The organism is Cupriavidus sp. SW-Y-13, assembly GCF_009793345.1.
Lineage (GTDB): Bacteria > Pseudomonadota > Gammaproteobacteria > Burkholderiales > Burkholderiaceae > Cupriavidus.
Window position 1 is genome coordinate 1093699 of sequence record NZ_WHLX01000002.1, and the last position, 56882, is coordinate 1150580.

The window sequence follows — 56882 nt, forward strand, 5'->3', positions numbered from 1 at the left end:
GCACGCACGGCCTGCTGCCGAGCATCGCAGCGTTCGCGTTGTCGATGTTCCTGACCTGCACCATTGGCCTGCTGGGCCATGAAGTGATGGGCCGCCGCGCCTCGGGCGTCGATATGGTGCCGGCCATCAACGCCGTACTCAAACCCGATATGCCACTGTATGGCGTGGGTATGCTGGATCACACCCTGCCGTTCTACCTGGGCCGGACACTGACGATTGTCGCAGAGCCGGACGAACTCGAATTCGGTGCGAAACAGGAGCCCAAGAAGTGGATTCCGACCATGGAAGCCTTCGTCGCCAAATGGCGCGATGGCCAGCCGGCGCTCGGCATCATGGGCCTGCACACTTTTGATGCATTGACCGCGCAGCAGGTGCCGATGTACGTGGTGGCGCGCGACGGACGCCGCGTCGTGGTCAGCAACTTCCCGCTGCCATCCTCCCCTTCCTCCCATCCGGCCGCATCCGCCACCCCCGCGCCCCGGACTGCCCCATGACCCTTTCGACTTTTGCCTTCATCTTTGCCGGCGTGCTGCTCAATGCCTGCGCGCAACTGCTGCTCAAGGCCGGCACCAACGCCGTGGGCGCCATCACCATCGAACGTGCCACCCTTCTGGACACGGCCTTCCGGGTGCTGACCCAATGGCCCGTGATCGCCGGCCTGACCTGCTACGTCATCAGCGTCGGTGTCTGGATCGTGGGCCTGTCGCGCGTGGACGTGTCGATTGCCTATCCCATGCTCTCGCTCGGCTATGTGGTCAATGCACTGGCCGCGTGGTGGCTGTTCGGAGAAATCCTCGGACCCTTGCGCGTGGCCGGCATCCTGCTGATACTGGCCGGCGTGTTCCTCATTGCCCGCTCCTGATTGCAGCCCAGTTGCCCCCGTTTTTGACATGACAGCTTCCAATCCGCAGGATTTCCTGCCATTCGTCCGGCCACAGATCGACGCGGCAACCATTGCCGAAGTGGGCAAGGTGCTCGCCTCGGGCTGGATCACATCCGGACCGAAGGTGCAGGCATTCGAGACCCGGTTATCCGCGCTGTTTGGCGGACGGCCCGTGCGCACCTTCTCGAATGGCTCGGCGACGATGGAAATCGCCCTGCGTATCGCTGACATCGGCCCCGGCGACGAGGTCATCACCACGTCCATTACCTGGGTGGCCACGGCCAATGTGATCCTGACGGTGGGCGCGAAGCCCGTCTTCGTCGATGTCGATCCGCGCACGCGCAATATCGACCTCGACGCCGTGGAAGCCGCGATCACGCCGCGCACGCGCGCCATCATCCCGGTCTACCTGTCGGGGCTGCCAGTCGACATGGACCGCCTCTACGACATCGCGCGCCGCCACAATCTCCGCGTGATCGAGGACGCCGCGCAAGCCATCGACTCCCGCTGGCGCGGCCAGCGCATTGGTGCGTTTGGGGATCTGGTCAGCTTCAGCTTCCAGGCCAACAAGAACATCACCACGGTCGAGGGTGGCTGCCTGGTGATGAACATGCCCGAAGAGGCGCTGCGTGCCGAACGGTTGCGGCTGCAGGGCGTGATCCGCACCGGCATGGATGGCATGGACGTGGAGGAACCGGGCGGCAAGTTCAACCTGACCGATGTCAACGCCGCCATCGGTCTGGCGCAGTTGGAGACGCTCGATGCGATCACCGCGCGCCGGGCCAGACTCGCCACGCTCTACTTCGAATCGGCCGCGCGGCATGGTCTGGCGGATCTCGGTATCGAACTCCCCCTGGCCATCGATCCGACGCTGGCTACCACGAACTGGCACATGTTCCAGGTGGTGCTGCCCACCGACCGCCTGCAAGGCGGCCCGGCGCAGGCCCGCCAGCTTGTGATGGAAGCCATGCGCGCGCAAGGCATTGGCGCGGGCGTGCATTACCCGCCCATCCATCTGTTCTCGTATTTCCGCTCGCTTGGCTGGCGCGAAGGCATGCTGCCGCATGCCGAACGCATTGGCCGCGGCATCCTGACGCTGCCGATGTTCCCGGCCATGCAGGACGCCGACGTGGAGCGAGTCTGTGCAACTCTCAGCGAAACATGCAAACGTCTATCTCTCTAAGCCCGGTCGAAGTCTCGGTCGTCATTCCCGTCTATAACGAGGAAGACGGACTGCAGGCGCTGTTCGACCGCGTCTATCCGGCGCTGGACAGCCTGGGCGAGTCGTACGAGATCATCTTCGTCAACGATGGCAGCATGGACCGCTCGCCGCAGATGCTTGCCGCGCAGTTCCACAAGCGGCCCGACGTGACGCGCGTGATCCTGTTCAACGGCAACTTCGGCCAGCATATGGCGATTTTGGCGGGCTTCGAGCATACGCGTGGCCGCATTGTCATCACGCTCGACGCCGACCTGCAGAATCCGCCGGAAGAGATCCCGCGCCTGGTGGCCGAGATGCGCAAGGGCCACGACTACGTGGGTACCATCCGCCGCCAGCGCAACGACACGGCGTTCCGCCGCTACGCGTCGCGGGCGATGAACCGGCTACGCGAGCGCATCACCCGGATCAAGATGACGGACCAGGGCTGCATGCTGCGCGCCTACGACCGCAACGTCATCGACACGATCAATGCGTGCCGCGAGGTCAACACGTTCATCCCGGCGCTGGCGTACACGTTCTCGTCGAACCCGGTGGAGATCGAGGTGGGCCACGAACAGCGCCACGCGGGCGAGTCCAAGTACTCGCTGTACCAGTTGATCCGCCTGAACTTCGATCTTGTCACCGGCTTCTCGATCGTACCGCTGCAGTGGTTCTCGGCCATCGGCACGATGCTGTCGATCACGTCCGCCGGCCTGTTCCTGGTCCTGCTGATCCGGCGTTTCATCCTGGGCTCTGAAGTGCAGGGGGTGTTCACGCTGTTCGCCTTCAACTTCTTCCTGATCGGCATCATGCTGTTCGGCATCGGCCTGTTGGGCGAGTACATTGGCCGCATCTATCAGGAAGTGCGCGACCGACCGCGTTATCGTATCCAGGCCGTGCTGGAGCGCGACCCGAACGCCAGCCGTCCCCAGGAGGCACCGTGCGCGCCGTAGTCTTTGCCTATCACAACGTGGGCGACCGTTGCCTGCGCGTGCTGCACGCACAGGGCGTGGACGTAGCCCTGGTGGTCACGCACCGCGACCGTCCCGACGAGAACATCTGGTTCCAACGCGTGGCCGACACCGCCGCCGAGCTGAACCTGTCGTTCCTCTATGGCGAGAATCCGGCCGATCCCGCCGTGGCGGATGCCGTGCGCGCCGCCCGCCCGGACGTCATTTTCTCGTTCTACTACCGCGCGATGATTCCGGCCGATGTCCTGAGCCTCGCGCCGCAGGGCGCGTTCAACATGCACGGTTCGCTGCTGCCCAAGTACCGGGGCCGCGTGCCCGTGAACTGGGCAGTGCTGCACGGTGAGACCGAGACGGGTGCCACGCTCCACGCGATGGAAGCCAAGCCGGACGCTGGCTTTATCGTCGATCAGACCTCGGTGCCGATCTTGCCCGACGACACCGCCGGACAGGTCTTCGAGAAAGTCACCGTGGCCGCCGAGCAGACGCTCTGGCGCGCGCTGCCGGCCATGATGGCGGGCAACACGCCCAAACGCCCGAACCGTCTGGCCGATGGCAGCTACTTCTCCGGCCGCAAGCCCGAGGATGGCCGCATCGACTTCCGCCAGCCCGCCAGCGCGGTGTATAACCTCGTACGCGCCGTGGCGCCGCCCTACCCCGGCGCGTTCACCGAAGTTGGCAGCCGCCGGTTCGTAGTGGCGCAGGCACGCCGGCTTGAAACAACTGCCGTGCCCGCCGGACTCACGCCGGGTCTGCATGTCGTGGACGGCCGCATCGTGGCCATCTGCGGCGACGGCGGCGCGCTACGCGTGCTGCAACTGCTCGAAGGCCCGAGCGCCGACCATGCGAGCCCAGTCTCCGCATCCGAATTCCAGACCATCATCACCGCATCCTGAAAGGTTACCGATGAAAAAGATCCTGATCCTCGGCGTCAATGGCTTCATCGGCCACCATCTGACGCGCCGCATCCTCGAAACCACCTCGTGGGAGGTCTACGGCATGGACATGGCCTCCGACCGCCTTGGCGATCTGGTGAACCACCCCCGCATGCATTTCTCCGAGGGCGACATCACCATCAACAAGGAGTGGGTCGAGTACAACATCCGCAAGTGCGATGTCATCCTGCCGCTCGTGGCCATCGCCACCCCGGCCACCTACGTGCGTAACCCCCTGCGTGTGTTCGAACTGGACTTCGAAGCCAACCTGCCCATCGTGCGCAGCGCCGTGAAGTACGGCAAGCATCTGGTCTTCCCCTCGACCTCCGAGGTCTATGGCATGTGCACGGACGACGAGTTCGACCCCGAAGCCTCGTCGCTGGTCTACGGCCCGATCAACAAGCCGCGCTGGATCTACGCCTGCTCCAAGCAACTGATGGACCGCGTGATTCACGCCTATGGCATGGAGCAGGGCCTGAACTACACGCTGTTCCGTCCGTTCAACTGGATTGGTGCCGGGCTGGACTCGATCTTCGAATCGAAGGAAGGCTCCTCGCGCGTGGTCACCCAGTTCCTGGGTCACATCGTGCGCGGCGAGCCAATCAAGCTCGTCGATGGTGGCGCCCAGAAGCGGGCTTTCGCCGATATCTCGGACGGCATCTCGGCGCTGATGCAGATCATCGAGAACAAGAACGGCGTGGCCAGCGGCAAGATCTTCAATATCGGCAACCCGGCCAATATCCACTCCGTGCGCGAACTGGCAGAGATGATGCTGTCGATGGCTGCCGAATACCCCGAGTACGCCGAGTACGCGCAGCAGACCAAGATCGTGGAAACCTCGTCGGGCGAGTTCTACGGCAAGGGATACCAGGACGTGCAGCACCGCGTGCCGAAGATCGACAACACCATCGAGGAACTGGGCTGGAAGCCTGAACTGAACATGGAACAGGCGCTGCGCCGGATCTTCGAAGCGTATCTCGACAAGGTGGTGGAAGCGCGCACGCTGGTCGACGGCAACTGATCCGGCATGGCTCGCATTGCCCTGAAGGTGGACGTCGACACGCTGCGTGGCACGCGTGAAGGCGTCCCGGCGCTGCTATCGATGCTGTCGGCCGTGCAGGCCGACGCCACGTTCCTGTTCAGCCTTGGCCCGGACCACACGGGCTGGGCGCTGCGCCGCGTGTTCCGGCCGGGTTTTCTGAAGAAGGTGTCGCGTACGTCCGTGGTGTCCAACTACGGGCTGCGCACGCTGATGAATGGCGTGCTACTGCCCGGTCCGGACATTGGCCGCAAAGCCGCTGCGGAAATGCGCTCGGCAGCGGCAGCCGGTCACGAGTGCGGCATCCACACCTGGGACCACGTCTACTGGCAAGACAACGTGCGCAGCCGCGACGCCGCCTGGACGCGCCGCCAGATGCAGCAATCGTTCGACCGCTTCATCGACATCTTCGGCGCCCCGCCTCCTACGCACGGTGCCGCCGGCTGGCAGATGAACGACGAGGCGTTCCGGCAGATCGATGACTGGGGCATGACCTACGCGTCCGATGGCCGTGGCACGGCGCCGTACATCCCGACCGTGGATGGCAAACCCTGCAAGCATGTGCAGATGCCTACCACGCTCCCCACGCTCGATGAATTGATCGGCGTGGACGATCTGACGGAAGAGAACGTCCACCACGCCGTGCTCAAACTGAGCGAAGGCGACGACGATCATATCTTCACGCTGCATACGGAAATCGAAGGCGGCAAGCTGGCACCGGTTTTCAAGCGGCTGCTGGCCGGATGGCGTGCGCAGGGGCACGAACTGGTGTCGATGGGTACGTACTACCAGCACATCGACCGGAGCCACCTGCCGCAGTTGCCGGTGACGTGGGGAGAGATTGCGGGGCGGAGCGGTGAATTGATTGTGCAGCCGTAGGGCTGCCTGTTCCGACTGGGTTATTCCCCTCTCCCGCAAAGCGGGAGAGGGGTCGGGGGAGAGGGCCAGCAGTTCAAATTGCTCATCTCGGCAAGCAGAACCTCACGCCCTCTCCCCTAACCCCTCTCCCGCATGCGGGAGAGGGGAATTAAACAGGCGGAAGGGGAGCCAGCCAGTGGGGATTTCTAAACCGTCTCTTTCCGCGTCAACCGCAACCCATTAAACACCACCAGCAAACTCGCGCCCATATCTGCGAACACGGCCATCCACATCGTGCCCATGCCCATCACGGTCAGGGCAAGGAAGATAGCCTTGATACCGAGTGCCAGCGCGATGTTCTGTTTCAGGATCGACGAAGTTCGGCGCGACAGCAGCACGAACGCGGGAATCTTGCGCAGGTCGTCATCCATCAAGGCCACGTCGGCCGTTTCGATCGCGGTATCGGTGCCTGCCGCACCCATCGCAAAGCCGATATCGGCACGCGCAAGCGCCGGGGCATCGTTGATGCCGTCGCCCACCATGCCCACCTTTTCACCACGGCCATGTGCCTGGGTGGCGAGCGCCGCCAGCGCATCGGCCTTGTCCTGCGGTAACTGATTGCCACGCGCTTCATCGATCCCCACGGCACGCCCAATGGCCTGCGCCGTATGCGGGTTGTCGCCCGACAGCATCAGCGTCCTGACGCCCAGTGCATGCAGTTGCTCGATGGCCTGACGGCTGGTCTCTCTCACGGTATCGGCCACGCCGAACAGCGCCAGCGCTCGTGCCCCGCCATCGGGCGACACAGATGCCAACATGACGATGGTCCTGCCTTGCCGCTCGATGGCTTCGAGTCGAGCTTCGAGCGCAGGAGAGCAGGCGCCCAGGTCGTGGATCATGCGATGGTTGCCCAGGCGGTAAGCGATACCGTCCACGGTGCCGCGCACGCCCTGCCCCGCCACCGCCTCGAAATCCTGCACCTCGAAGCCGGCCACGCCGTCGGCCTCGGCCGCAATGGCCACCGCGCGCGAGACCGGGTGGTCCGAGCGTGCCGCGAGACTGGCCGCGATGGCGCGCGCCTGCGGCACATCGTCCACCAGCATCGCCATATCGGTCTGGGCAGGCTTGCCATGCGTGAGCGTGCCAGTCTTGTCGAGCGCGAGCCATGTCAGCCGATGGCCCTGCTCCAGATAGACACCGCCCTTGACCAGAATGCCCTTGCGCGCGGCGGCCGCCAGCCCGCTGACGATGGTCACGGGCGTGGAAATCACCAGCGCGCACGGACAGGCGATCACCAGCAGCACCAGCGCCTTGTAGATCCAGGCCAGCCACGGCTCGCCCATCCACAGTGGCGGCACCACCGCCACGCCAAGCGCGATGGCGAACACGACCGGCGTATAGATCTTCGCGAACTGGTCCACGAATCGCTGCGTCGGGGCGCGGCTGCCCTGTGCGGCTTCCACGGCATGGATGATGCGCGAGAGCGTGGAATCATCGGCTGGCGCCGTCACCGTATATTCGAGTTCGCCGGACTGGTTGATTGAGCCGGCGAACAGCGGATCGCCCGGCACCTTGTCCACCGGCACACTTTCGCCCGTGATGGGCGCCTGATCGAGCGCCGACTGCCCACGGGTAACGCGGCCATCTAGCGCCACACGTTCGCCGGGGCGCAGCCGCACGGTGGCGCCCACGCTGACCTCGGCCGCGCGGACTCCCAGCCAACTACCGTCGGCCTGCAGCACCGTCGCCTGCTCCGGCGTCATCGCCAGCAGGCCGCGCACGGCGTTGCGCGCACGGTCGAGCGACGCGGCCTCGATACGCTCGGCCAATGCAAACAGCGCCATCACCATGGCCGCCTCGGGCCACTGGCCGATCAGCATCGCCCCAGTCACCGCGATGCTCATCAACGCATTGATATTCAGGTTGCCATTGCGGACGGCAATCCAGCCCTTGCGATAGACACCGAGCCCCGCGATCAGCACCGTGGCCAGCGCAAGCGCTGCGGGCAGATACGGCGTGGCAATCCCGAACCATTCGGCCAGCTCGGCGCCCAGCGCTGCCACGCCGGCCAGCGCCAGCGGCCACCAGGGCTTGGCCGGCTCCGCAACGGCAGTGGCTGCGCGGTCGTCGCTCAGCGGCTCGGCCTTCATGCCGAGCGAAGCAATGGCCTGCACGAACCGATCTGCCGATGGCAGCGTGTGATGGACGGTCAGCACGCGCTGCATCAGGTTGAAATCCAGCGCCGCCACGCCATCCATCCCGCCCAGCTTGCCGCGGATCAGCGTCTCCTCGGTGGGGCAATCCATGGCCTCGATGCGGAATGCTGACGACCGCGTGCCGGGCGGCGCTGCCACCGCCGGGGCCGAGACTGTCGTTGACGCGCAACCTCCACCGCTGCAGCAACTATCGATGGCTGGCGCGTGGGCATGGGGATGACCGTGGTCGTGGTGGTGCCTGTGGTCATGCCTGGCGTCGTGGGAATGGTCGTGCGGATCAGCCGCCGCGGGCGGGGCCGCAGCAGCATGAGAGTGTCCTGAGCAGCACGCGTCAGCCTTCTGCGGCGGCAGGGGCGAAGCGTGGTGTGTGGTGGAGCGGGCCATGACGGAATCCTCGAAGCATCTTGCCTGCCATTGAAGACCCTGTAGCCACTCCAGGGTCAAGCCCGGGCCAGGCGTGCTTCGCCGGACTCAGGCAACCCGGCGAGATCGGGAAACGCGAGTTCGAACCGGGTGTCGTCCTCGACGCTTTGCACCGACACGCTGCCACCATGCAGACGCATGATCGTGTCGACGATAGCCAGCCCGAGGCCCGTGGAGCTTGCCGAATTACGGCGCGACGGGTCGGCGCGATAGAAACGCCCGAACAGTTGTGGCAGCGCCTCGGCGTCGATTGCCGGCCCGCCGTTGGCAACCGTGATGGCCGTCCAGCCCGCCTTGGGCCGCGAGACCACCATCCGCACCGTGCTGCCGGTAGGCGCGTGGCGCACCGCGTTGTCCAGCAGGTTGATAATGGCGCGCCGCAGCAGGGTCTGGTCGGCCATCACCGTCGCCACGCCGGACACCGCCAGCGTGAGATTGCGGTCGGCGGCCACGGCCTCGAAATACTCGGCCACCTTGTCCAGTTCGGCGCGCGCGTCCAGCGAGCGGGCGCCGAGCGCCACCTGCGCATTGTCCGCGCGCGCCAGGAACAGCATGTTCTCGATCATGCGCGACAAGCGCTCGTATTCTTCCAGGTTCGATTCGAGCACGGCCTCGTACTCGGCAGGCGTGCGGCGTTGGGCAAGCGCCACCTGCGTGGTGCCAACAAGGTTGCTGATGGGCGTGCGGAAGTCGTGCGCGAGATCGGCCGAAAATTGAGACAGCCGCGTAAAGCTGTCCTGCAGACGCGCCAGCATGGCATTGAGCGCACCAGCCAGCTCACGCAGTTCCTCGGGCGCGCCGCCGACGTCGAGCCGCGTTGCCAGCCGGCTCGTCGTCACGGCAGCGGCATCACTAGCCATGCGGCGCAGCATCCGCAAGCCCCGTCGGGCCAGCAGGAAACCCAGTGCGGCTGCCACGATGGCCCCGCACAGTACCGCGCCGAGCAACTCGCTCCGATACTCGCGCATCAACGCCACGCGGTAACCCGCATCACTGAGCACGATGATTTCGACGGTCCGGTCGGTATTGCCGATCTGTCCGAGCGCCGCCATGCCCCGCGATGGCACGCCATTGCGCGGATGCCAGGTTTCCAGATGGGATTTATCGGGAGCCGTGGCGGCAGGCAACACACGCAGCGGCGGCAGCGTCTCGTTATGGGGATTGAGCGTCATCAGCGGTTCGCCGTCACGCGTGCGCACAACGAGGATCAGGCCCTCATGGCCCATCGCGATATCGGCAAAGCGATGGGTATCGGTGCGAATCTCCATCTCGTCGGTCACCTCGCGCAGCAAGTGCCGCACGAGCAGGACTTCTCCGACCAGTTCGCTCTCGTCGCGGGATTGCAGCTGGTTACCGAGGGCGGTAGCGAGATAGGTAGCCACGCCGACGAGAATCGCGGCCGTGGTCAGGCCATAGGCCAACGCCAGCCGCGTGGTCAGCGAGGCCGGCATCCAGGCGTCGATGGCGCGGCGCAGGCGCAGCAGGCGCTTCATGCCTTGCTGCTCATGCTTCGTCCGATTCGTCCAGCACGTACCCCATGCCGCGCCGCGTGTGGATCAGCTTGTTCGGAAACGGATCGTCCACCTTGGCACGCAGGCGTCGGATCGAGACATCCACCACATTGGTATTGCTGTCGAAGTTCATGTCCCACACCTGCGACGCAATCAGCGAGCGGGACAGCACCTCGCCCCGGCGACGCGCCAGCAGTTGCAGCAGCGCGAATTCCTTCGACGTCAGGTCGATCTTCTGGCCCGCTCGCGTGACGCGGCGCCGGATGGTGTCGATCTGCAGGTCCGCCACTTCCATGAACTCGCTTTCGCGCAGCGGGCCGCGTCGCAGGATGGTGCGGATGCGTGCCACGAGTTCCGCGAATGCGAAGGGCTTGACCATGTAGTCGTCCGCCCCGAGTTCCAGACCCTTGAGCCGGTCTGACAACTCGTCGCGAGCCGTCAGGCACAGGACCGGGGTGTCCTTGTCGCGGCGGAGTTCGCGCAGTACCTGCCAGCCGTCCATGCCGGGCAGCATCACATCGAGCACGATCAGGTCGTAGTGCTGTTCGCGTGCGTGGGCCAGACCGTCCACGCCGTCGCGGGCCAGGTCGGCCACAAAGCCGGACTCGGTCAACCCCTTGAGCAGATAGTCACCCGCCTTGGGTTCGTCTTCGACAATCAGGATGCGCATGGTCTTTCACTTCGCGCGTCCGGCAGCAATGCCGGCGCACCATCTATCGGTTTATTGCAGAACCCCGACACTATCCGAGGTTGGCCGTAATTGGGCGATCATTGCACGATTGTCATCATATTTGCGCAAATTCTGATCGACAAACAAAGTACAATGCGCGCTTGCCCTGATCCCGGGCACCCATGCATTCTCGCCCCCATGCCTGCGCCCTGCAGGTCGCCTTACGGTTTCGATGAAACGCCTGCTGTCTTGCTTCCTGTTGTGTTTTGCCATGTTCGCGCTGCCCGTGCAGGGTGCCGTGGCGGCAGTCATGATGGTTTGCAGCGCGACCGAAGCCGCAGGGTTATCGATGCCCGAGCGACACGCCGCGATCAAGGCCGTGGCGGAAGCCGAGATTGGCCAGGACATCCATGCGCATTGCCACGAGGGCAACGCGAGCATGGACGACGCCGGCACCCCGGCTCGGCACGATATGTCGGCGCCCGCGGACATGTCGGCGCCCTCCACCGATCACACGTCTCACCATGCCGGCGTTTGCAGCGCCTGTGCCGCCTGCGCGGCCAGCGTCATGCTGTTGCCGGAAATCCCCCTCGTAGCGCTGCAGCACCATCGCCACGCGCTGCCGCTGGCTATCTTCACCAGCTTCGCCAGCCACGCCTCCCAGCCCGCAGACCGGCCGCCCGCGCGCCACTGCTGACACCCGAGGTGCGTCCATCGCACCCCTCGCCTTCCCGCAGATTCGCGTTGCCTTGCGGCCTGCCGCAGTAAGCCGCGCGTTGTCCTGACCGCTACCGAGAATTTCACATGCTTGCCATGCGTTGTATGGCATTGGCATCGCTGTTGACGCTGGTCCCGGCACTCGCCGTCGGCCAGGCGTCCGCGCCTGCCCTGCCCGATCCGACGGACCCCCACACCCCCGTTCCGGCCCTGCCCGATGTCTCGGCACTGGCTGGCTACGTCCCCTATCAGACGCCGCAAGTCAAGCCGTGGCGCGAGTCGAATGCCAGCGTTGCCCCGGCCGACGCAAGCCAGGCAACGGACCCGCACGCCGGCCATCACATGATGAATCATCCGGCGCCAGCCCCACTCGCAGAGCCAGCAGCACCGGCAGCGCCGGCTTCCGGCCATCCCCATCACCACGCGCACTGAGGCCGATCATGCAAATCAAGGCTTTGCTCAAGCGTGGCGCGATGCCCATCGCCTCGTTGATGGCCGCACTGCTGCTGGCCGGTTGCGCCGGCTTTTCTCCCGATGGCGGGTTCGATACCGTGGCCGATACCACGCGCGAACGCCTCGGCCAGCAAGCAACCTGGGTGCGCACCGATGCCGACCGCGCCGCCGTGCAGGAGCGCACGCGCGAACTACTGGCGCAGCCGCTGGACGCCGAGCGCGCCATCCAGGTGGCGTTGCTCAACAATCGCGGCCTGCAAGCGCAATACGCGGACCTGGGCATCGCAGAGGCCGACTACGTGCAGGCTACGCGCCTGCCAAACCCGGGATTCTCGTTCAGCCGCAAGACCTCGGGTGACGAGCTCAAGATCGAGCGGGCCGTCACGGTGGGCTTCATGAACCTGCTGGCGCTGCCTTTCGCAGCCCGTATCGAACAGGGCCGTTTCGCACAGACGCGGCTGGCTGTGGCCGACGCCACGCTGCGGCGCGCCGAATCCACGCGGCGTGCCTGGGTGCAGGCCGTGGCCGCCGAGCAGGCGGCCCGCTATGCCGAGCAGGTGCGGCGAGCCGCCGAGACTGGCGCACTGTTTGCCCGCGACCTGGCCCGCAGCGGCAACGTCAGCGCGCTCGATCACGCACGCGAGCAGGGGTTCTATGCCGATGCCGCCGCGCAACTGGCGCGGGCACGCGAGCGCGCCCTGTCTGCAAGGGAGCGGTTGACACGCGAGCTTGGCCTCTGGGGCAATGACCTGGCGTTCCAGCTACCGGAGCGACTGCCCGACCTTCCGGCCAACCGTCCCTCGATGCAGGGCCTCGAGGGCTATGCCATCTCGAACCGTCTCGATTTGCAGGCCGGCCGCGCGCAACTGGACAGTCTGTCGCGGTCGCTGGGCCTTACGCGTGCCACGCGCTTTATCAGCGTGATCGATGCCAGCTACCTGTTCAATTCCGAAACGGGTCGTCCGCGTGAAACCGGCTACGGCATCGACATCGAGGTGCCATTGTTCGACTGGGGCGGCGCCCGCGTGGCCCGCGCCGAGAACATCTATCTGCAAGCCGCATCGCGCCTGGCCGAGCAGGCGATCAATGCACGCTCCACAGTGCGCGAAACCTACGCCGGATATCAGGCGCGCTATGACATCGCGCTGCATTACCGCGACGAGGTCGTGCCGCTGCGCAAGCGCATCGGCGACGAAAACCTGCTGCGCTACAACGGCATGCTCGTCAGCGTGTTCGAACTCCTGACCGATGCACGCGAACAGATCAACGCCGTAAACAGCTATCTCGATGCCCAGCGCGACTTCTGGCTTGCCGAATCCGATCTGCGCAGCGCCCTCGGCGGACGGCTGCCTCCCAACACTCAACCCCAATAAACATGGTCACCCGACGCAATTTCCTCGGCGGCTCGGCCGCCGCCATGCTGGGTACGGCGATGGTGTCCCGCGCGGGCGCCGCCGTTCTTCCCGAGGCCCCATTGCAATCCAGCGCCGCCACGCAGGCACCGTTGACACCTTCGAATGGGCGGCCATACCAGCCCGTGGTCACCCTCAATGGCTGGACGCTGCCGTGGCGCATGCGCAATGGCTGGAAGGAGTTTCACCTTGTTGCCGAGCCGGTCGAACGCGAACTCGCGCCCGGCATGACCGCGCACCTGTGGGGCTACAACGGGCAAAGTCCCGGACCCACCATCGAATGCGTGGAAGGCGATCGCGTGCGTATCTTCGTCACGAACAAGCTGCCCGAGCACACCACCGTGCATTGGCACGGCATGATCCTGCCGGCTGGCATGGATGGCGTGGGCGGGCTGTCCCAGCCGCATATCCCGCCGGGCAAGACGTTCGTGTACGAGTTCGAGATGCGTCATGCCGGGACATTCATGTACCACCCGCATTCTGACGAGATGGTACAGATGGCGATGGGCATGATGGGCTTTATCGTCGTACATCCGCGCAACCCCGCCGCCATGCGCGTGGACCGTGACTTCGTGTTCCTGATTGCCGCCTATGACATCGACCCCGGCACCTACACGCCACGCGTGGCCGAGATGACGGATTTCAATATGTGGACGTGGAACAGCCGCGTTTTCCCCGGCATCGATGTGCTGCCGGTGCGCCTGGGCGATCGCGTACGCATCCGCTTCGGCAACCTCACGATGACGAACCATCCCATTCACCTGCACGGGCATCGGTTCGAAGTCACGGGCACCGATGGCGGCTGGGTACCGCCGTCCGCACGCTGGCCCGAAGTCACCACCGACGTCGCGGTGGGGCAGATGCGCGCCATCGAATTCATCGCGGACAATCCTGGCGACTGGGCCTTTCATTGCCACAAGTCGCATCACACGATGAACGCGATGGGCCACAACGTCCCGACGATGATTGGCGTGAAGCAGAAAGACCTGGCCAGCCGGATGAGCGCGCTGGTGCCCGACTACATGGCCATGGGCGAGGCAGGCATGGCCGACATGGGCAGCATGAAAATGCCGTTACCCAGCAACACGCTGCCGATGATGAGTGGCGAGGGACCGTTCGGACCCATCGAGATGGGTGGCATGTTCACCACGCTCAAGGTGCGGGCGGGCATGGCACCTGGGGATTATCGCGATCCGGGTTGGTATCGGCACCCCAGGGGAACGGTGGCGTATGAATACGCGGAACCGGGGACGGAACGGTAATCGCGAGAAAACGATTATTCGACGCGATAGAAATCAATGGACTGGCCGGCGTTGACGGCACGCTGCAGCCAGTCCGGATATTCGCCGGTGCCGTCCCAGGTCTGGCCCATGGCATTGCGGTACACCACGCGCGGTGCGGCGGCAGGGGCTGGCGTGGCTGGAGTGGTTTCACCCTCCACTTCCACTTCTGCGGTTTCTTCGCTTTCGGCAAAGCAGCCTGCTTCGACCAGATGGTCGAAAGTCAGGCCATGGCGATCCATCTGCTCGCGGACCCATGCCACGGCGACGGTTTTGGCTGCTTCAGACTCGGACATGACGTATCGTGCGCGCCCGCCACCACGTGGGGCGGGCTGGAGAAAGGAGTTCGGGGGACGACCCGGGCGGGAAAAGCCGGCAGGTCAGAAACGGATTCTACAGCGTGTTGACCCGGTGCTCCCGGAATCGGCTGGATTCAATGTCCGTCATTATGCACCGCCGTGGATAACGGGCGGCATTCTAGCAAGCATCGTGCGGCCATGACATGGATGTCATGCGCGAGTCATGCTTTCGTCCCCGCTGGATTCCTAGACTTCCGTTCAAGGTCGCCCGACGACCGTTCACATAACCGCCCCAAGTTTCTCGACCCTCGATTTTCAGACAACCACTCAGACAACAGCTCAGACACAGGAGTCCACGAATGCTGAAGAAAGCCCTGCTCGCGACCGCCATTTCCGCCACGCTCGCCGGTGCCGCCGGCCTTGCCAACGCCGCACCGCGCAGCGTCGATCCCTTTACCGATGGTGCCCGCATCACCGCCCCGCGCGACGTCTACACCGATGGCGCCCGCATCACCGCCCCGCGCGATGTCTATACCGATGGCGCCCGCATCACCAGCCCGCGCGATGTCTACACCGACGGCGCCCGCGTGACCAGCCCGCGCGACGCGTTCACCGACGGCGCCTGATACGCATGCCCTGACGTCCTGTCACCTTCACGACAGCGTGGCGGCTTCAGTGCCCGCCGCGATGTTCGTGAACTGCGCTGCAGGCACGGGCCTGCCCAACAGGTAGCCTTGCAGCGTATCGCACCCCAGCCCGGCCAGGAAAGTCTGCTGCTCGGGCGTTTCCACTCCCTCCGCCACCACCTGCAGTTTCAGCGTGCGCCCCAATGCCACGATGGCTGAAACGATGGCCGCGTCTTCCGAATCCTCTACCAGCTCCCGCACAAAACCGCGGTCGATCTTCAGTTCGCTCGCCGGAATCCGCTTGAGGTGCAGCAGGCTCGAATAACCGGTTCCAAAGTCGTCGATGGCGATGCGCACGCCCATGGTGTCGAGCTGCGTCATGATGTCGAGCGTTTCCTCCACATCGCGCATCGCCGTGCTTTCGGTGATTTCCAGCGTCAGGTACTCCGCTGGCACGCCATGGCGCTCCAACGCGGCGGCTACGGCGTCGATCATCCCCGCATTGCAGAACTGCAGGGCCGACAGGTTGACCGCCACGGACCAGTCCGTATGGCCCATTCCACGCCATACGGCCAGTTGGCGGCACGCCTCGTCGAGTACCCAGTCGCCGATGGGCAGGATGGCACCCGTCTTCTCCGCGAGCGCGATGAACTGGTCGGGCATCATCAGGCCCCGTACCGGATGATTCCAGCGCAGCAGGGCCTCGGCGCCCACCACGCGATGATGGGTCGCGGAAATCTTGGGCTGGTAGTGAAGCTGCAACTGGCCATTGCGGATGGCCGCACGCAGATCCTGGATCAGCATCTGCTGCGCCCGGGCCTGCTGGTTCATCGACCGCTCGAAGAAGCAATACCCATTGCGGCCCGACGCCTTGGCGTGATACATCGCTGCATCGGCATTGGTCATCAGCCCGTCCTGATCCGAGCCGTCGGCCGGATACACCGCGATGCCGATGCTGCCAGAGACATGCAGCGCATGCCCGCTCACGTACACCGTCTCACGCAGCGCCTCGATCAGCCGTGCCGCCACCACGCCGGCATCCGCAGGCTCTTCCACGCGCACGAGCATCACGAATTCATCGCCACCTACCCGTGAAATCGTATCCTCCGAGCGCGCCGAGGCGCGCAGGCGATGGCCGATTTCCACCAGCAGGCTGTCGCCCATCTGGTGTCCATAGGTATCGTTGACGCCCTTGAAACCATCCAGGTCCACGAACAGCACAGCGAACATGTCGTGCTGGCGCATGGCCTGCTGGAACCGGTCTTCCAGCAGCACGCGGTTCGGCAGGTGCGTGAGCTTGTCGTGCAGGGCCAGGAATTCCAGTTCGCGGTTGGCCACGTTCAGCGCATCCGCCAGCACGGCCGTGCGCATTTCCAGTCGCATATCGAGCACTGACGTAATCAGCGCCACGGCAATCACGCACACCGTGATGACGATGATCGGCAGCGCCATCGCATGGCTGTCCACGCCCGAGCGCGCCGCGCCACAAACGCTGCCCAGGGGAAACCGCGCCGCCGCCATGCCGATGTAGTGCATCGACGCGATGGCACCGCCCATTACCAGCGCGGCACCCACACGTAGCTGATGCACGCGCGGCATGCTCCGTCGCAAGCGGAAGGCGATCCACAGCGCCGCACCGGATGCGCCCACCGCAACGACCAGCGACAACAGGAACAACCACGGGTCATAGTCGATGCCGGGCTGCATCCGCAGCGCGGCCATGCCTGTGTAATGCATGCTGGCGATGGCGGCGCCGAGGGTGACGGCACCCAGCGCCAGCCGTGCGGGTGGCAATTCCGTGCCGCTGACAAGCTTCAGTGCGAAGGCGGAGGCGAGCACAGCGATCAGCAACGAGACGCCCGTGATGGGCACGTCGTATCCGAGGGGAATCGGCAGGCTGAACGCCAGCATGCCTATGAAATGCATTGACCAGATACCGAGGCCCATGGCCATGGCACCGCCGGCCAGCCACATGCCTGCGTAGCGGCCACGTGCGGCCGTGGAGATGCGCCCGGCCATATCGAGCGCCGTATACGACGCCAGCACGGCAACAAGCACGGAAAACAGGACGAGAGACGCGTCGTAGCTGGGGGAAATCATGGCAGGCGTGACGAAGCGGTGGCTTTCTGGCCCCCGCAAATTTCGATGGCATCTGGGGCTTGAGCGAAGGTTCTCGCCATCCGCTAGGGATAACGGCACCTGCAGCCCAGACTGAAGCGGGATTGTGCATCACGCCGCTTGGTGCCGCGACGAAATCCACCATAGGGCCCACCATAAGACGGCTTGACATGCGGCATCGAAGCCACACCTGACTCGTCCGATAAATTCCTACAGGGCAATCAGCGTCCGCCGGAAAGGCGGCGCGTGTGCGCCGATCTATGCTTGAGACGTGATGAACAGCAGCCCTCGACGCCACCTCGACGCCTTAACGCGGCAGACACGTCAGGCGATGACGGCTCCGGCTGGAGAATATGACCATGTGGAAACGAATCGCAGGCGCGCTCGCAGTGGGCGCATGTTGCTGGGCTTTCTCGGGCTGCACCGCAACGGGTGCAGTGGCGGGCGGTGTGGTAGGCCACGAAGTCAGTGACGGTAGCGCACTCGGAACCGTGGGTGGCGCAGTGGTTGGCGGCGTGATCGGCCACGAACTGGGCAAATAAGTTTTGTGCCGGTGGCCCTATGAGTAGGGCACCGGCGACGATTTCCGCGGCCTGGACGGCGGGCAGGGTCGTCCAGGTTAGCGCGGCATGGTTTCTTTGATGGGAAGGCCATGCCGCCGCGCGCCGCGCCGTGAGCGTCGGTTGCAAGTGTCCTTCAACGATGGCTTCGGACGTTGACATCGCTGAAAGACACCGCAGCATTCAACGATGTTCATGGCGCGGCAGCGGGAAACCTGCAGTGAGCAAGACGGAACAACCCCGGACGATCGAAAGTCGTCCGGGGTTTTTTCATGGCGCCGCCGGCAACGCAAACCCGAACACCGCCCCTGCTGGCCGGTTCGGCCATGCGTGGAGTTGTCCGCCGTGGCTCTCCACAATGGTCCGGCAAATCGAAAGGCCCATGCCCATGCCTTCTGGCTTGGTGGTGTAGAACGCTTCGAAGATCTGTTCCGGATCACCGGGCAGGCCCACGCCCACATCCTGCACCGTCACCAGTACCTCGCCTGACGCGCCCACGGAAGTGCGCACGGTCAGATCCCGCGAATGGTCGACGACATCGCGCATCGCCTCGATGGCATTGATTGCCAGGTTCAGGAACACCTGCTGCAACTGGACCTTGTCAGCCGCCACCTGCGGCAACACCGGTGCCAGTTCAGTCCTGAGCACGATGCGGTGGCGCGTCAGCTCGCCGCCGAACAACGGCAGCGACTCCTCGATCAGCGCATTGAGGTCGAGTTGCTGCGCGTCCGGCCCCGCCTTCCTGAGCATGGCCCGCATGCCGGCAATGACGCTGCGGGCCCGCTGCCCCTGCCGCGCGATACCGGAGAGCGCGTCGATGGCTTCCTCCACATTGGGCCGCTCACGCCGCAGCCAACGCAGCGCCGCGTTGGCCTCCAGCGTCATCGCCGCAATGGGCTGGCTGACCTCATGAGCAATCGAAGTGGTCAGCGCGCTGAGCGTCATGACCCGACCCACGTGGGCGAGGTCGGACTGGGCCTGATGCAATGCCTCGTCGGCCTGCCGGCGTTCCTCGAACAGCCGGCTGTTTTCCAGTGCGCTGGCGGCCTGGAAGGCCAGCAGCTTGATGACCTCGGTGCGGGCAGGTATGAACACACCCGGCGCCAGTGCGTTCTCGAGATACAGCACGCCCGCCAGCTTGGCCTGGTTGAGCAGCGGCAGGCACAGCATCGAGCGCGCCCGTCGCTGGCGGATATAGGCGTCCGTGGAAAACGGACGCTGGACGGCGGCATCGTCGAACACCACATGCTCACGCGCCTGCAATACGTGCTGGATCACGGACAGCGGTATGTCGGCGGGGTCCAGCGCCCGGTCCGCCAGCGTGATCGTGATGGCGCCGTCCCGGATGCCGGCTTCGGCCACCACCTGATAACCGCTGGGGCAAGGCAGGATCAGCACGCCGCGCGAGGCGCCCGCCTGTTCGATGGCGGTGCGCATCAGCATCGCGATCAAGCGGTCGAGGCGCACCTCGCCCGAAACCGCTTCCGAAACGGCCATCACCGTGGCCAGGTCCAGATGCTGGAGCGGCGCGCCGATGGTGCCCATTCCCGCCGCCGATGCGGAAACCTGCGTCCCGGTTGCCAGATGGGGATACAACGTATCGAGCTGCCAGACCTTGGCGTCGGCACCCCAGTGCAGGTAGCCGTGGCGGGCCTCGCGCAGGTAGACGACGGCCACCTTCTCCAGCCCGCGATCAGTGTAGAAGCGTCCGGCCAGTTCGCAGGCCAGCGCCTGCATGTGGATCAGGTCACCATCGCGCGCGGCGGCCATCGCGGTTTCATAGCTGCGCATCGCCTCGATGTCGCGCCCTTCGATCCGCGCGATCTCGGCTTCTACCAGTGCGGCGCGATGGCCAAACGTCGACGGGCAATGCCGGGCCCATTGCGCAAGCTGGCGACGATGTGCGGCCAGCGCAGGCAGATGCAGGGACAGATCGTCATCCAGCCCCGGATTGCAGACTGCCGCGCGTGCCAGCGCGGCATAGAAGTGGTATTCGGCCTGCTCGAAATAGGCGGGCGAGGTCCAAAGCAACTGCCCTGCCCGCTCGGCCGCCGCAAATGCGGCAGCGTAATCGCCGGCCAGATAGCGCGCCTGAAGCTTGCGGATCCAGTACCAGCACGCGGCCAGTTGCAGCCCCACATCCTCCTGCATGCGGGACTCGAATGCCAGCTCGTCGAAATCGTCGCCGTCCAGACAGCCGAAGACCGGCGTCAGGCCGCGCAGCGTGCGCACCAGTTGCCGTTGCGGCGCCAGCCTGTCGGCCACCAGTCCGTAGCGCGGCCCCCACGCATACACGCTGCCGGAATCCGCATCGTGCTGCACCCGTCCGAGCGGGTCACCGATGGCCAGCGCATGGGTCATCAGGTTGCTGCGGAGGTATGCGGCATAGGTGAGATCGCCGATCTCCTGCGTCAGGGCCAGCCCCTGCCGCGCCACGCCGCGCGCCACCCGCAGCGGCTGCGTCCAGTGCAGCAGGTTGCCGCCGACGATCTGGTAGACGCGGGCGCGGATACGATCGACACCGCGCCGTTCCGCCAGCGCCATGGCCAGCTTGCCGAACGCGGCACCGGCCGGATCGTCGGTAGACGCTGCCACGCGCAGCATCGCCAGCCATGCATAGCCCAGGCAAGATTCATCGCTGTTGCCACGTGCGAGGCTCAGGTTGACCATGCGCAGGATCACCAGCCAGCGCAGGTTGTCGTCGCTGTACCAGGCTGGTTGCAGCAAGGCCGTCAGCACGCAGAGGGTGGCCTGTGCACCGGGATCGGTCATCGCCGGCAATGCCTCCAGTTCGGCAATGGGCCTGCCGTCCATTTGCCGGGCCAGTAGTGCTTCCTCCTCCGCCACAGTCTCGTCACGGGGCGCTGCCGGCCACGCGATACCGGCGCGTGCGAGATAGGCCAGGCCAACTTCCACGGCTTCGGCGCGCCGGCCGCCGGTCATCAGCAATCCAATCTGCAACTGGGTGACCACGGCACGCTCGGCCAGCGATACGGTGCGGACTGCAAGCTCGGCCAGCCGCTGCTCGGCGCGCGCGGAGTCGCCCGCCAGGAACTCGCACTCGGCCCTGTGCAGCGCCAGCGAGAACGCCAGCGCGTGGCGTCGCGTGAGCGCATCGTCATCCAGCATGGCCATGCCTGACGTCAGGTAATGCAGCGCGGAGGCATTGGCGCAGGTCGCGCGGGCGCGCAATGCGGCCGTCAGGTTCAGTTCGGCCAGCCGGTCGCGCTCATCCGGCGTGTCTATCAGGTCTGCCGCGCGGTTGAGCTGTCCGGCGATGGTAAATACGTTGGCCTCGATCGCGTCGGGTGGCATCCGCTCCAGCAGGAGACGGCCGATGTGCAGGTGGAAGGCCGCCCGGTCCGGTACGGCAATCCGCGCATAGGCGGCTTCCAGGATCCGGTCATGGCGGAAGCGCAGCATGCGGTCCTTGCGCGAGACCAGTCCGGAGCGCACGGCGTCCGCCAACGCGGCATCGAGTTCGCGCGCGTTGCCGTCCCAGGCGTACAGCAGGATATCCACGGACGTGTCGTTGCCAAGACAGGCCAGCCGCTTGAGTGCACGACGCGTGCTGGCAGGTAGCCGGCCAATGCGGCCGATCATCAGCGAGACCACGTTGTCGGTGAACTGCTTGGCCTGGATCTGGCCGATGTCCCAGGCCCAGCGCGCCGCGCCATGCTCGAAGCGCAGCAGTCCTTCCTCGGCAAGTTCGGTCAGGAAGTGCGTGGCGAAGAACGGGTTGCCCGCGGTCTTCTCCATCACGAGCCGGGCCAGTTGCGCGCTGGTTTCGGTGGAATCGTGCAGCGTATCGGCGATTAACTGGCGCAGGTCCGCAATGCCCAGGCTGCCCAGTTCAAGGTGCACGATGCGGGCGCCACGCTCGCGCAGGGTCACGATCCGGCGCAGCAACGCACGCGTGCCATCGTCATCCCCGTCGCGGTAGGTGGCGACGAGCAGCAGATGCCCCACGGCGGGGTCCGCCAGCAGTTGGCGCAGCAGCGCGACGGTTTCGGGGTCCAGCCACTGGATATCGTCGAGACACAGCGTCAATGGCCGCGCCATGTGCGCCAGGGCTGCGATCAGGCTTTGCAGCGCCAGCCGCAGACGAGCTTCCACCTCGCGCGAGGGTGTACCGGGCGTCCAGGGAACGGGGCCGAGCAGCTGTTCGAGTTCGGGCAGCAGCGGTGCCAGCAGTCCGGCATTGGGTCCCAGTGCATCCGCAATGGCCACGCGCCAGGGTGCGAGGTCGGTCTCGCCAAGCGTCAGCAGGTTGCGGAGCAGCCCGCGCAGCGCCTGGGCCAGGGTGTGGTAAGGCAGCCGGTCGCCATGTTCGTCGGACTTCGCGGCGGCATACACACCCGGCCGTTGCACGATCACGCGCTGGAGTTCCTGCATGACCGAAGTCTTGCCCGTCCCCGAGCGGCCCGACACCACCACGCCCTCGCTGTGTCCCACGGACGCCACGCGGTCGAATGCGCCCACAAGCGCGGCAATCTGCCGCTCCCGGCCGTAGAGGTACTCGGGAATCACGAGTGTGTCGGATAGATCCTGCTCGCCCGGGACGAAGGCCTCGATCTGTCCCTGCGTGGCCAGCGCCTGCTGGCAGCGCTGCAGGTCACGCAGCAGGCCGGCCGTGGTCTGGTAGCGCTCCTCGGCGGGCTTGGCCAGCAGCTTCATGACGATGACCGAGAGCATCGCCGGCACCGACGCCAGCCGCTCCGCCGGCGGCACCGGCATGCGCGCCAGATGGCAATGCACCCAGTCGATGGGCTCCACCGCGCTGAACGGCAGCACGCCCGTCAGCATCTGATAGAACGTGACGCCAAGCGCATACAGATCGGTGCGCGTGTCGATCGAGCGGTTCATCCGGCCCGTCTGCTCGGGCGCCATATAGGCCAGCGTGCCCGCGATCTCCTCCGCTGCGGAGAACGGCGCGGCGCTGCGCGGAATCCGCGACGCAATGCCGAAGCCCGTGAGCCACGTGCGGCTCAGGTCGTCCGCCACCAGCACGTGGGCCGGCTTCAAGTCCTTGTGGATCAGGCCGCGCTGGTGCAGATGGCCAACCGCCGTGGCAATGGCCACGGCAATGTCGAGGAACATCGAGGGGAGCATCGGCACCCCGATCATCGCGCTCAGCGGCGTGCCGCCCGGGTCTTCCAGCAGCAGCACGGTCTGGCCGCGCTCGCGCAGCACATCCAGCGGGCGGGCCGACCACGCGGGGTCGAGATCGTCGCGCAGCGCAAATTCGTGCGTCAGGCGGTCGACGGTGGCGGGCAGGCGATGATCGTCCGTGGCCCAGACGCCCATGGCAGGCGCCTTGCCGCCATCGGCATGCAACAGCCAGCCACGGCCGAACGTCCGGTCACCCGCTTCCCAGGTGGTATCGAAGCCGAGATCGATCTCGGCCTTGGGAAAAAGCATGGAAAGCATGAGCGGCGGGCGGGGACGGGGGCGGAAGACAGCCCACATCCTAATCGCTTGCGGCCACCGTGTCCCAAATGGTCAGCATCGCCGGGGTCAATACGACTTCGGCAACCCCAGCACGCGCTCGGCGATATGGCACATGATCAGTTGCGCGCTGACCGGTGCGATGCGCGGGATATACGACTCCCGCAGGTAGCGCTCCACGTGATACTCGCGTGCGTAGCCCATGCCGCCCAGCGTCAGCACGGCGGTCTGGCACGCCTGGTGCGCAGCCTCGGCGGCCAGGTACTTGGCGGCATTGGCCTCGGCGCCGCACGGCTTGCCGTTGTCGTAGAGCCAGGCGGCCTTCCAAACCATCATATCGGCGGCTTCCAGCGCCATCCAGGCCTGGGCCAGCGGATGCTGGATGCCCTGGTTCTGGCCGATGGGCCGGCCGAACACCGTGCGCTCCTTTGCATAGCGCGTGGCGGCCTCCAGCGCCGCGCGGCCCAGGCCCACTGCCTCGGCGGCGATCAGGATGCGTTCCGGGTTGAGCCCGTGCAGGATGTATTCAAAGCCCCTGCCCTCCTCGCCAATGCGATCACTGGCCGGCACCATCAGGCCATCGATAAACAGCATGTTGGAGTCCACCGCGCCGCGCCCCATCTTGTCGATCTCGCGCACCTCGATGTGGTTGCGGTCCAGCGGCGTGTAGAACAGGCTCAGGCCCTGCGTGGGCTTGGCCACGGCGTCCAGCGGCGTGGTGCGCGCCAGCAGCAGCATGCGCGTGGCCACCTGCGCCGTGGAGATCCAGATCTTGCGGCCATCCACCCGGTAGGCGCTGCCATCCGCATTGCGCACCGCCTGCGTCTTGAGGTGCGTGGTGTCGAGCCCGGCATCGGGTTCGGTCACGGCAAAACACGCTTTCTCGTGGCCGGCGATCAGCGGCGGCAGCGCAGCGGCCTGTTGGGCCTCCGTGCCGAACACTACCACCGGGTTCAAACCAAAGACGTTCATGTGGATGGCCGACGCGCCAGAGAATCCGGCTCCCGACGCCGACACCGTCTGCATGATCAGCGCGGCCTCGGTGATGCCCAGCCCCGCGCCGCCAAACTGCTCGGGCATCGCGATCCCCAGCCAGCCCGCGCCGGCCATCGCCTGGTGGAACGCCTCGGGAAACTTGTGCGCGCGGTCGAGCTCGGCCCAGTAGTCGGGTCCAAAGTCGCTGCACAGTTGCGTCACTGCCTCGACGATGGCGTTCTGTTCGGGTGTCCGTTCGAAATGCATGAGGCGGGTCCTTATTCCGGCTGGATGCCAGCGTCCTTGACGAGGCGGTTCCACTTCACCAGTTCGCTGTTCACAAAGGCCGTGAACTGCTGCGGCGTCTGGCCGAACGCTTCGAAGCCCAGCGCTTCGAACTTGGGCGCCACGTCCTTGCTGGTGGCGATCTTCGACAGTTCCTTGTTGAGCCGCTCGACCATCGGCTGCGGCAGCTTGGCCGGGCCGAACACGCCATTCCACGACGTGATGTCGAAGCCTTTCAGCTCGGGCGTATCGCCGATCGGGGGCAGGTCAGGCAGCAGGCGGCTGCGCTGCGCGGTGGTCACCGCCAGCGCGCGCATCTTGCCGGCCTTGACGTTGGCCGAGCCGGCCGCCACATCGACGAACATCATCGGCACCTGCCCGGCGATCACATCGGTCATGGCTGGCGGCGTGCTCTTGTAAGGTACGTGGAGCAAGTCGACCTTCGCCATGCGCCCCATCGTGGCGCCCGACACGATGCCGGTGCTGTTGCCGCTGGCGTACGACATGCCCGGATGGGCCTTGGCGTAGGCAATCAGTTCGCCCATGGTCTTCACGGGCAATTTGGGATTGATCACCAGCATGAATGGCAGGTTGCCCATGCGCGCCACCGGCGTGAAGTCCTTGATCGGATCGTAGGGCAGCTTCTTCATCAGCGACGGATTGGCCGAATGCGTCGTGTTGGTGGTCATGAAGAGCGTGTAGCCGTCCGGCGCGGCCTGCGCGACGATTTCGGCGGCAATCGCCCCGTTGGCACCGGGCCGGTTGTCCACCACCACGTTCTGGCCCAGCGCATCGCCCAGTTCCTTGGCCGTGATGCGCGCCACGGCGTCCGTGCCACTACCGGCCGCGAATGGCACCACGAGCTTGATCGGTCGGCTTGGCCAGGCATCGGCGGCCTGCGCCAGCATCGGCAAGGTAGCGGCGGGCAGCGCCAGGATGACGGCGGCAAGCGTACGCCGCACGCGGAAATTCGGCATGGTGGTCTCCTCTGGGTTCGATGGCGGCGCCTGCCCCGGTGGGCGGCACCTTGCTGCGTGGCTGCGGGATGACTGGGAATCAGGCCGGACGGATCACGCGATCCGGCGATTCCTCGTAAGGCGGGGCATAGACCACGAGCAGTTTCACAGGCTCGTCGCTGATCACCGTGAATACGTGCATCGCTTCAGCCGGGAAGAAGCAGCAGTCGCCGGGACCAAGTTCCTGCACCTGGCCGTTGACCTCGGCGCGTGCGCGCCCTTCCAGCACGTAGCAGACCTGTTCGATACCGGGGTGCGCATGCGGCAAGGCACCCTTGCCCCGCTCGATGGTGCCGTGGATGACTTCGAGTTGCGTGGCGCCCACGTTCTCGCGGCCAATGATGCGGCGATTCAGCGTGCCAACGTGGTTGGCGGGGTGATACCCCTCCACGTCCTCAGTGCGAACAAAATAGGTAGGAACCGCCTTGGAGGCGGAGGAGGATGCGGTCATAAGCGGGCTGTCTCCAACATTCGGCACCTGACCGGCTGGCCGGCACCTGTTTTCATGTTTGTGAAACAGATTTTATGCTTATGAAAACTCCAGTCAACTAGGGGTTGCTCCCGATGGCGTCCGGGCGGTCCCGCCGGGCGCCACGCAATTCCATGCATCCATACACCGCCGTGGCAATGACCATCGGCAGCAGGTAGTACAACGCGCGGTAGCAGATCAGTGCGGCCACCACCGTGGATTCGGGCACGACGTGGCCGAGCATGACCACGAACACGCTCTCCAGCACCCCGATCCCGGCCGGGATGTGCGCCAGGGCGCCCGCCACCGCGCCGACAAGCAGCGCCGTCAGCGCGGCCGGCACCGTCACTTGCGGTGGCAGAAGCAGGTTGATCAGCGTGCCGAGCGTGACCCAGTTGACGATCGACAGCACGGTCTGCATGACGGCAAAACGGAAAGTCGGCAACCGGAAGCGGCGCCCGCGCACCTTGATACTGCGTTGCCGAAGCGTCGCGCAGGCCACCAGATAGGCCGCGCCCGACACCAGCATGCCCGCGCCAATCACCTGCAACAGCCACGGGCTGATGCCCCACGACTTCGGCAGCACCGGCGGCTGCCACACGAACATCAGGCCGGCCAGGATCATGTAGCCCGTCCAGTTGGTGACCACGGCAATCGTGTAGACACCCGCCACCTGGGATGCGCTGACGCCGGAGCGCGTATATAGCCGCAGCCGCATGCCGATGCCGCCGATCATCGCGCCCACATTCAGGTTGAACACGTAGGCCAGCCAGGCAATCAGCATCGTTCGCCATGCAGACAGGTGATGGCCCGTGTAGCGGCGGCCCAGCAGATCGAACGACGCGTGCAGCGTGAAGCTCAGGCAGGCCAGCCCGATGGCGGGAAGCAGTGTGACAAACCGATAGGACTTCAGCGCGCCCCACACTTCGTTCCAGTCGATGCCGCTCAGGCTGCGCCAGATCAGGACCACGACGATGGCCACGAACGCCAGGCCCGCGACGCGTTTGGCGACTGACCAGCGCACCTGGCGCTTGCTGCGTTGGGGGGAATGAACAGTCGAGGTCATCGGCAATCCTGTCTTGCGCCCGGCGACACCTGCGGGCGCTGTTGCCAGTCCGGCGCAGTCTCCACGGTAGACACCACCAGCCTGGGAGTATGGGCGGGCAACCAGCCGGCCCACGACGGAAACTTGCGCAGGCAATGGAAGATCACCGCCGTGCGCAGCGCCTGCCACGTGCCCTGCTCGGTATCGGCCGGGTCAGACACCTCGGTGCAGCAATCGGCCATCAGCTTGCCGAGTCGCGCGTCGAGCGTGGAGACAAAGGCCGGGTCGCGGATGATCAGGTTGGCTTCGAGGTTGAGCGACAGGCTCAGCGGATCGAGATTGCTCGATCCCACCGTGGCCCAGTCGTCGTCCACCAGCGCCACCTTGCCGTGCAGGGGCCGCTCGCAATATTCGAAGATGCGCACGCCGGCCTCGCGCAGATGGGCGTAGAGCACGTCCACCGCGCGCTTCACCCACAGCATGTCAGGGCGGCCTTGCACGATCAGCCGCACATCGACGCCACGGCGGGAGGCATTGCAGATCGCGCGCAGCAACTGGTAGCCCGGCAGGAAATAGGCATTCGCGATGACCACCTTGTGGCGTGCCGCGCGAATCGCCATCAGGTAATGGCGCTCGATGTCGCGCGGATGCTGGTCGTTGTCGCGCGTGACCAGAAGCGCGGCACCATTCCCGAATGGCAGCGCCTCACGCGGCAGCGGCGGCGGGCGACGGTCCCTGCGCTGCCTGCCATGCGGCGTCTGCGCAGCAGCTTCCATGAAGGCGTGGATCTCCTGCGCGATCGGGCCCTGTACTTCCACGGCATAGTCCTGCTTGGCCAGCGGTCCCGTGGCAATCAGGTGCTGGTCCGACAGATTGATGCCGCCGATGAACGCCGTGAAGCCATCGATGGCCACGAGTTTGCGATGCAGGCGCCGGAACAGGTTGGTCCGCATGCCGACCAGTCGCCGGCGCGGTGCAAACATGTTCAGCGTGACGCCAGCCTCCACAAGCCGCGCCACGAATGGCTGCGAAAGATCGGCAGAGCCGAAACCATCGACAGTCATCACCACGCGCACGCCACGCCGGGCCGCGGCCACCAGCGCATGGCTCAGTGACTCTCCCACCGAGTCTTCGAAAATGATGAAGGTTTCGAGCAGCACGCTCTCTCGCGCGCCCTCCACGGCGGCGATGAGGCGCGGGAAATAGTCCTCGCCGTTTTCCAGCAGGGTCAGGCGGTTGCCTGTGGTCCAGTGTTGTCGCATCCCCGGGACCAAGCAGAATCGATGCCTGCCGATTTCAGGCCGCAGTGCCGTGTCCCAGGTACCCGGCGTTTGTCATTTTTACCGGCGTGCATCCCGAAACGCATATCGACCCGCCAAATTGTTCGTTCCCTTCTGTCAGACCCAGGCGTAGCTTCTTTCGGATACTCACCGATGCAAAACCATGGCAGAAGACAATCCGGGCGCCACGCGTGCCGCCGCCCACAATCCTCATCCCGCCCCTGCCGGCCACCCGCAGGCGGCCGCCCCTGACGTCGCCACGCTGTTCCAGCGCGCCCAGACATTGCTGCCCGAGATTGCGCGCGATGCCGCACGGCGCGAGCAGGCGCACGAACTGCCCTATGCGCTGGCGCGACAGGTCGCCAATGCCGGCCTGCTGACGTTCCGCATTCCGCGCGCCTATGGCGGGCCGGGTGGCAGCGTGCGCGATGCGTTCCGCTTCCTGATCGATCTGGCAGCCGCCGACGCGAATCTCGCGCAGGCGCTGCGGCCCAACTTTGCGCTGACCGAGGGATTGCTGTTTGGCACGAACAACGAGGATGAACGCCGACGCTGGTTCGATCGGCTACTGGCCGGGCACATCCTCGGCAATGGCGGCATGGAGCGTGGCGGCAAACACGGCGACGTGCGGACCACGATCACGCCGCACGATGACCATTTCATCGTGCATGGCACCAAGTACTACAGCACGGGGGCCCTGTACGCGGACTGGATCACGTCGATTGCCGTGAACGAGGCCGGCGAGGAGACCCACTTCGCCGTACCGCGCGATCGTGCTGGTGTGGATCTCGTCGATGATTTCGACACCATCGGCCAACGCCTGACCGCCAGTGGTTCCACGCACTTCTCGCAGACACGCGTGGAGGCCGACGAACTCCGCCCCAGCCCGTTCTCGCGTGAATGGCGTAATCCGGTAACGCCGATGCTGCAACTGTTTCTGGCGGCTACCGAGGCCGGCATCGCCCGCAATGCGCTGAACGACGCCACATGGTTCGCACGCAACAAGGCCCGCCCGATCAAGCACAGCAGCGCCACGCGTTCGGTGGACGATCCCTACGTGCAGGAAACCATCGGCCAGATCGCCGCGCAGGTCTACGCGGCGGAAGCCGTGGTGCTGCGCGCGGCTGAAGCCATTGACGCCGCATGGGCCGATGACCTAAGCGAAGCGGCATTGGCGCGTGCTTCGGTGGAGGTCGCCCAAGCGCAGTACTTCGCCGTAGCAGCGGCGTTGAAGAGCGCGGAGTTTGTCTTCGATGTGGGTGGGGCTTCGACGTGCGACCGTCAGTACAACCTGGATCGGCACTGGCGCAATGCGAGGACGGTAGCGAACCATAATCCCCGGCAGTGGAAGGCCGCGGCTGTGGGGGCCTGGTTGCTGAAGGATGAACCGCCGCCGACTTCGGGGTTGTTTTGAGCCGAAGGAACATCGACCGCTGCTGGCTTGCTCCCCTCTCCCATGCAATGGGAGAGGGGCTGGGGGAGAGGGCCGGAGGCTCTGCTTGCCGACTTGTCGCAATTTGAACCGTCGGCCCTCTCCCCCGCCCCTCTCCCGCACGCGGGAGAGGGGAGAAAACCGATCAAACCACCCTCCCAAACCACCACAACGACAACATCCCCGCACAAGCCGCCAGCAGTGCCCCTAGCGCCGCGAAAAACGCGGTCACCTCCACTTGGTCGCGTTTGTCGAACGCCAGCCTTGTACCCAGCGAGCGGTAGACCTTCTTCATGCCGCTGGCGTCCTCGATGCGAAAGTAATCGGCGCCCGTGGCATTGGCCACCTGTTTCAACACCGTCTCATCCAGCTTGACGCGCGCGGACCAGCCATCGACGGACAGCACCACGCCTTCCGCGGTGCCCACGCCGACCGTGTAGACCCGCACACCGTGCGCGGCGGCAAGCTCCGCCGCCTGCATGGCGGCCGGGCCGGCATTGCTTTCTCCATCGGAGAACACCACGATGGCGCCGGGCGCATACGAGCCGGGCGCCACGGCATCGGTATCCGCATTGACGTCCGCCCCCTGTGGCCTGCGTGGCAGATCTTCCTCGTTCATCAGCCGCTGGACATCGCCCGCAGTCTGCGGCAGCAACGTGGTCAGGGCCACCAGCATGCCGTTGCCGAGCGCGGTACCGCCCTGCGGCTGCAGGCGCTCGATGGCTGCGGTAGCTTCTTCCTTGCTGCGCGTGGGCGCCTGCGCCACGGCCGCCGTGCCGGCCATGGCCACGATGGCTACCTTGACGCCAGATGGCTGCGCGTCCACCAGATGCTTCGCGGCAACTTGCGCGGCGCGGATGCGGGTGGGCGCCACATCCTTGGCGCGCATGCTGCCGGAGAGATCGATGACCAGCACCACGGTGTCGAGCCGCGACGGTAGCGTCAGGACGGCCTGGGGTCGGGCGATGGCGAAGGTCAACGCGGCCAGCGCCACAAGGAACAGCAGTGGCGCCACGTGGCGCCGCCAGCCCGCTCCACGCCGCGTCGCCAGCCCCACAGTCTTCAGCGCCGGATACTCCACCGCCGTGCGCCGGCGCCGTCCGTCGAGCCAGACATACGCCGCCGCCAGCACCAGCAGCAGCGCCATGAGCCACAGCATGCGCGGCCACAGGAAGCTCAGCACGGGCAATCGGTTGATGGCGTCGATCATGCCGCCCCCCTGGCCATACTGGCGCTCGCCGCAGCCTTCGCGCCCGCCCCACCCTGCCGGTGCCGCCGCTCTCTTGCGAATTGCAGCAGCGCCATGTCCAGGCGCGCGTAGGTGGAGAGCGTGAGGCAATCCACCCCGGCCCGCGCAAAGCCCTCGCGCAATTCGGTCTCGCGCGCCTCGGCGGCATCGGCAAAGCGCTTGCGGAAGGCGGGATCGTGCGTATCGACAAACAACTGCTCGCCCGTTTCCGCATCCTGCAGCACCACCAGGCCCAAATCCGGCAAGGCCATTTCAAGTGGATCGACGAGCCGCACCGCCACCACTTCATGCCGCCGCGCCAGCATCGCCAACGGCGCCTGCCAGCCCGGCGAGCTGATGAAATCGGACACCACGAACAGCACCGAGCGGCGCCGCGCTACGGCACGGCCCCGGTCCAGCAGATCACTCAGGCGGGTATCGCCCGGCGATGCGGCAGGCGTTGCCTGCATGCGGTCGATCAGGTGCAGCAGATGCCGGCGCCCGGCGCGGGCCGGCACCACCGAGGCCGTGGCCTGTCCCGCGCCGCCGTCGAGCACGGCACCCACGCGGTTGCCGTAGCGCGTCAGCAGCATCGCCATGACGGTCGTGAAATCCGCCAGCACGTCGCGCTTGCGCACGGTGCCGGAGCCGAAGTCGATTGACCCGCTCAGGTCGAGCAGGAACCACGCGGCCACCTCGCGATCCTCCTGAAACTCGCGCACATGCGGCTGTTGCAGCCGCGCAGTCACGTTCCAGTCGATATGGCGCACATCGTCGCCGGGCCGGTACTCGCGCAGATCGGCAAGGTCCAGTCCGAAGCCCCGGAACAACGTGCGGTAGTCGCCTTGCAGCAGGCCGTCGAGCCGGCGCACGACCGTCCATTCCAGCCTGCGCAGCAGCGCGTCGGCGTGCCGGCCAGCCGGTGCGGCGGGAGCGGAAGGAACGGGGGCGTCGGGCTCGCGCCGGCGCTTATCGAGCCAGCGCCTGAACATGGGATTCCAGCGGCCGTTCTGGCATCGGCAGCGCCTGCAGGATGCGGTGGACAAGCTGGTCGGCGGTCACGCCATCGGACATCGCCTCGTAGGACAGCACCAGCCGATGGCGCAGCACATCGGGCACCAGATCCACCACGTCCTCGGGCAGCGCGTAGTGCCGGGCACGCAGGAAAGCCAGTGCGCGCGCCCCTTCGATCAGGCCGATGGTGGCGCGCGGGCTGGCGCCGAATGTCACGTAGCGGTCCAGGTCCTCCAGCCCATAGGCGCTGGGCTTGCGCGTGGCCGCGACCACGCGCACCGCGTACTGGATCAGCCCGGGATCGACGTAGACCTTGCGGCACGCCTCCTGCAGGCCCGCCAGCTGCTCGGGCGTGGCGATGGCCCCCACGCCGATACGGGGTCCCGTCACGCGGTTCACGATGACCACCTCTTCTTCCTCGCTTGGGTAGCCCACCAGCACCTTCATCATGAAGCGGTCCACCTGCGCCTCGGGCAGCGGATAGGTGCCCTCGGTCTCGATCGGGTTCTGCGTCGCCATGACCAGGAACGGTGAGGGTACGCGGTGGCTCTCACCGGCAATCGTGACCTGCTTCTCCTGCATCACCTCCAGCAGCGCGCTCTGCACCTTGGCCGGCGCGCGGTTGATTTCGTCGGCCAGCAGCAGGTTGGCGAACACCGGCCCGCGCACCGTGGAGAATTCGCCCGTGCCCTGGTTGTACATGCGCGTGCCGACGAGATCGGCAGGCAGCAGGTCGGGCGTGAACTGGATGCGCTTGAACGTGCCGCTCATGGTGCGCGCCAGCGTGTTGACCGTGAGTGTCTTGGCGAGTCCCGGCACGCCTTCCACCAGCAGGTGCCCGCCGGCGAGCATCCCCACCAGCACGCGTTCGAGAAAGTGATCCTGCCCCACCACCACGCGTTTCACCTCGAACAGCAGGCGTTCCATCAGGTTGGCGCTGTCCACAGCGTCCCGTGCTTGGTCGTTCATAGGCCCCCGCGTTTGTTTAGAAGGGTGAAGATCCGATGGCAGCGCCGGCGCTTTCGATGGTGATCGCAAAGCCGATGCCGATGAAGGTGCCGCTCTGATTCGGGTTGAGGATGGCAGTGACGATGCCCACCACCTCGCCATTCATGTTCACGAGTGGCCCGCCCGAGTTGCCGGGGTTCGCCGCAGCATCGAACTGGATGAGCTTGTCGAGCTTTTGCCTGCGGTCCGGCGAGACGAACTCGCGGTCGAGTCCCGATACCACGCCCGCCGATATCGACGGCCCGATCCCGAACGGGAAGCCCACCGCCACCACCTCGCTGCCCGGCGCCAGGTCGTTGCTGGAACCGAGCACCGCAGCGGGCAGGTCATCGGGAATGGACACAGGCTTGAGGATGGCGAGGTCTTTCTCGGGAATGGCCTGCGCCAGCGTGGCGTCAGCCGTCTGGCCGTTGTGGAACCTCACCTGAATGCGCCGCGCATCGGCCACCACGTGGTAGCTCGTCATGATCATGCCGCTTTCGGTCACCACCACGCCGGAGCCGATATGGCCAGCCTCGTCACGTTCGGCAGGGCTTTCCTTCTGCGGATCGGCCTGTGCCGATTCCTCGCGCGGGGACGGTGCGGGGGCTGGCGCGGGCGCCGCCTTCTTCGACGGGCCGGGTGAGGCGCGCGGCGGCGACTTATGCTGCGGATAGGCTTGCGGCCCCTTGCGCGGGGGCGGCTCGCGCTTCGCCTCGGGGGACGGCGTTGCCTTGGCTGGCTTTTCCTTCGGGGAATAGCTCATGACCTCGACCACGGATTCGCGTACCGCTTCCGCCGCACGGGCCGGCCGCGATGGCAGGGTCTTGGTCTGTAGGGTGTGGAGCACGGCCGCGTCGATATCGGCCTGCGTCAGGGTCCGCTTGGCCGGCTGGGCCAGGTACAGGGAGGCGCCGCCGGCAGCGAGGGCAAGTGCAAGGGCTGCTGCGACACATCCGTAGATCGTCATCCGCTTCATGGCAGCCCTCCCTTCGTGCCCTGGAAAATACAGTACCATCCTCTTAACCACGCGCCAAGGAGCAGGGCATGCAGTTTCTCTGGCCACAAGTGCTCTGGCTGTTGCTGGCGCTCCCACTGCTGGTGGCCGCCTACCTGTATCTGATCGCCCGGCGCAAGAAGGGCGCCGTGCTCTATGCAAGCCTTGCATTGCCACGCGCTGCGCTGGGTCCGCGCCAGCGCATCCGGCGTCATATTCCTCCTACGCTCTGCCTGCTTGGCCTCGCCGCTGCACTGATTGCGTGCGCACGACCCATGGCCACGGTCACGTTGCCTTCCGATGTCATCACACTGGTGCTGGCGATGGATGTCTCGCGCAGCATGGAAGCCACCGATGTGGCCCCGACGCGCATCACCGCAGCGCAACAAGCCGCGCGCGACCTGATTGTGGGATTGCCCGCCAGCGTGCGGCTGGGCATCGTGTCGTTTGCCGGCACAGCCACGGTGGTCCTGCCTCCCACGGGCAACCGGCAGGACATGATCGACGCCATCGACCGCTTTCAGTTGCAGCGCGGCACCGCCACGGGCAGCGGACTGATCCAGTCACTGGCCGTGCTGTTCCCCGATGACGGCATCGACCTGGAGACGATCCTGTTCAGCACCGAAGCGTCGCGCTTCGGCGCCCGCACCGGTCCGCTGGACGAAGCCGCCGCGGCCGATGCCGCCCGCAAGCGCGAGCAGGAGCGCCCGCCCGTGCAGCCCGGCTCCTATCGCCATGGCGCGATCATCCTGCTCAGCGATGGCCGCCGCACCACCGGCCCCGATCCCATCGACGCTGCCCGCATGGCCGCCCAGCGCGGCGTGCGCGTCTACACGGTAGGTTTCGGCTCCGCGCAGGGCGGCGCCGCCGGCGAGCCCAGCCTGTCCTACTTCATGCAACTCGACGAACCTTCATTGCGCGCCGTGGCGACGATGACCGGTGGCGAATACTTCCAGGCCGGATCGGCAGCCGACCTGTCGCAGGTGTACCGCCAGCTCAGTGCACGCTTCGCACTCGAACGGAAGGAAACGGAAGTCAGCGCCCTGCTGGCTGCGGCGGCGGCCGCGCTGCTGTTGCTGGCGGGCGGGTTGTCGATGATCTGGTTCCGGCGCTAGGGCCCCACTATGGCCCGGATCGCATGCGCGGTCAGCCCGCCTGCCCCTCTCCGTCGTCGCGCCGCCATTGCCGGCGTTGCGTCCACAGCCGTTTCAGCACGGGCAGGCCCAGTCTCCCCAGACGCCACCCGGCCCTGGCGTGCCCGTGCGTGTCCACGAGCAGACTCAGCGCGCGTGCATAGTCGCGCACCAGTCCGGGTGTCCACGCCATGGTCTTGCCGCGCTTGCGGATCTGCGCCGCCAGCCATAACTCCGGCGTCAGCATGACCTGCAGCAGCAAGCCCCACGTGTGGCGATTGCCGCGCTGCCGCATCAGCGCCCCTTCCACCGCAGCCTCCAGCGCACGGGCCACGCTGACCGCACAGTTCCGGTAGGTCAGGTTGTAGGTGGTGTCAGCGCTCCACGCGTGCCAGAAGCGTTCCAGTCGCGCGGCGTCGTAGTTGCGCAGATGCACGCGCGCCGTGGACTCTCCGCGCCGGGCCGCCTCGGACGCGTAATCCGGCTCGAACATGCCGGCCACGTCGTTGTCCGCCGAGGCACGCAACGCCTGCGTCACGCTTTCGGGCGTACGGCTCAGCGGTTCTGCCGGATCAAAGCTGATGTAGATGCCCTCGGGAGACTCCAGCGCCGTGTGCCCTGTCCAGATCGCGCCATTCGCGTCCACAGCCGCGATATAGCGATCGATCAGCGGCCGGCGGCGCAGCCGCTGCCCGGCGCCCGAGGGCGTCCAGACATGAACGGTCAGTGCCGGCGCGCCCGTGTCGGCCACCGGGGGCACGTGGCGGGGCGGCGGAAACAGCAGCGTCTTGGTGACCTTGTGCACGGGCGCCTGTTCGGCATCGGCCGCCCAGAGCGGCGGCGCGGTACGGCGCTCCTGCGGCTCCACCCGGCCCTGGCGGCGACGCGGACCGTGCATCAGGCTTTCGATGGTGGCGGTCTCCGGGACGCGCATGGCCCGGTAGGCCAGCATGACCATGCTCCAGCCGCCGAACAGCAGCCACATCGACAGCGCATAGGGCACGGTGCCCGCGTAATGTGTGGGCCAGGGCTGATAGAAGAAGATGGCAATCAGGATTTCCAGCACGCCCATGCCCACGGCCCAGCGCCATCGCGGAAACCGCACCACGCTGGCCGAGACGCACTGCAGCAGGCCATCGACCAGGAACAGCGTGCCGAAGATCATCGACAGCCAGAAATTGCCGTGATGGTGGCCCGCCAGCACCAACGATGCTGCCAGGCAGAGTGACAGTGCCTTGAAGATGCGCATGGCGCGCATGCCGCCGGCCCCGACAAAGGCCACCACAAGCGTGCCCACGCCGGCCAGGAGCAGCAGCATGGCGAACAGTTCCAGCGGAAAGAACCGCGCGCTGTCGAGGCCATCGACGAACAACGCCACGCCGGCCGCAAGAAACGCGATGCCGAGCCAGAACATCCCCCGCGCGCGCTCGCGCAGATAGTCGAACCCCAACAGGATCAGCACGAGGCGGATCATCGTTTCCCCAGGCGACGGTCTCCTCGCGGATTCTAGCCACAACGTTGCGCCTGCGCGACCTTGTACTACTATCGTCACATCGCCGCCGCCCGGCAGTGCCGGGCATGCCGGCCCTTCCGATGCAGGCCATCCGTCCCAGGAGAGACCCATGCAGTCAGCAGGCAGCCGGTTCATAGGGGTGGCAACGATAGTGACCGTGGCCTATCTCGCCGTCGGCGCCCTGTCGAGCGCGATGTCCGCCAGCGAGACGCAGGCCATCGCGGTCTGGCTGGCCTCCGGGGTCAGCTTCGGCGCCTGGCTGGCCTGTGCACCGGGCCGCCGGATGGCCGTGCTGGTGGGCACCGCCCTGGCGTCGCTGCTCTGGGGGCTGGCGGCCCATGACCTGGACGTGGTGGCCGCCGTCGTGTTCGCGGCCATCGAGACGGGCACCATTGCGCTGGGCGCGTGGATGGCCACGCGCGGCCAGCGCGAACCGCCACAGCCCTTGCTGCAGGCGGCCCTGATGGTGACCGGCGCCGTTGTCACCGGCGTGGTGGGCGCCACGCTGGCCAACGAGTTCTGGCGCTGGCTTCGGCCGGATACCCAGACCTTTGCCGCCGAGTGGCGCGCGTGGGCTTTCTCTACCATCGTCGGCATCCTGCTCGTCTCGCCCGTCATTACCGGTTTTCGTGGCTTTGCGATCAAGCGCTCAGGCGGCATGCCGATGAAGCAGTTCGGTGCGGGGGCGGCCATGTTTGCATTGTTCCTGCTGACCACGCTTGTCGTATTTCATCGGAGCATGCACTTCCGGTTCGACAGCATCGCCCCTACCCTGACCTACCTGCCGATGCCGTTCCTGCTGCTGGCGTCGATGTTCTGGGGGCCGCGCGGCGGATCGGTGGCCACGTTGGTGGGCGCGGTGCTGATCATCTGGCTGACCGCCAACGGCGGCGGCCCCTTCGCGGCCAACGAGGGATTCCAGGGCGAAGCCGTGATCGAGGTGCAGGCCTACGTCTGGGTCTGGGCGGTGCTGCTGCTCGTGGGGCGCGCCCTCAACGAGGCGCGCCGGCTGGCGCTGACCACGGCCCGCGAGTGGCAGTTGCGCTACGAGCGCACCTTGCAGGCCACGGGCGTGGCCAGCGTGGAGTTCGATGCCGTCACCGGTGCGGCGGTCTGGGGCGAATCGGCCCATGCAGTGCTGGGACCGGAAGCTACCCAGTTGCGCAATATCCGCGACTGGCTCGACCGTGTGGACGCGGCCAACCGCCCCTTCGCACAGGCGGGCTGGGACGCCGTGGCCAGCGGCCGGCACGACACCAGCAACGACGCCTACGAGGTGCATCTCGACGGCCGCAACCTTCACGTCCAGGCACGCCTGGCGCCGGTACGCGGCCCCGATGGTGCCGTGGAGCGCGTGGCATGCCTGCTGCGCATGGCGAGCGGAGCGCAGCATGCGTGAACCCGGCGTGTTCCTGATCCATGGGCTCGGCGGCACCCAGTACGACCTCGGGTCCATGCACAAGCGGCTCAAGAACGCTGGCTTCGTCACCCACTCGCTCACGCTGCCGGGCCATGGCACGCAGCCTGAGGATCTGGCCCATGTGCGGGTCGAAGACTGGCTCGACGCCGTCCGCGCGAAGTACCTGGAAGTGCGCGACCAGCACGACGTGCTGCACCTGATGGGCATGTGCATGGGTTCGCTGCTGGCCGTGGAGACCGCCAAGCGCGAGCGCCACGCCAAGGGCAAGCTTGTGGTGCTGGCGCCGCCGGTGTACATCGATGGGTGGGCCACACCCTGGTATCGCGCCGCACGCGCCCTGCTCTACCACGTACCCGGCGTGCCGGCGCGCATGAAGGTTATGGAGGAAGACCCCTACGGCATCAAGAACGAGCAGTTGCGCGCCATCGTCAAGGCCAAGTTCGAGCGGGGCGAGAATTTCCACTATGGCTGGGTGCCGCTGGCCTGTATCCGCGAGGTAGACCGCCTGCGCGCATTCGTGATGAGCGGGCTCGAACGGATCGTCTGTCCGACGCTGGTCGTACACGCGCGCGAGGACGAACTGACCAGCCTGCGCTCGGCGTCCTATCTCGTGGAACATATCGGCGGCAAGACGCGCGCGGGACTCGCCCGGATGGTGGTGCTGGAAGACAGCTATCACATGGTCTGCGTGGACAACGATCGGGAAATCGTGGCGCGCAACGTGCTGGAGTTCCTCGATGCCACCACGGCGGCGTCGCTGGGCATGGGACCGGTGGATGCCGCCATGGCGCCTGCCGACATCGTGACGCTGCTCGGCACGGTGCGCCAGTGGCTGGAAGCCGGCGATTTTGCCGCGCTCTTTGCGGCAGGCATTCCAGACTTTGCATGGTTGCAGCCGGGCGCCAACCGTACCTCGGGTGCGTGGCGCGGCAGCAAGGGACTGGCACGGCTCAAGCGCTGGGCGCAGTCGGACCCGCCGCTACGCTTCAGCGCCTTCGGCATACCAAGCCTGAACGCCGGCGTGGCGGTGCTGCCCGCAACGCTGCAGGCCGGCAACGCACTGGCCTCGCCGGGCGTACTGGCCGTGGCGCTGCGCGCGGGCAAGCTGCTCGAAGTGCGATGGTTTCCGGACGACGTAGCGGCGGAAGACCGTTACTTCGGCGGCGCACCCGCCACCGACGGGCCAACGGCACTGGAGAAGGCGTTTGCCGATGCCGCCGCCGGCTCCAAAACGCTGCGCCAGGCGCCGGACAACGACACGCTGCTGGCGCTGTACTCGCTCTACAAGCAGGGCAGCGTCGGCGACGTCACCGGCGAGCGCCCCGGCATGATGGACATGGTGGGCCGCGCAAAATGGGACGCGTGGTCGGCCCGCAAGGGCACCGATGCGACGGATGCCATGCAGAAGTACGTTGATCTGGTGGGGGAGCTGAAGGCGCGGGAGACGGTGGCGGTGTAGGTTTGGTTTTGTTTGCTCCCCTCTCCCGCATGCGGGAGAGGGGCTGGGGGAGAGGGCCAGCGTATCATGCACTAACCACGCATCGGCATAGCGACGTCTGGCCCTCTCCCCCACCCCTCTCCCACTTCATGGGAGAGGGGAGCGCATAACAAGCGGCTTTGGCTTTACGACACGCACATCCCCACAATCGCGGATAATGCCGAACCTCCTTCCCTCCCCTGCTGTCATGCCCAGCACCACCCGCCGCCGCATCGACCTCACCACGCTGTTCCTGCTGACATTCCCGCCGCTGGCCTGGGCTGGCAATGCCATCGTCGGACGCCTCGCCGCTGGCACCATTCCGCCCATCACGTTGAATTTTGTGCGATGGGTACTGGCCGGGCTGCTGCTGGCGCCGTATGCATGGCGCGGCGTGGTGACACACCGTGCCGCGCTCCGGCAGCATGCGGGGGTGCTCTGCGCCATGGGTGCGCTGTCGATTGCCAGCTACAACGCGTTCCAGTATCTGGCGCTGACCACCTCCACGCCGATCAACGTCACACTGATTGGCGCGTCCACGCCGCTGTTTTTGCTGATCATCGGCGCATTGTTCTTTGGCGAACGTGTGAAAGGCTGGCACGTTGCCGGGGCGCTGCTGTGTCTGGTCGGCGTGTCGTTTGTGCTGGTGCGGGGCGAACTGGGACGCTTGGCGCAACTCGATTTCGTGGCGGGCGATTTGTTCATGCTGGCCGCCACGGTCACGTGGAGTGCCTACACATGGCTGCTGCGCAAGCAGCGCCCCGACCTGCCGTTGCCCGTACTGCTGTTCGCGCAGATCGTGGTGGGAGCCATCGTCAGCCTGCCGTTCACCGCGTGGGAGCTGGCCACGCTCGATCATGCGCTGCACTGGAACCCGAAGGTCGCGGGCATCCTGCTCTATGTGGCCACCATCCCGTCGCTGATGGCGTACTTCATCTGGGATCGCGCCATCGCGCGGGCCGGTGCGCAGTTGCCGGTCTTCTTCATCACGTTGACGCCATTGTTTGCCGCCCTGCTTTCCACGCTGCTGCTGGGCGACTGGCCGCGCTGGTATCACGCGGCCGGACTGGTGTTCATTGCAGCAGGCATCGTCCTGGCGCAGCGACGGTAGCCGCGCCAGTCTCCGGACTAGCGGCTCAGCGGCCCAGACTCAGGTCCATGATCATTCGCGCGCCCAGGTAGAGGCGCCGCGGGATGGCATCGATGACGATGTACTCATCCGAGTTGGTGTGATAGCCGACGCCGGGCAGCCCCATGCTTTCCAGCACGGGCTTGCCTGACAGGGCCGCATAGGCGGCATCGCTGCCGCCGCCCGTGCGGACCTCCGAGACGGCGATCTGCCCGCCCACTTCGGCGTAGATGGACCGGCCCTTGGCCGCCAGCGCCCTGCCTGCGTCGGAAGCATTGAACGCCGGGCGTCCCCGCAGCACATCGATCGTGATCTCCGAGCCCGGCAGGAATTTCTGCTGCGCGCGCTCGTTCAGCATCGACGTGATCGCATCCAGATCCTGATTCCTGCCATAGCGCATGTCGGCGGTCAGCGTGGCCTGCGCGGGAATGGCATTCGAGGCCGAGCCCGCGGAAGCCAGTGTCCAGTTGAAGCGGATCTCGCGATCCTTGTTGTCGATATCCTGCGTGCGCAGGATCAGGCTGGCGGCTTCGGTCAGCGCGTTGACACCGGCTTCCGGTGCCACGCCTGCGTGCGAGGCTTTGCCGTGGATGGTAGCCGTGGCGTGGGCGATGCCCGAGGTGGCCAGACCGAAGCCTTCATTGGATGCCAAGGCTGGCTCGTGCGACAGCACGTAGTCATGGTTGGCCGACAACGTCTGGATCAGGTCGCGCGAGCCGAACGAGCCGGTTTCCTCGTCGGTATTGAACAGCACGGTCAGCGTGCCGTAGTCCCGGAAGCCACGCGCATTGAGCAGCGTCAGCGTGTGCAGGATGACCGCGATGCCGCCCTTGTCGTCGGCGATGCCCGGCCCATAGGCCCGGTTGCCTTCCACGCGGAACGGCGCGTTTGCGAGGAAGCCGGGCGGATAGACCGTATCCATATGCGCCATCAGCAAGATCTTGCGCGTGCCGGTGCCCTGCAGTGTGCCGACGATGTTCTGGCCCGCGCTGCCATCGGCGGTCTTGTGGCGCGTCACGGTGGCGCCGAGCGCGGTGAGGCGGCCTGCGAGGTAATCGCCCATCGCCAGCAGGCCGGTCTCGTTGCCGGGGCCGCTCTCGATGTTGACCAGTGCTTCGAGCGTGGCGAGCGCGCCGGCCTGCTGGCCCTGCGACGCCGTGTCGAGTGTGCTGTCGTAGGTAGGCGAGGCGGCCGAGGTATCGCCGCACCCACTGGAAACCAGCACCGCTGCGCCGAGCGCCAGCGCACCGAGTATGTACTTCCGCATTGCTTGTCACTCCTTGTCGAACCCTGCACGCGGCAGGAAAACGGGAATGCCGGCGCCGTGGCGCGCGGATCATCGCGCCGACGTCGGCGCGGGGATTTAGCCTGCAATGCGGAATTCGAAACTTGATGAGAAACAAGGGATAGGTCACGGACCCGGCAGATGCAACGTGGCAGCCAGGCCGCCCAGCGACGACTTGCCCAGCGCAAGTTCGCCACCATACAGCGTGCAGATATCGCGCACGATGGCCAGCCCCAGGCCGCTGCCCTCTGCGGCTTCGTCGAGCCGAGCGAAGGGCTGCACCGCGTGGCGCATGGCGTCGGCCGGCATGCCAGGACCATCGTCCTCGATGCGGATGTGCATGCGCCCTGCATCGCCGTCCAGCGTCACGCGAATCTCGCTGCGCGCCCACTGCCAGGCGTTGTCGAGGAGGTTGCCGAGCATCTCCACAAGGTCCTGCCGATCACCGGAGAACGCCGCCTCGCCATCGATGCGCACACTTACCGGCCGCTCGGCATGCAGGCGTTCCAGCGCGCGCGCCAGCGACGCCACCGCCGGCCGCACCGGCACGGCCGTGCCTCGCGCGGCACCGCCCGCCCCCGCTGCGCGGGCTCGCGCCAGGTGGCGATCCACCTGCTGGCGCATGGCGTCGAGCTGCTGCTGCACACCGTGCGAGGCAGGTTCGGGCAACGCCGCCGCACTGTTCGACAGGATGGCCAGCGGCGTCTTGACCGCGTGGGCCAGATCGGCGGCCTGCCGCCGCGAGCGTTCCACGGCCTGCCGGTTGCGCTCCAGCAACGCGTTGATCTCGTCCACCAGCGGCTGCACTTCGGCGGGAAATGTTCCCACCAGCTCGGAACTGGAACCCGCATGCAGCCCGGCCACGGCAGCGCGCAGGCGCGACAGCGGGGCCAGCCCGAAACGGATCTGCGCCCACACCGCGCCGAGGATGCCCACCCCCAATACGCCGAGCGAGAGCCACAGCAGATGCCGGAACGAGCGTTTGGCGTGGCGCAGTTCGGTACGGTCCAGCGCCACGGTCACGTCGATGGGTGTATCGGTGCCCGCCAGTTGAAGCTTGCGCGACTTTACGAGCAGCGACTGTTCGCGCGGACCGATGCGGATGTCGGCATCGCCGTGGCCTACGGGACGCTCCACCTGCGTGGGGATGTCCACGTCCCACAACGAGCGCGAGCGCAGCGTCTGGTTGCCAGCAGATGCCTGCCAGTACGCGCCCGAATAGGGCAGGTCGAAGCGCGGCTCCGCGGGCTGACGCGTAAGTTCCAGCGTGCCGTCCGCACGCCATTCCAGCGCACCTGCCAGGCTGGCGAGGTCGCGGTCCAGTTCCACGATGTAGGTGCGATCCACATGGCGACCGAACAGCGCGTCGAGTATCCATCCGGTGGTGCAGAGCGTGCCGGCGATCCACAACGCTGCAATGGCGAGCAGACGCCACGCCAGCGACTTGCGTATCACGCCGAGGCCTCCGGATCGCGCAGGCGATACCCTAGCCCCCGCACGGTCTCGATCACATCGACGCCAAGCTTGCGGCGCAGGCGTCCAACGAAGACCTCGATCGTATTGCTGTCGCGGTCGAAATCCTGCGCGTAGATGTGTTCGGTGAGAGTGGTCTTGCTGACGATCTCGCCCTGGTGATGCATCAGGTAATCGAGCACGCGCAACTCATGCGCGGTCAGCGACACGGGCGCGCCGTGCACGCTTACCTGCCCCGTACCGGGCACAAGCTGCACCGGGCCACAACCCAGCGTCGGCGCCACGCGGCCCGCCGAACGGCGGATCAGGGCGCGGATACGCGCCAGCAGTTCCTCGACGCGAAATGGCTTGGCAAGATAGTCGTCAGCCCCGGCGTCGATACCTTCCACCTTCTCCACCCAGCTATCGCGCGCGGTCAGGATCACTACCGGAACGGTATTGCCCGCCTGCCGCCAGCGCCGGAGCACCGACAAGCCGTCGAGCTGCGGCAGCCCGAGATCGAGCACCACAGCATCGTAGGGATACTCCGCGCCCAGGTGCGCCGCGTCGATGCCATCCGCAGCATGGTCGACGGCATAGCCGGCCTGTGCCAGCGCATGCGTGAGTTGCTCCGCGAGCACCGCTTCGTCCTCGACGATCAGGATGCGCATGGCGTCAGGGCTTGCGGGCGCTGTCGAGATCGCGGCCCTTGGCTTTGATCAGCCTGCCGTCACGGGCGTCGTATTCGAGCTTGGCCACGCTGCTGGTGGGCAGCAGGAGCTTGACTTCGTAGGTCCAGACGCCGTCGTCGCGATCGAGTTTTACATCGATCACATCGCCGGTGTACTGACGCGCCACCGTATCGAGAATGCGGGACAGAGGAAGGATTTCGCCGGAGCGCAGCGCGGCGCGGGCGCGGTCGGCATCGGGGTCCGCATGGGCCGGGCCCGCCATGCCCGCCACGCCGAGCATGGCGACGAGCACGCCGGTACGAGCCAGGCGGCTCAGGCTGGATACGTGCGGAAGGAAGGAAAGGTGCGGGGACGTCATGGGGCGCATTGTCGGGGTCGCAACCTGAACAGTACCTGAACAGGCCGCTCAGGCGCCATTCAGGTTGATCCCCGCATCATGCAGCCATGCTCAACGTCCTGCCCCCTGCCATGCCTCCTGCCATGCCCTCTTCCACGACATCAGACCGCCCCACTCGCCATGGCCATCGCATGAACCGGCTGGGCGTGGCGCTTGCCCAGTTCATGCCGCTGGCCGTGGCGATGGCTGTGGCGGGCCTGCCATTCTGGTTCCAGACAGCAGGCTTCTGACGTGGCAAGGCTTCTGTCGATGCGTCAGTAGTAACCGCGCGGACGGGCCGGTTCCACGCCCCCCACGCTGGTCATGTACGTCTTCCACTGGGCAACCAATGCGTCGAGTACCGTCTGGTTGCTGGCGGACACGTCGGTGGTCTCGCCCCGGTCCGTCTTCAGGTCGAACAGCTCCCAGTGACCGTCCGCAGGACCACTCGGCGGCTCGGTCCACAGTGCCTTCCAGCGGCCATCGGCACTGCGCAACTGGGCGCGCCCATACGATTCCTCGCCAAACGCCGTGGTGCGCACCTCGCCCGCTACTTCGCCGCGCAGCAGCGGCAACAGCGACTGACCCGTGATGGGCCACACATTGCGGCCGTTGTAGACCACCTTGCCCTTGTTGGCATCCACGCCTGTCGAAGCATTGACGGCAGCCGGCGCGGCCTGCGTCGGCAACGCGACGCCCGCCACGTCCAGGAAGGTCGCGGTATTGTCGGTCACGTGCGTGAAGGCGTTCAGCGTCGGCTGTTGCGCGGTCTGCCCCGGCAGCTTGGCAATCATCGGCGTGGAGATACCGCCCTCGCCCATGTAGCCCTTCAACTGCCGGAACGGTGCGGCGCTGACCTCGGCCCAGCGCAGGCCGTACTGAAGCTTGGGCACCGATTGCAACCCGTTGTCCTTGCCCAGCGCGGAGAACGCCGGCTCCTGCGCGTTGGCCGTGTCGTAGGCGGTGGGGTCGGTGCTGTTGGGCCAGCCCTCGGCGCCGTTGTCCGACTGGAACATGATGAAGGTGTTGTCGTACTCGCCGATGTCCTTCAGGTGCTGCACCAACAGGCCGATGTTGTAGTCCAGGTTCTCGACCATGCCCGCATAGATTTCCATGTAACGCGCCTGCACCTTGCGCTCGTCGGCGGACAGGCTTGCCCAGGTCTTGTTGACGTAACCGGCACCGTAATCCGTGTAGCCTTGCGCGGGACCGTTCAGCGCATTGATGTACTTCGCACCCGCGGTGCCGTTCGCCGCGCTGCCCGCCGATGCGGTCAGCGTCTCAGGCGCGCCGCCAAACGCATTGAAGTCGGCGGGCAGGATGCCCAGCGTCTTCTGGCGCGCGATCCGTGCATTGCGGACGGCATCATAGCCCGCGTCATAACGGCCTTTGTATTTGCTCAACCAGGGTTCCGGCACCTGCAGCGGCCAGTGCGGCGACGTGTACGCGGCGTACGCGAAGAATGGCTTGCCGTCGGCCTTGTTGGCATCGATGTACTGGATCAGCTTCTGTGTGTAGAAGTTCGTCGAGTAGAACGTGGCAGGCGAGCCACCCGTGCCGCCCGCCTGGCCGGGCTGCCCCGGCTGCACATACTGGCCATCCTCGGTGTAGTTCTTCGAACCGGCAGCCTCATGCGCGAAGTGATTCGACGCGGCACCGCCCAGCAGCGCGTAGCTGCGCTCGAAGCCCCATTGGTCGGGCGTTTTGCCCAGCGATGCGGCCGATCCGGCGATCCCGTTGCCCAGGTGCCACTTGCCGGCCATATACGTGTGATAGCCAGCGTCTTTCAGCAGTTGGGCCACCGACAGCGAGCTGTCGTTCAGGTAGCCCTCATAGCCCGGCAAGCCCTTGCGCTCGTCGTTTGGCGCGCCCATGGTGCCTTCCCCCACGAGGTGGTGATCCGTCCCGGAGATCAGCATTGATCGCGTGATGGCGCAAACGGTGCCCGTGTGGTGGTTGGTCAGGATGCGGCCGGATGCCACCAGCGCGTCAAGGTTCGGCGTATCGATCTCGCCGCCGAATGCCTTGATGTCCGAATAGCCGAGATCGTCGGCCATGATGTAGAGGATGTTGGGGCGCTTCTGCGGCGTGGTCGGCGTTGGCGTGGCCGTGGTGCCGCCCCCATTGGATGCGATGGGCGTGTTGTTATCCGAGCCGCAAGCGACCAGCCCCGCCACTGCGGCAGCGCTGGCGGCGACGAGTGCCAGCCGGGTAACAAGCGGAGAAGCAAGCGGCGCGCGGCGGCTCGACCGCGCGGATGGGGATGCGTGATGGAATGTCATTGTTGTGGTCACGGCCATGGGAAAGAGCAGCGATGCTATGACGTGGCGGGGCGCCGACGAAGCAACATTTCCGCATGCCGATCTTCGAAAAACGTGCTTGGGGCAACGCCTGATGACGCGCTATGCTGGCGCCCCTGCTGCCCTTTCCTACCGATGGCACGCAACCTGCAGCGCCAGGCTCTCCAGACCCATATCACCCACAGAGGAGAGTCCCCATGGCAAAGCAGTCAGCAGGCAAAGGAAAGGGCGCCACGCCCCACGGCGGCCAGCCGCAAAACCCCTCGCACGGCACCGGCAGCAATGACGATGGCACCTATGAAAAGGCCGTGGCAGACCGCCTTGCCGGCAATCCGGGCCATGTGGGGTCGCCCAGCGTCGGCACGCTGGTTTCGAACGCAGGCAAGACGCTGACCACCAATTCGGGCCTGCAAATGCCCGAGGACGACAACTCGCTCAAGCTCGGCCTGCGCGGCCCGACGCTGCTGGAAGATTTCCACCTGCGTGAAAAGATTACGCACTTCGATCACGAACGGATTCCCGAGCGTGTGGTGCATGCGCGCGGCGCTGCCGCCCACGGCTACTTCGAACTGACCGAGTCGCTGGAAGACGTCACCACGGCCGATATCTTCACGCGCGTGGGAGAGCAGACGCCGGTCTTCGTGCGCTTTTCCACTGTGGCAGGCTCGCGCGGTTCCGCCGACCTGGCGCGCGATGTGCGCGGCTTCGCCACCAAGTTCTATACGCGGCAGGGCAATTTCGATCTGGTGGGCAACAACATGCCCGTGTTCTTCATCCAGGATGGCATCAAGTTTCCGGACTTCGTGCACTCGGTGAAGCCGGAACCGCATAACGAGATTCCGCAGGCCGCGTCCGCGCACGACACCTTCTGGGATTTCGTGTCGCTGCAGCCGGAATCGATGCACATGGTGCTGTGGACCATGTCGGGGCGCGCAATTCCCCGCAGTTTCCGCACGATGGAAGGCTTCGGCGTGCATACGTTCCGGCTGATCAATGCCAAGGGTGAAGCCACGTTGGTGAAGTACCACTGGAAGCCCGTGGCGGGCGCACATTCCCTGATCTGGGATGAAGCGCTGAAGATCAATGGCAAGGACCCGGACTTCCATCGGCGCGACATGTGGAACGCCATCGAGGCTGGCCAGTTCTTCGAGTGGGATCTTGGCGTGCAACTGGTGCCCGAGACCGAGATGCTCAAATTCGGCTTCGACCTGCAGGACCCGACGAAGATCATCCCCGAGGAACTGGTGCCGGTGCGCCGCATCGGGCGAATGGTGCTGAACCGCAATCCCGACAATTTCTTTGCCGAAACCGAGCAGGTAGCCTTCCACCCCGGCCACATCGTGCCGGGCATGGACTTTACGAACGATCCGCTGCTGCACGCGCGTCTGTTCTCGTACATCGACACGCAGATCACGCGCCTTGGCGGCCCGAACTTCCATGAACTGCCGATCAACCGCCCGCTCTGCCCCGTGCACAACAACCAGCGCGACGGCTTCATGCGGCAGACCATCGTGCAGGGCAAGGAGAGCTACCAGCCCAACTCGGTGAGCGGCGGCTGTCCGTTCCTCGCCGGCGACGCTAACGCGTATCACCACTTCCCCGCACCCGCCGAGGATGGCGCGGTAAAGAACCGCATCCGCGCCCATACGTTTGCCGATCACTTCTCGCAAGCCAACCTGTTCTGGCGCAGCCAGTCGGATGTAGAGAAGAAGCAGATCATCGACGCCTACACGTTCGAACTGTCCAAGGTCTTCTCTCCCGACATCCGCGCACGTGTGGTGGGACAGATCGTGCATATCGCACCCGAGCTGGCGCAGGGGGTGGCCGACAACCTTGGCATCGTCGTGGAACCGGTGGGAAATCCTCCGCCCATCGACGACTACGGCATCGACGCGTCGCCTGCGCTGAGTCTCGATTCGCAGCCCAAGGGCGATATCACGGGCCGCAACATCGCGGTACTGGTCAATGATGGCGTGGACGATGATGCCGTGGCGTCCCTGCAATCGCTCGGCACGGCGGCGCGCGCCAACGTCAAGATCGTGGGCCCTCGCGCGACGGGCGTCACGACGGCCAGCGGCGCCACGTTGCCGGTGGACTTTGCACTGGCGTCGGTGGGTTCGGTGCTGTTCGATGCGGTCTACGTGCCCGATGGCAAAAGCCCGCCCGCCGAGCCCGATCCCAACGCACTGCTGTTCATCAGCGAATCGTACAAGCACTACAAACCTGTGGGTGCAGGCGGATCTGGCGCGGCGATGGTCTCGGAAGCCGCACGGCGTGTGGGCCTGGCCGGCGGCTTTGCCGGACCGGGCGTGGTGATTTCCCCGACGGAAGACCCCGCCATGCACCAGGATTTTCTCGATGCGGTGGGGCAACACCGCTGGTGGGATCGACCCGACGCATTGAAGATCCCGGTGTGATGCTGCGATGAAAGGGCCGCGTGTCTGGAGAGCGTCGCTGTCATGACTGCTGCCAATATCGCTCCCTCTGACGCGGCCCGGCAGGATGCGACGGACATGAAGGCGATCGCGCATTTCCTCAAGCGATATACGCTGACGCTATCCACTGCAGAGTCTTGCACGGCGGGCCTGATTGCCTCTCGCATTGCCGAAGTGCCCGGCTGCGGCGCGGTGCTTCGGCTCGCCATCGTCACTTACTCGCCCGATACGAAGACTGCCGTACTGCATGTGCCGCAGGAAACCATCGACCGGCACGGTCTGACCAGCGAGCCCGTGTCGCTGGCGATGGCGCGCGGCATGGCGGACTACACCGATGCCAGTCTGGTCATCGCCAATACCGGGGTGGCGGATGACGGCGCCGACGACGGCACGCCTCCCGGCACGCAGTGCTTTGCGTGGTGGTTCCGCCAGGGCGGCGCCGTGCCGCACGATATCGAGTTCAGCGAAACACGCCGCTTCGGCGGCGACCGCAATGCCATCCGCATCGCTGCCGCCAGCTATGCGCTATCGCGCGTGCAGCACTATCACGCCCTCGCCGTACGCCGATGACGCCCTGCCCCACCGGGCATTTCGGATAAAAGCAGTAAAGATTGCCGTGCCGCCATGGGAGCATTGCGGCTACATGACATCCGCCACATACGCCGCCAAGCCTTGCGGGACGCGGCAATCGCGCCGCGCACGTTGCTGGCAGGGAACTTGCGGACGTGGGGCATATCCGCAACACGCTTCCTGGACCCGGATGCCCCCATGAATCCGCGCGAAACCCTCGACACCATCATCGACCAATGCGTCGATGCGAGCGGCATCCCGCTCCCCGGCAAAGGCGACACACTCGCCCGCTGGCAGTTACTGGCAACCATTGGCACGGAGTTCGGCGCCGTAGGCATCAAGCTCTTCGAGGCCCATGCCGATGCCCTCGCCATTCTGGCGGAAGTGGCCGATGTCACGCCGCCCTCGGCTACGCGCTGGGCGGTGTGGGCTGCAGAACCGCCCGATGCGAAAGTTCTCTGCAAGGTCTCCGTTGATACCGATACGCGTGCGCTCGCTGCGTCCACCCGCATGCGCAACGGTGAGCCGGTATTGCTCAATGGTCGCAAGGCGTGGTGCTCAGGCGCCAGCGGCGTGACGCATGCGCTGTTGACGTGCCATGACAGCGAAGGCGCATCGCGGCTCGCCGTGATCGACCTGCACGGACCCGGCGTGACAATCACCACCGATGGATGGCTCGCCGTGGGCATGGCGGCAACCTGCAGCGGCGATGTGTTGCTGGAGAACTGCCCTGCCCTCTGCATCGGCGGCGATCGTGCCTACCTGGACCGCCCAGGCTTCTGGCACGGCGGCGCTGGCATTGCGGCATGCTGGTATGGCGCGGTGTTGCCACTGGCCGATGCGGTTCGTCGTACCGTCAGCCAGCGCAAAGACCCACACGCTGCAGCACATCTCGGGGCTATCGATGGCGCGCTCGAGTCCGCCGCTGCACTGCTGCGCGAAACCGCCGCGTGGATCGACGCGCATCCTGCCGACAACGCCTTCGTGCCTGCCATGCGCCTGCGCACCGTGGTCGAGGCCGCTGCGCAAACGGTCTTGCACCGCGCGGGCCACGTGCTTGGCGCGGGCCCGTTGTGCCGCAATGGCCGTTTGGCCGCGCTCTATGCAGACCTGCCGGTCTTCCTGCGCCAAAGCCACGCCGAGCGCGACCTCGCAGCTTTAGGGCTTGCCGTGGCCGAACCCGTGACCGAGCCCGAAACCCTTGACAGGTATCGGCTATGAACGCGACCACGAACTTCGACGCCATGTTCGAGCAGGCCGATCCGTGGGGATTCGAAACGCTCTGGTACGAAGCCCGCAAGCGCGACCTGCTGATGGCGGTCCTGCCCGAGAAGCATTACGGACGCGCGCTGGAGGCCGGCTGCGCCACGGGCCGGCTGACCGCCGAACTCGCCAAGCGTTGCGACGCGCTGCTGGCTGTCGACCTGGCCGAGCGCGCCGTGCGCCGCACGCAGGCGCGCATGGCTGCGCATCCGCATGTGAACGTGCGCCGCGCCACGCTGCCCGCCGACTGGCCGCCCGGTTCGTTCGACCTGATCGTGCTGAGCGAGATTGGCTACTTCTTCCAGCGCGACGACTGGCTGGCCACGGCGCGCCATGCGGGCGCCGCATTAAATCCGAACGGCACCATCGTGGCCTGCCACTGGCTGCGCCCCTTTGCCGAGCGCCAGATCGGCACGCGGCAGGTACACAGCGACGTGGCACGCCAGCCGGGCCTGCATCGCCACGTGCGGCATGTGGAACCGGACTTTGTACTCGAAGTCTGGTCACGCAATCCGCAGGCGCTACGGTTCAGGGAGGACACGCCATGATCGGCGTCGTGGTACCCGCGCATAACGAGGAAGATTGTCTCGCGGCATGCCTGACCGCACTGGGTGCGGCGGCGGGCCACCCGGGGCTGTCTGGCGAGCCAGTACTGGTAGTGGTTGTGCTGGACGACTGCACCGACGCATCTCATGCCGTAGTGCAGCGCCACGCCACGACGGGCGTGGCTTGCCTGGCCATCGCGGCCCGCAATGTCGGCGTGGCTCGCCATCACGGCGCCGAGCACCTGCTGGCGCTGAACGCCCGGTGGCTCGCATTCACCGATGCCGACACGTGCGTGGCACCAGACTGGCTGGTCGCCCAGCTCGCCCTGCGGGCGGACGCGGTGTGCGGTCTCGTCACTGTCAACGATTGGAGCCAGCAGCCCGGACACGTGCCCGCGCAGTTCGCCGCGCGCTACTGTCGTGAAGAGAATCACCGGCATATTCATGGCGCCAACCTCGGCATCTGCCCGCGCGCTTACGCCCGCGCAGGGGGCTTTCCGCCGCACGAGAGCAGCGAGGATGTGGCGCTGGTGCAGCGCCTGATCGCCATCAACGCGCAGATCGCATGGAGCACGCAGCCACAGGTGACCACCAGTGCGCGGCGCGAGGGTCGTGCACGCGGCGGCTTTGCCGACCATCTGGCGATGCTCTCCGCGCTACCCGTAGAAGGCGACGCAGGCGTGGTTGCCGCTTCTACACCGCACCGGTAAGAACGGCCGCCGGATTTGCAACGCCGGTCGGTGGCAGGTCGGCACGAACGTCTGGCATGCATCGTGCGATGCAGTCACGTCCGACCTCCCGTTTCTCCCACCAAGCCGAGCGCCAGCATGCCCCAGATCCCCGGACCATTGACCGTCATTTCCCCGCACCTCGATGACGCCGTGTTCAGTTGCGGCGGCCTGATCGCGGCGGCGGCAGACCCTGTGGTGGTCACGGTGCTCGCCGGCATTCCCGATGCAAAGCTTGAAGTACCCGAGTGGGATTGCGCGGCAGGTTTCGACAGCGTCTTGCATGCTGTCATGCATCGACGGCGCGAGGATGCGCGGGGGCTGGCCACGCTCGGCGCACGTCCTGAATGGCTCGATTTTCTCGACGGCCAGTATGGCCGGCCCTACACACCGGATCAGTTGCTCGGCGGCCTGGCGCGGACAGCAGCGCTGCAGCGTGGCGGCACGGTTGCCGTGCCGATGGGCCTGTTTCACAGCGACCACGTGCTGGTGGCCAACGCCTGCCTGCGCATGCACGCCATGGCGCAGGCGATGCACGCGGTGCACTCGGGTGGAGACGGCCAGGCCGATGCGGCACCCGTGCCTCCGCTCCAGTGGATTTTCTATGAGGAAGCCATCCACCGGCGCGTGCCTGGCGTCGTGCAGCGCCGGCTGCAGCACTGGCTGCAACAAGGGCTGCTTGCCACGCCAGTGACGTTTCCGCTCGCGCGTCACCACGTCATCAAGATGCGCGCGGTGGAAGCCTACGAAAGCCAGTTGCCATTGTTCAGCGCGGAACAGCTAGCGGACATCGGCGCGCCGGAACGGTATTGGACGCTGACGACGTAAGCATTCCTTGCTCCCCTCTCCCATGAAATGGGAGAGGGGTTGGGGGAGAGGGCATGAGGCTCTGCTTGCCTAACGCATCGCAATTTGCACCGCCGACCCTCTCCCCCGCCCCTCTCCCGCACGCGGGAGAGGGGAGAAAACCACGGGGAAAACCCAATCAACTCCGATTCAGCGTACGTTCGGGCGACGGCGTGTCCATTGCGTCCGAGCCACTGCGCTGCTGCACGCGAATACCGTTCTCGATATCCCGCACGCCTGACACCGACTCTACGATTTCCTCGATGGTCCGCCGCTCATAGCGGTCTTCCACCGTGCCACCGAGCTTCACCACGCCAGCGGCCACTTCGACCGTGACCTCCGACACGTCGACGTCGGACTCCATGGCAAGCCGATCGCATACGTCGCCCAGCACACGGTCGTCCGGACGGTCGTAACCCTTCATGCCGCGCCACCCGCCTACGCTGGAGGAATGCACCGGTCGCGTGGGATGCGCACGATAACCGGGATCGCCGGGATAGAGCCGTTGTGCGCCGTTGTACGACTGGCCGCCGCTATCGCTATTGCCGAAATAGCCATTGCCGCCATAGCGCGGATCGTTGTCGTTGTCGCTCTCGTCGTACCGCTGGGCGCCTCGATCACGACGGCCATCGTCGGCGCCAAAATCGAAAACGTTCTTCAGGAATTCAAACATGGTGTGCTCCTTGCCATATGCCACAGGGGGCCCCAGATAGTCCCGCGCAAGATCCATGCCGCGAGGAAAAGCCTACTTCGGACGCGGCCGTTTCAACGCATCGCCTACCTCAGGCAACTTACCGTTGCGCCGCAGCACGACGGCCTGCGCCACGGCCGCTGCCACGTTCTCGACTTCGCGCTGCACATGGGTATCCGCATCCAGCGTGCGATGCGAGGTGGCATACGGTTCGTAATAGCCGATATAGCGGTCGAGTTGCGACGGCGCTCCGGCCTCGATCAGTCCCATCCATTGCAACCAGTCACCAAGCGAACGGCGCACGCCTTCGATGCCCGCCACATCTCCATGCACGACGAGCCCGAATACGCGGCCATCGAGATGCTTGGGATAGTCCCATCCATCGAGTTCGAGTTGCTTCGCTTCCGCAACAGTCTTGCCATGCGTGCTGCTGGGGTCCGGATTCCCGCCATCGGCACAGACCAGCCGATCCATCATCAACTTGAGCGGACTCGTAGCCTGATACCAGTACGTGGGCGTCACGATCATCACGCCATGCGCAGCCACCCAGCGCGGATAGATCTCGTTCATCCAGTCGTTGACCTGTCCCAGCGAATGGTTCGGATAGCAACTGCACGGCCAGTGGCAGAGGGGCATGGCCGTGGACACGCACCCCTTGCACGGGTGAATGTTCAAGTCCGGCTCCGAGGTCAGACGGCTGAGGTCGAGCGTATCGACCTGCATGCCCAGACCCTCCATGCGTGTGAGCGCCAGTTGGGCCATGCGCCACGACTTCGACATTTCTCCAGGACACGTGAAGTCGTTGCGCGACGCCGCCACGATCAGCAACACGCGCGATGGTGCCTTGGCATCATCGTGTTCGCGCTGCGCGCGCTCGATGGCATTGCGTGTGTCGATCCATTCCACCGCAATCTCGTAGGCAGGATCGGCAGCACCCGCCCCTGCCCGGGTCGTCATCGGCGCCTTGCGGCTATCGCAGTAGGCCTGCCATGCGATCTCTTCCAGCCGATCGATGGCAGCATCTTCGGTGCGAAAAGCAGGATCGCCGAAGCGTGCGCGGAACCGCTTGCGAAAGACTTCGCGCGAGCACTTCTCGGTCACCTGTCCCTTGCGGATGTCGTGCGCTGCCGCAGCGACTTGTGGTTTCGTGGGTGTCATGTCATGAGGCGGCGTAAGAATTACCACCCGACCTTGCGCTGCGTTGTAGAAGCACCGACGCCAACCGGTATGGAGCCGGGTCGTCGACACGCCATTTCCATGGATGCAACGTTACGCGCAAGTTGCTTGCCAGCCCTGGGCACAGCCGGGCATGCCGGTTGCACGACAGCGGTTTCCCCCACCACTATCAGCAAGGAGTGCTTCCATGCAACCGATGACATCAGACCAGGGCGCCGGCATCGTCGGCACCGGCATAGGTGACGGCCCCGGCCCCGAGGTAATGGCCGCGTCAAGCCTCGACAGCACGAAAGTCTATTCGTCCGACGACGAACATGTTGGTGAAATCAAGGAGATCATGATCGACGTGCAGGCCGGCCGCGTGGCCTACGCCGTACTGACGACAGGCGGATTCCTGGGTATCGGCGACACGTTGCACGCCATCCCGTGGAGCGCGCTGGTCATGGATACCGACGCCAAATGCTTTCGCATCGGCCTGACCGCCGACCGCATCAAGGACGCGCCGGGATTCAACAAGGACAGTTGGCCATCGATGGCCGATCCGCAGTGGGGGGCTGCGGTGTACAAGTACTACGAGAGGGACCCGTATTGGACGGGGGCGGTTTTATGAGATGCCCCTCTTCCGTGTCCTGCTCCCCTCTCCCATGAAATGGGAGAGGGGTTGGGGGTGAGGGCATGACGTTGACATTGCGACGTGTCGGTGATTGCACCGCTGGCCCTCACCCCCAGCCCCTCTCCCGCAAGGCGGGAGAGGGGAGAAAAAAAACGCATGGCAGCGATACGGTCAGCCCTTCAAAAACCCCACCACCGCCTCGTTAAACCCATCCACCTGCTGCAGATTCGACAAATGTGCCGCGTACAACTCCACGTACTTCGCACCCGGAATCGTCTCGGCCAGGAACCGTCCATCCGCCGGAGGCGTGGGAATGTCGCCCGAACCTGCGATCACCAGCGTCGGCGCGGTGATGCTTGCAATCTCGCCACGCAGATCCGAATCCCGCACCGCGCGGCAGTTCGCTGCATAGCCCTTTGCGTCGGTCGCGCTCAACATGCCGCGCAACTGCGCAACCAGTTCAGGCTGTTCCGCCGCAAAATCCGGTGTGAGCCATTTGTCGACCACGGCGGCGGCAATCGAACCCACGCCATCGCGTTCTACTGCAGCGGCGCGATTCGTCCAGTTCTCGGGCGGGCCGATGTAAGCAGCGGTATTGCAGAGGATCAGCTTCTCAATCCGGTCAGCGTGATTCACGCCAAGCCACATACCCGTGATGCCACCCATCGACAGCCCACAGAAGTTCACGCGTTTCAGACCGAGATGGTCGATGAGTGCAATCACGTCGCCACCAAGCTGCGCGATGGTGTACGGCCCTTCGGTCACTGACGACTTGCCGTGGCCCCGCGTGTCGTAGCGCAGTACGCGGAAGTGCTTCGACAGTTCGGCGATCTGCGGCTGCCACATCTCGAAGCTGGTACCCAGCGAGTTCGACATCACCAGCACCGGCAGGC

50 protein-coding genes (2 of these 50 only partly in view) are annotated in these 56882 nt (G+C 65.8%); 26 read left to right on the forward strand and 24 right to left on the reverse strand.

Annotation, left to right across the window (positions count from 1 at the left end; all coding sequences use genetic code 11):
- The 7 genes in view from GA566_RS20590 to GA566_RS20620 are tightly spaced (at most 28 nt apart) and all read left to right on the forward strand, a layout consistent with a single transcriptional unit that may run on beyond the window.
- On the forward strand, positions 1 to 494 hold the 3' end of the coding sequence (locus GA566_RS20590) for a glycosyltransferase family 39 protein (protein ID WP_160473883.1). Its footprint begins 1255 nt before the window's first position; the window shows 494 of its 1749 coding nt (coding positions 1256–1749); its start codon lies off the left edge, out of view; the stop codon is at positions 492 to 494.
- Positions 491 to 862, forward strand: coding sequence for a multidrug efflux SMR transporter (locus GA566_RS20595; RefSeq protein WP_137927524.1), 372 nt, complete (start codon positions 491 to 493; stop codon positions 860 to 862). Before GA566_RS20590 ends, GA566_RS20595 begins: the two co-directional genes overlap by 4 nt.
- A 28-nt stretch (positions 863 to 890) precedes the next feature.
- Positions 891 to 2066 carry a DegT/DnrJ/EryC1/StrS aminotransferase family protein gene (locus tag GA566_RS20600; RefSeq protein WP_160473884.1) on the forward strand — a complete coding sequence of 392 codons (1176 nt, stop codon included), beginning with the start codon at positions 891 to 893 and terminating at the stop codon, positions 2064 to 2066.
- On the forward strand, positions 2045 to 3037 hold the full coding sequence (locus tag GA566_RS20605) for a glycosyltransferase (protein ID WP_137927526.1): 993 nt from the start codon (positions 2045 to 2047) through the stop codon (positions 3035 to 3037). The genes GA566_RS20600 and GA566_RS20605 overlap by 22 nt, the downstream gene beginning before the upstream one ends.
- Positions 3025 to 3948: a formyltransferase gene (locus GA566_RS20610; protein ID WP_137927527.1), complete on the forward strand. Its 924-nt coding sequence runs from the start codon at positions 3025 to 3027 to the stop codon at positions 3946 to 3948. Before GA566_RS20605 ends, GA566_RS20610 begins: the two co-directional genes overlap by 13 nt.
- 10 nt (positions 3949 to 3958) lie before the next feature.
- Entirely contained in the window at positions 3959 to 5008 is a 1050-nt protein-coding gene (locus GA566_RS20615; protein WP_160473885.1) for a bifunctional UDP-4-keto-pentose/UDP-xylose synthase, read from the forward strand.
- Positions 5009 to 5014: 6 nt separating this feature from the next.
- On the forward strand, positions 5015 to 5905 hold the full coding sequence (locus GA566_RS20620; RefSeq protein ID WP_137927529.1) for a polysaccharide deacetylase family protein: 891 nt from the start codon (positions 5015 to 5017) through the stop codon (positions 5903 to 5905).
- Between the two features lie 185 nt (positions 5906 to 6090).
- Here the strand turns inward: GA566_RS20620 and GA566_RS20625 are convergent, their stop codons facing one another.
- Genes GA566_RS20625 through GA566_RS20635 form a run of 3 tightly spaced genes read right to left on the reverse strand, consistent with a single transcriptional unit; the run spans position 6091 to position 10704 of the window.
- Complete coding sequence (locus tag GA566_RS20625) at positions 6091 to 8484, reverse strand: heavy metal translocating P-type ATPase (protein ID WP_160473886.1); 2394 nt, start codon at positions 8482 to 8484, stop codon at positions 6091 to 6093.
- Between the two features lie 56 nt (positions 8485 to 8540).
- Positions 8541 to 10016, reverse strand: coding sequence for a heavy metal sensor histidine kinase (locus GA566_RS20630; RefSeq protein ID WP_171020491.1), 1476 nt, complete (start codon positions 10014 to 10016; stop codon positions 8541 to 8543).
- A gap of 10 nt (positions 10017 to 10026) precedes the next feature.
- Positions 10027 to 10704 (reverse strand): heavy metal response regulator transcription factor, encoded by a 678-nt coding sequence (locus GA566_RS20635; protein ID WP_137927531.1) that lies wholly within the window; start codon positions 10702 to 10704, stop codon positions 10027 to 10029.
- 271 nt (positions 10705 to 10975) lie between these two features.
- Here GA566_RS20635 and GA566_RS20640 point away from each other — a divergent pair, with 271 nt between their 5' ends.
- The 4 genes from GA566_RS20640 (at position 10976) to GA566_RS20655 (ending at position 14548) form a co-directional block, all read left to right on the forward strand.
- On the forward strand, positions 10976 to 11401 hold the full coding sequence (locus tag GA566_RS20640) for a hypothetical protein (RefSeq protein WP_237380544.1): 426 nt from the start codon (positions 10976 to 10978) through the stop codon (positions 11399 to 11401).
- A gap of 107 nt (positions 11402 to 11508) precedes the next feature.
- On the forward strand, positions 11509 to 11853 hold the full coding sequence (locus GA566_RS20645; RefSeq protein ID WP_137927533.1) for a hypothetical protein: 345 nt from the start codon (positions 11509 to 11511) through the stop codon (positions 11851 to 11853).
- 8 nt (positions 11854 to 11861) lie between these two features.
- Positions 11862 to 13247 (forward strand): TolC family protein, encoded by a 1386-nt coding sequence (locus GA566_RS20650; protein WP_237380546.1) that lies wholly within the window; start codon positions 11862 to 11864, stop codon positions 13245 to 13247.
- Between the two features lie 2 nt (positions 13248 to 13249).
- Entirely contained in the window at positions 13250 to 14548 is a 1299-nt protein-coding gene (locus GA566_RS20655; protein ID WP_137927534.1) for a multicopper oxidase family protein, read from the forward strand.
- 14 nt (positions 14549 to 14562) lie between these two features.
- Here GA566_RS20655 and GA566_RS20660 read toward each other — a convergent pair whose 3' ends face one another.
- Positions 14563 to 14862, reverse strand: a complete 300-nt coding sequence (locus GA566_RS20660) for an H-NS family nucleoid-associated regulatory protein (RefSeq protein ID WP_137927535.1) — start codon at positions 14860 to 14862, stop codon at positions 14563 to 14565.
- A 362-nt stretch (positions 14863 to 15224) separates the two neighbouring features.
- On the opposite strand from GA566_RS20660, the gene GA566_RS20665 reads away from it, so the two are divergent.
- Positions 15225 to 15491 carry a copper resistance protein CopQ gene (locus GA566_RS20665; protein ID WP_137927536.1) on the forward strand — a complete coding sequence of 89 codons (267 nt, stop codon included), beginning with the start codon at positions 15225 to 15227 and terminating at the stop codon, positions 15489 to 15491.
- A 27-nt stretch (positions 15492 to 15518) separates the two neighbouring features.
- Here GA566_RS20665 and GA566_RS20670 read toward each other — a convergent pair whose 3' ends face one another.
- Positions 15519 to 17591 (reverse strand): bifunctional diguanylate cyclase/phosphodiesterase, encoded by a 2073-nt coding sequence (locus tag GA566_RS20670; protein ID WP_160473888.1) that lies wholly within the window; start codon positions 17589 to 17591, stop codon positions 15519 to 15521.
- 377 nt (positions 17592 to 17968) lie between these two features.
- Here GA566_RS20670 and GA566_RS20675 point away from each other — a divergent pair, with 377 nt between their 5' ends.
- Positions 17969 to 18151, forward strand: coding sequence for a glycine zipper 2TM domain-containing protein (locus GA566_RS20675; RefSeq protein ID WP_137927538.1), 183 nt, complete (start codon positions 17969 to 17971; stop codon positions 18149 to 18151).
- Between the two features lie 288 nt (positions 18152 to 18439).
- On the opposite strand, the gene GA566_RS20680 is transcribed toward GA566_RS20675, so the two are convergent.
- From GA566_RS20680 to clsB, 6 genes are all read right to left on the reverse strand, one after another.
- Positions 18440 to 23590, reverse strand: coding sequence for an AAA family ATPase (locus tag GA566_RS20680; protein ID WP_160474691.1), 5151 nt, complete (start codon positions 23588 to 23590; stop codon positions 18440 to 18442).
- A 96-nt stretch (positions 23591 to 23686) separates the two neighbouring features.
- On the reverse strand, positions 23687 to 24859 hold the full coding sequence (locus GA566_RS20685) for an acyl-CoA dehydrogenase family protein (protein ID WP_160473889.1): 1173 nt from the start codon (positions 24857 to 24859) through the stop codon (positions 23687 to 23689).
- Between the two features lie 11 nt (positions 24860 to 24870).
- Positions 24871 to 25854, reverse strand: coding sequence for a tripartite tricarboxylate transporter substrate binding protein (locus tag GA566_RS20690; RefSeq protein WP_160473890.1), 984 nt, complete (start codon positions 25852 to 25854; stop codon positions 24871 to 24873).
- Positions 25855 to 25933: 79 nt separating this feature from the next.
- Positions 25934 to 26344, reverse strand: coding sequence for a cupin domain-containing protein (locus GA566_RS20695; protein WP_160473891.1), 411 nt, complete (start codon positions 26342 to 26344; stop codon positions 25934 to 25936).
- 97 nt (positions 26345 to 26441) lie between these two features.
- A complete protein-coding gene (locus GA566_RS20700; RefSeq protein ID WP_160473892.1) occupies positions 26442 to 27428 on the reverse strand; it encodes a YbhN family protein in 987 nt (328 codons plus the stop codon).
- Positions 27425 to 28669 carry a cardiolipin synthase ClsB gene (clsB, locus tag GA566_RS20705; RefSeq protein WP_160473893.1) on the reverse strand — a complete coding sequence of 415 codons (1245 nt, stop codon included), beginning with the start codon at positions 28667 to 28669 and terminating at the stop codon, positions 27425 to 27427. The genes GA566_RS20700 and clsB overlap by 4 nt, the downstream gene beginning before the upstream one ends.
- Positions 28670 to 28850: 181 nt before the next feature.
- On the opposite strand from clsB, the gene GA566_RS20710 reads away from it, so the two are divergent.
- A complete protein-coding gene (locus tag GA566_RS20710) occupies positions 28851 to 30101 on the forward strand; it encodes an acyl-CoA dehydrogenase family protein (protein WP_160473894.1) in 1251 nt (416 codons plus the stop codon).
- A 163-nt stretch (positions 30102 to 30264) separates the two neighbouring features.
- Here the strand turns inward: GA566_RS20710 and GA566_RS20715 are convergent, their stop codons facing one another.
- From GA566_RS20715 to GA566_RS20730, 4 genes are read right to left on the reverse strand one after another with little or no spacing between them, the layout of a single operon-like run.
- Positions 30265 to 31329 carry a VWA domain-containing protein gene (locus GA566_RS20715; protein ID WP_160473895.1) on the reverse strand — a complete coding sequence of 355 codons (1065 nt, stop codon included), beginning with the start codon at positions 31327 to 31329 and terminating at the stop codon, positions 30265 to 30267.
- Positions 31326 to 32339: a DUF58 domain-containing protein gene (locus GA566_RS20720; RefSeq protein WP_160473896.1), complete on the reverse strand. Its 1014-nt coding sequence runs from the start codon at positions 32337 to 32339 to the stop codon at positions 31326 to 31328. The genes GA566_RS20715 and GA566_RS20720 overlap by 4 nt, the downstream gene beginning before the upstream one ends.
- On the reverse strand, positions 32317 to 33330 hold the full coding sequence (locus GA566_RS20725) for a MoxR family ATPase (RefSeq protein WP_160473897.1): 1014 nt from the start codon (positions 33328 to 33330) through the stop codon (positions 32317 to 32319). The genes GA566_RS20720 and GA566_RS20725 overlap by 23 nt, the downstream gene beginning before the upstream one ends.
- A 16-nt stretch (positions 33331 to 33346) precedes the next feature.
- Entirely contained in the window at positions 33347 to 34327 is a 981-nt protein-coding gene (locus GA566_RS20730) for a trypsin-like peptidase domain-containing protein (RefSeq protein WP_160473898.1), read from the reverse strand.
- A 68-nt stretch (positions 34328 to 34395) separates the two neighbouring features.
- Here GA566_RS20730 and GA566_RS20735 point away from each other — a divergent pair, with 68 nt between their 5' ends.
- Entirely contained in the window at positions 34396 to 35460 is a 1065-nt protein-coding gene (locus GA566_RS20735; protein WP_137927463.1) for a VWA domain-containing protein, read from the forward strand.
- A 31-nt stretch (positions 35461 to 35491) separates the two neighbouring features.
- On the opposite strand, the gene GA566_RS20740 is transcribed toward GA566_RS20735, so the two are convergent.
- A complete protein-coding gene (locus GA566_RS20740) occupies positions 35492 to 36952 on the reverse strand; it encodes an HdeD family acid-resistance protein (RefSeq protein WP_160473899.1) in 1461 nt (486 codons plus the stop codon).
- Between the two features lie 148 nt (positions 36953 to 37100).
- Between GA566_RS20740 and GA566_RS20745 the strand changes: the two genes are divergently transcribed.
- The 3 genes from GA566_RS20745 to GA566_RS20755 all read left to right on the forward strand — a co-directional run bounded on the left by GA566_RS20745 (position 37101) and on the right by GA566_RS20755 (position 40999).
- On the forward strand, positions 37101 to 38390 hold the full coding sequence (locus GA566_RS20745) for an MASE1 domain-containing protein (RefSeq protein WP_137927461.1): 1290 nt from the start codon (positions 37101 to 37103) through the stop codon (positions 38388 to 38390).
- Positions 38383 to 39870: an acyl-CoA-binding protein gene (locus tag GA566_RS20750; protein ID WP_237380548.1), complete on the forward strand. Its 1488-nt coding sequence runs from the start codon at positions 38383 to 38385 to the stop codon at positions 39868 to 39870. The genes GA566_RS20745 and GA566_RS20750 overlap by 8 nt, the downstream gene beginning before the upstream one ends.
- 226 nt (positions 39871 to 40096) lie before the next feature.
- Positions 40097 to 40999: a DMT family transporter gene (locus GA566_RS20755; RefSeq protein ID WP_137927459.1), complete on the forward strand. Its 903-nt coding sequence runs from the start codon at positions 40097 to 40099 to the stop codon at positions 40997 to 40999.
- Positions 41000 to 41024: 25 nt separating this feature from the next.
- Here GA566_RS20755 and GA566_RS20760 read toward each other — a convergent pair whose 3' ends face one another.
- From GA566_RS20760 to GA566_RS20775, 4 genes are all read right to left on the reverse strand, one after another.
- Positions 41025 to 42284 carry a glutamate carboxypeptidase gene (locus GA566_RS20760; protein WP_137927458.1) on the reverse strand — a complete coding sequence of 420 codons (1260 nt, stop codon included), beginning with the start codon at positions 42282 to 42284 and terminating at the stop codon, positions 41025 to 41027.
- A 144-nt stretch (positions 42285 to 42428) separates the two neighbouring features.
- Positions 42429 to 43757: a HAMP domain-containing sensor histidine kinase gene (locus GA566_RS20765; protein WP_137927457.1), complete on the reverse strand. Its 1329-nt coding sequence runs from the start codon at positions 43755 to 43757 to the stop codon at positions 42429 to 42431.
- Positions 43754 to 44425 carry a response regulator transcription factor gene (locus GA566_RS20770; RefSeq protein WP_137927456.1) on the reverse strand — a complete coding sequence of 224 codons (672 nt, stop codon included), beginning with the start codon at positions 44423 to 44425 and terminating at the stop codon, positions 43754 to 43756. The genes GA566_RS20765 and GA566_RS20770 overlap by 4 nt, the downstream gene beginning before the upstream one ends.
- Before the next feature lie 4 nt (positions 44426 to 44429).
- Positions 44430 to 44804: a PepSY domain-containing protein gene (locus GA566_RS20775; protein ID WP_160473901.1), complete on the reverse strand. Its 375-nt coding sequence runs from the start codon at positions 44802 to 44804 to the stop codon at positions 44430 to 44432.
- A gap of 86 nt (positions 44805 to 44890) precedes the next feature.
- Here GA566_RS20775 and GA566_RS20780 point away from each other — a divergent pair, with 86 nt between their 5' ends.
- Positions 44891 to 45073, forward strand: a complete 183-nt coding sequence (locus GA566_RS20780) for a hypothetical protein (RefSeq protein ID WP_137927454.1) — start codon at positions 44891 to 44893, stop codon at positions 45071 to 45073.
- Between the two features lie 24 nt (positions 45074 to 45097).
- Here GA566_RS20780 and GA566_RS20785 read toward each other — a convergent pair whose 3' ends face one another.
- Complete coding sequence (locus GA566_RS20785) at positions 45098 to 47104, reverse strand: arylsulfatase (protein ID WP_160473902.1); 2007 nt, start codon at positions 47102 to 47104, stop codon at positions 45098 to 45100.
- A 215-nt stretch (positions 47105 to 47319) separates the two neighbouring features.
- On the opposite strand from GA566_RS20785, the gene GA566_RS20790 reads away from it, so the two are divergent.
- The 6 genes from GA566_RS20790 to GA566_RS20815 all read left to right on the forward strand — a co-directional run bounded on the left by GA566_RS20790 (position 47320) and on the right by GA566_RS20815 (position 53491).
- A complete protein-coding gene (locus GA566_RS20790; RefSeq protein ID WP_160473903.1) occupies positions 47320 to 49539 on the forward strand; it encodes a catalase in 2220 nt (739 codons plus the stop codon).
- Between the two features lie 42 nt (positions 49540 to 49581).
- Positions 49582 to 50127, forward strand: a complete 546-nt coding sequence (locus GA566_RS20795) for a CinA family protein (RefSeq protein WP_160473904.1) — start codon at positions 49582 to 49584, stop codon at positions 50125 to 50127.
- Positions 50128 to 50325: 198 nt separating this feature from the next.
- Entirely contained in the window at positions 50326 to 51348 is a 1023-nt protein-coding gene (locus tag GA566_RS20800) for an acyl-CoA dehydrogenase (protein WP_160473905.1), read from the forward strand.
- Complete coding sequence (locus GA566_RS20805) at positions 51345 to 51938, forward strand: class I SAM-dependent methyltransferase (protein WP_160473906.1); 594 nt, start codon at positions 51345 to 51347, stop codon at positions 51936 to 51938. Before GA566_RS20800 ends, GA566_RS20805 begins: the two co-directional genes overlap by 4 nt.
- Entirely contained in the window at positions 51935 to 52645 is a 711-nt protein-coding gene (locus GA566_RS20810; RefSeq protein ID WP_160473907.1) for a glycosyltransferase family 2 protein, read from the forward strand. Before GA566_RS20805 ends, GA566_RS20810 begins: the two co-directional genes overlap by 4 nt.
- A 117-nt stretch (positions 52646 to 52762) precedes the next feature.
- Positions 52763 to 53491 (forward strand): PIG-L family deacetylase, encoded by a 729-nt coding sequence (locus GA566_RS20815; protein WP_137927447.1) that lies wholly within the window; start codon positions 52763 to 52765, stop codon positions 53489 to 53491.
- Positions 53492 to 53648: 157 nt separating this feature from the next.
- Here the strand turns inward: GA566_RS20815 and GA566_RS20820 are convergent, their stop codons facing one another.
- Together GA566_RS20820 and GA566_RS20825 are read right to left on the reverse strand one after the other, a co-directional pair.
- The gene (locus GA566_RS20820; protein WP_160473908.1) at positions 53649 to 54182 is read right to left on the reverse strand and encodes a BON domain-containing protein; all 534 of its coding nucleotides are present in this window, start codon (positions 54180 to 54182) and stop codon (positions 53649 to 53651) included.
- Positions 54183 to 54254: 72 nt separating this feature from the next.
- Positions 54255 to 55358: a flavodoxin family protein gene (locus GA566_RS20825; RefSeq protein WP_160473909.1), complete on the reverse strand. Its 1104-nt coding sequence runs from the start codon at positions 55356 to 55358 to the stop codon at positions 54255 to 54257.
- Between the two features lie 205 nt (positions 55359 to 55563).
- On the opposite strand from GA566_RS20825, the gene GA566_RS20830 reads away from it, so the two are divergent.
- Positions 55564 to 55986 (forward strand): PRC-barrel domain-containing protein, encoded by a 423-nt coding sequence (locus GA566_RS20830; RefSeq protein WP_137927444.1) that lies wholly within the window; start codon positions 55564 to 55566, stop codon positions 55984 to 55986.
- A gap of 174 nt (positions 55987 to 56160) precedes the next feature.
- Here the strand turns inward: GA566_RS20830 and pcaD are convergent, their stop codons facing one another.
- Positions 56161 to 56882: the 3' portion of a 3-oxoadipate enol-lactonase gene (pcaD, locus tag GA566_RS20835; RefSeq protein WP_160473910.1), read on the reverse strand. 58 nt of this gene lie beyond the right edge of the window; the window shows 722 of its 780 coding nt (coding positions 59–780); its start codon lies off the right edge, out of view; the stop codon is at positions 56161 to 56163.

Bases quoted from the DNA above. Each gene is read 5' to 3' on its own strand.
- GA566_RS20595 (WP_137927524.1), top strand. From the start codon at position 491: ATGACCCTTTCGACTTTTGCCTTCATCTTTGCCGGCGTGCTGCTCAAT.
- GA566_RS20600 (WP_160473884.1), top strand. From the start codon at position 891: ATGACAGCTTCCAATCCGCAGGATTTCCTGCCATTCGTCCGGCCACAG.
- GA566_RS20605 (WP_137927526.1), top strand. From the start codon at position 2,045: ATGCAAACGTCTATCTCTCTAAGCCCGGTCGAAGTCTCGGTCGTCATT.
- GA566_RS20615 (WP_160473885.1), top strand. From the start codon at position 3,959: ATGAAAAAGATCCTGATCCTCGGCGTCAATGGCTTCATCGGCCACCAT.
- GA566_RS20620 (WP_137927529.1), top strand. From the start codon at position 5,015: ATGGCTCGCATTGCCCTGAAGGTGGACGTCGACACGCTGCGTGGCACG.
- GA566_RS20625 (WP_160473886.1), bottom strand. From the start codon at position 8,484: ATGGCCCGCTCCACCACACACCACGCTTCGCCCCTGCCGCCGCAGAAG.
- GA566_RS20630 (WP_171020491.1), bottom strand. From the start codon at position 10,016: ATGAAGCGCCTGCTGCGCCTGCGCCGCGCCATCGACGCCTGGATGCCG.
- GA566_RS20635 (WP_137927531.1), bottom strand. From the start codon at position 10,704: ATGCGCATCCTGATTGTCGAAGACGAACCCAAGGCGGGTGACTATCTG.
- GA566_RS20640 (WP_237380544.1), top strand. From the start codon at position 10,976: ATGTTCGCGCTGCCCGTGCAGGGTGCCGTGGCGGCAGTCATGATGGTT.
- GA566_RS20645 (WP_137927533.1), top strand. From the start codon at position 11,509: ATGCTTGCCATGCGTTGTATGGCATTGGCATCGCTGTTGACGCTGGTC.
- GA566_RS20650 (WP_237380546.1), top strand. From the start codon at position 11,862: ATGCAAATCAAGGCTTTGCTCAAGCGTGGCGCGATGCCCATCGCCTCG.
- GA566_RS20655 (WP_137927534.1), top strand. From the start codon at position 13,250: ATGGTCACCCGACGCAATTTCCTCGGCGGCTCGGCCGCCGCCATGCTG.
- GA566_RS20660 (WP_137927535.1), bottom strand. From the start codon at position 14,862: ATGTCCGAGTCTGAAGCAGCCAAAACCGTCGCCGTGGCATGGGTCCGC.
- GA566_RS20665 (WP_137927536.1), top strand. From the start codon at position 15,225: ATGCTGAAGAAAGCCCTGCTCGCGACCGCCATTTCCGCCACGCTCGCC.
- GA566_RS20670 (WP_160473888.1), bottom strand. From the start codon at position 17,591: ATGATTTCCCCCAGCTACGACGCGTCTCTCGTCCTGTTTTCCGTGCTT.
- GA566_RS20675 (WP_137927538.1), top strand. From the start codon at position 17,969: ATGTGGAAACGAATCGCAGGCGCGCTCGCAGTGGGCGCATGTTGCTGG.
- GA566_RS20680 (WP_160474691.1), bottom strand. From the start codon at position 23,590: ATGCTTTTTCCCAAGGCCGAGATCGATCTCGGCTTCGATACCACCTGG.
- GA566_RS20685 (WP_160473889.1), bottom strand. From the start codon at position 24,859: ATGCATTTCGAACGGACACCCGAACAGAACGCCATCGTCGAGGCAGTG.
- GA566_RS20690 (WP_160473890.1), bottom strand. From the start codon at position 25,854: ATGCCGAATTTCCGCGTGCGGCGTACGCTTGCCGCCGTCATCCTGGCG.
- GA566_RS20695 (WP_160473891.1), bottom strand. From the start codon at position 26,344: ATGACCGCATCCTCCTCCGCCTCCAAGGCGGTTCCTACCTATTTTGTT.
- GA566_RS20700 (WP_160473892.1), bottom strand. From the start codon at position 27,428: ATGACCTCGACTGTTCATTCCCCCCAACGCAGCAAGCGCCAGGTGCGC.
- clsB (WP_160473893.1), bottom strand. From the start codon at position 28,669: ATGCGACAACACTGGACCACAGGCAACCGCCTGACCCTGCTGGAAAAC.
- GA566_RS20710 (WP_160473894.1), top strand. From the start codon at position 28,851: ATGGCAGAAGACAATCCGGGCGCCACGCGTGCCGCCGCCCACAATCCT.
- GA566_RS20715 (WP_160473895.1), bottom strand. From the start codon at position 31,329: ATGATCGACGCCATCAACCGATTGCCCGTGCTGAGCTTCCTGTGGCCG.
- GA566_RS20720 (WP_160473896.1), bottom strand. From the start codon at position 32,339: ATGTTCAGGCGCTGGCTCGATAAGCGCCGGCGCGAGCCCGACGCCCCC.
- GA566_RS20725 (WP_160473897.1), bottom strand. From the start codon at position 33,330: ATGAACGACCAAGCACGGGACGCTGTGGACAGCGCCAACCTGATGGAA.
- GA566_RS20730 (WP_160473898.1), bottom strand. From the start codon at position 34,327: ATGAAGCGGATGACGATCTACGGATGTGTCGCAGCAGCCCTTGCACTT.
- GA566_RS20735 (WP_137927463.1), top strand. From the start codon at position 34,396: ATGCAGTTTCTCTGGCCACAAGTGCTCTGGCTGTTGCTGGCGCTCCCA.
- GA566_RS20740 (WP_160473899.1), bottom strand. From the start codon at position 36,952: ATGATCCGCCTCGTGCTGATCCTGTTGGGGTTCGACTATCTGCGCGAG.
- GA566_RS20745 (WP_137927461.1), top strand. From the start codon at position 37,101: ATGCAGTCAGCAGGCAGCCGGTTCATAGGGGTGGCAACGATAGTGACC.
- GA566_RS20750 (WP_237380548.1), top strand. From the start codon at position 38,383: ATGCGTGAACCCGGCGTGTTCCTGATCCATGGGCTCGGCGGCACCCAG.
- GA566_RS20755 (WP_137927459.1), top strand. From the start codon at position 40,097: ATGCCCAGCACCACCCGCCGCCGCATCGACCTCACCACGCTGTTCCTG.
- GA566_RS20760 (WP_137927458.1), bottom strand. From the start codon at position 42,284: ATGCGGAAGTACATACTCGGTGCGCTGGCGCTCGGCGCAGCGGTGCTG.
- GA566_RS20770 (WP_137927456.1), bottom strand. From the start codon at position 44,425: ATGCGCATCCTGATCGTCGAGGACGAAGCGGTGCTCGCGGAGCAACTC.
- GA566_RS20775 (WP_160473901.1), bottom strand. From the start codon at position 44,804: ATGACGTCCCCGCACCTTTCCTTCCTTCCGCACGTATCCAGCCTGAGC.
- GA566_RS20780 (WP_137927454.1), top strand. From the start codon at position 44,891: ATGCTCAACGTCCTGCCCCCTGCCATGCCTCCTGCCATGCCCTCTTCC.
- GA566_RS20785 (WP_160473902.1), bottom strand. From the start codon at position 47,104: ATGACATTCCATCACGCATCCCCATCCGCGCGGTCGAGCCGCCGCGCG.
- GA566_RS20790 (WP_160473903.1), top strand. From the start codon at position 47,320: ATGGCAAAGCAGTCAGCAGGCAAAGGAAAGGGCGCCACGCCCCACGGC.
- GA566_RS20795 (WP_160473904.1), top strand. From the start codon at position 49,582: ATGACTGCTGCCAATATCGCTCCCTCTGACGCGGCCCGGCAGGATGCG.
- GA566_RS20800 (WP_160473905.1), top strand. From the start codon at position 50,326: ATGAATCCGCGCGAAACCCTCGACACCATCATCGACCAATGCGTCGAT.
- GA566_RS20805 (WP_160473906.1), top strand. From the start codon at position 51,345: ATGAACGCGACCACGAACTTCGACGCCATGTTCGAGCAGGCCGATCCG.
- GA566_RS20810 (WP_160473907.1), top strand. From the start codon at position 51,935: ATGATCGGCGTCGTGGTACCCGCGCATAACGAGGAAGATTGTCTCGCG.
- GA566_RS20815 (WP_137927447.1), top strand. From the start codon at position 52,763: ATGCCCCAGATCCCCGGACCATTGACCGTCATTTCCCCGCACCTCGAT.
- GA566_RS20820 (WP_160473908.1), bottom strand. From the start codon at position 54,182: ATGTTTGAATTCCTGAAGAACGTTTTCGATTTTGGCGCCGACGATGGC.
- GA566_RS20825 (WP_160473909.1), bottom strand. From the start codon at position 55,358: ATGACACCCACGAAACCACAAGTCGCTGCGGCAGCGCACGACATCCGC.
- GA566_RS20830 (WP_137927444.1), top strand. From the start codon at position 55,564: ATGCAACCGATGACATCAGACCAGGGCGCCGGCATCGTCGGCACCGGC.